44 protein-coding genes (2 of these 44 running past the window's edge) are annotated in these 57,671 nt (G+C 64.6%); 22 read left to right on the top strand and 22 right to left on the bottom strand.

The window, feature by feature from the left end; translation table 11 throughout:
- On the bottom strand, positions 1 to 77 hold the 5' portion of the coding sequence (locus C3E79_RS09685; protein WP_108404718.1) for a DUF2382 domain-containing protein. 742 nt of this gene lie to the left of the window's left edge; 77 of the gene's 819 nt are visible here — the first part of the coding sequence; it begins with the start codon at positions 75 to 77; its stop codon lies off the left edge, out of view.
- 322 nt (positions 78 to 399) lie between these two features.
- Positions 400 to 1,290: a hypothetical protein gene (locus C3E79_RS09680; RefSeq protein WP_108404717.1), complete on the bottom strand. Its 891-nt coding sequence runs from the start codon at positions 1,288 to 1,290 to the stop codon at positions 400 to 402.
- 60 nt (positions 1,291 to 1,350) lie between these two features.
- Between C3E79_RS09680 and C3E79_RS09675 the strand changes: the two genes are divergently transcribed.
- Positions 1,351 to 2,640, top strand: a complete 1,290-nt coding sequence (locus C3E79_RS09675) for an adenylosuccinate synthase (RefSeq protein WP_108404716.1) — start codon at positions 1,351 to 1,353, stop codon at positions 2,638 to 2,640.
- A gap of 11 nt (positions 2,641 to 2,651) precedes the next feature.
- Here C3E79_RS09675 and C3E79_RS11705 read toward each other — a convergent pair whose 3' ends face one another.
- Together C3E79_RS11705 and C3E79_RS09665 are read right to left on the bottom strand one after the other, a co-directional pair.
- Positions 2,652 to 3,227 (bottom strand): retron system putative HNH endonuclease, encoded by a 576-nt coding sequence (locus C3E79_RS11705; RefSeq protein WP_108404715.1) that lies wholly within the window; start codon positions 3,225 to 3,227, stop codon positions 2,652 to 2,654.
- A gap of 57 nt (positions 3,228 to 3,284) precedes the next feature.
- On the bottom strand, positions 3,285 to 4,610 hold the full coding sequence (locus tag C3E79_RS09665; protein ID WP_108404714.1) for an AAA family ATPase: 1,326 nt from the start codon (positions 4,608 to 4,610) through the stop codon (positions 3,285 to 3,287).
- A 109-nt stretch (positions 4,611 to 4,719) separates the two neighbouring features.
- On the opposite strand from C3E79_RS09665, the gene C3E79_RS09660 reads away from it, so the two are divergent.
- The 4 genes from C3E79_RS09660 to C3E79_RS09645 all read left to right on the top strand — a co-directional run bounded on the left by C3E79_RS09660 (position 4,720) and on the right by C3E79_RS09645 (position 12,910).
- Entirely contained in the window at positions 4,720 to 5,778 is a 1,059-nt protein-coding gene (locus C3E79_RS09660) for an ATP-grasp domain-containing protein (protein ID WP_108404713.1), read from the top strand.
- 563 nt (positions 5,779 to 6,341) lie between these two features.
- Positions 6,342 to 10,157, top strand: a complete 3,816-nt coding sequence (locus C3E79_RS09655; RefSeq protein ID WP_108404712.1) for a YPDG domain-containing protein — start codon at positions 6,342 to 6,344, stop codon at positions 10,155 to 10,157.
- A 188-nt stretch (positions 10,158 to 10,345) separates the two neighbouring features.
- Entirely contained in the window at positions 10,346 to 11,707 is a 1,362-nt protein-coding gene (gene pta, locus C3E79_RS09650; protein WP_108404711.1) for a phosphate acetyltransferase, read from the top strand.
- Complete coding sequence (locus C3E79_RS09645; RefSeq protein WP_108404710.1) at positions 11,708 to 12,910, top strand: acetate kinase; 1,203 nt, start codon at positions 11,708 to 11,710, stop codon at positions 12,908 to 12,910.
- Between the two features lie 246 nt (positions 12,911 to 13,156).
- On the opposite strand, the gene C3E79_RS09640 is transcribed toward C3E79_RS09645, so the two are convergent.
- Genes C3E79_RS09640 through C3E79_RS09630 form a run of 3 tightly spaced genes read right to left on the bottom strand, consistent with a single transcriptional unit; the run spans position 13,157 to position 17,912 of the window.
- Positions 13,157 to 15,541 carry a serine/threonine protein kinase gene (locus tag C3E79_RS09640; protein WP_179948282.1) on the bottom strand — a complete coding sequence of 795 codons (2,385 nt, stop codon included), beginning with the start codon at positions 15,539 to 15,541 and terminating at the stop codon, positions 13,157 to 13,159.
- Positions 15,538 to 16,503, bottom strand: a complete 966-nt coding sequence (locus tag C3E79_RS09635) for a glutamate ABC transporter substrate-binding protein (protein WP_108404708.1) — start codon at positions 16,501 to 16,503, stop codon at positions 15,538 to 15,540. Before C3E79_RS09635 ends, C3E79_RS09640 begins: the two co-directional genes overlap by 4 nt.
- Complete coding sequence (locus tag C3E79_RS09630; protein ID WP_108404707.1) at positions 16,503 to 17,912, bottom strand: hypothetical protein; 1,410 nt, start codon at positions 17,910 to 17,912, stop codon at positions 16,503 to 16,505. The genes C3E79_RS09635 and C3E79_RS09630 overlap by 1 nt, the downstream gene beginning before the upstream one ends.
- Before the next feature lie 55 nt (positions 17,913 to 17,967).
- Between C3E79_RS09630 and C3E79_RS09625 the strand changes: the two genes are divergently transcribed.
- Genes C3E79_RS09625 through C3E79_RS09615 form a run of 3 tightly spaced genes read left to right on the top strand, consistent with a single transcriptional unit; the run spans position 17,968 to position 20,123 of the window.
- Positions 17,968 to 18,453 (top strand): NUDIX domain-containing protein, encoded by a 486-nt coding sequence (locus tag C3E79_RS09625; RefSeq protein ID WP_108404706.1) that lies wholly within the window; start codon positions 17,968 to 17,970, stop codon positions 18,451 to 18,453.
- Positions 18,440 to 19,384, top strand: coding sequence for an ABC transporter ATP-binding protein (locus C3E79_RS09620; RefSeq protein WP_108404705.1), 945 nt, complete (start codon positions 18,440 to 18,442; stop codon positions 19,382 to 19,384). Before C3E79_RS09625 ends, C3E79_RS09620 begins: the two co-directional genes overlap by 14 nt.
- Complete coding sequence (locus tag C3E79_RS09615) at positions 19,377 to 20,123, top strand: ABC transporter permease (protein WP_158268487.1); 747 nt, start codon at positions 19,377 to 19,379, stop codon at positions 20,121 to 20,123. The genes C3E79_RS09620 and C3E79_RS09615 overlap by 8 nt, the downstream gene beginning before the upstream one ends.
- A 788-nt stretch (positions 20,124 to 20,911) precedes the next feature.
- Here the strand turns inward: C3E79_RS09615 and cls are convergent.
- Genes cls through C3E79_RS09595 form a run of 4 tightly spaced genes read right to left on the bottom strand, consistent with a single transcriptional unit; the run spans position 20,912 to position 24,677 of the window.
- Positions 20,912 to 22,345 carry a cardiolipin synthase gene (cls, locus tag C3E79_RS09610; RefSeq protein ID WP_108405157.1) on the bottom strand — a complete coding sequence of 478 codons (1,434 nt, stop codon included), beginning with the start codon at positions 22,343 to 22,345 and terminating at the stop codon, positions 20,912 to 20,914.
- 32 nt (positions 22,346 to 22,377) lie between these two features.
- Positions 22,378 to 23,157: an exodeoxyribonuclease III gene (locus C3E79_RS09605; RefSeq protein ID WP_108404703.1), complete on the bottom strand. Its 780-nt coding sequence runs from the start codon at positions 23,155 to 23,157 to the stop codon at positions 22,378 to 22,380.
- Between the two features lie 11 nt (positions 23,158 to 23,168).
- Positions 23,169 to 24,104: an N-acetylglutamate synthase, CG3035 family gene (locus tag C3E79_RS09600; protein ID WP_108404702.1), complete on the bottom strand. Its 936-nt coding sequence runs from the start codon at positions 24,102 to 24,104 to the stop codon at positions 23,169 to 23,171.
- Complete coding sequence (locus C3E79_RS09595) at positions 24,105 to 24,677, bottom strand: peptide deformylase (protein WP_207656045.1); 573 nt, start codon at positions 24,675 to 24,677, stop codon at positions 24,105 to 24,107.
- A gap of 16 nt (positions 24,678 to 24,693) precedes the next feature.
- Here C3E79_RS09595 and C3E79_RS09590 point away from each other — a divergent pair, with 16 nt between their 5' ends.
- The 4 genes from C3E79_RS09590 to C3E79_RS09575 all read left to right on the top strand — a co-directional run bounded on the left by C3E79_RS09590 (position 24,694) and on the right by C3E79_RS09575 (position 28,566).
- Positions 24,694 to 24,903 carry a DUF3263 domain-containing protein gene (locus C3E79_RS09590; RefSeq protein ID WP_108404700.1) on the top strand — a complete coding sequence of 70 codons (210 nt, stop codon included), beginning with the start codon at positions 24,694 to 24,696 and terminating at the stop codon, positions 24,901 to 24,903.
- A gap of 910 nt (positions 24,904 to 25,813) precedes the next feature.
- On the top strand, positions 25,814 to 26,689 hold the full coding sequence (locus C3E79_RS09585) for a DUF559 domain-containing protein (RefSeq protein ID WP_158268486.1): 876 nt from the start codon (positions 25,814 to 25,816) through the stop codon (positions 26,687 to 26,689).
- A gap of 9 nt (positions 26,690 to 26,698) precedes the next feature.
- Positions 26,699 to 27,421: a LytR C-terminal domain-containing protein gene (locus tag C3E79_RS09580; RefSeq protein WP_146183385.1), complete on the top strand. Its 723-nt coding sequence runs from the start codon at positions 26,699 to 26,701 to the stop codon at positions 27,419 to 27,421.
- A gap of 11 nt (positions 27,422 to 27,432) precedes the next feature.
- On the top strand, positions 27,433 to 28,566 hold the full coding sequence (locus C3E79_RS09575; protein WP_108404697.1) for a glutamate--cysteine ligase: 1,134 nt from the start codon (positions 27,433 to 27,435) through the stop codon (positions 28,564 to 28,566).
- A gap of 3 nt (positions 28,567 to 28,569) precedes the next feature.
- On the opposite strand, the gene C3E79_RS09570 is transcribed toward C3E79_RS09575, so the two are convergent.
- The 8 genes from C3E79_RS09570 to C3E79_RS09535 form a co-directional block, all read right to left on the bottom strand.
- On the bottom strand, positions 28,570 to 28,926 hold the full coding sequence (locus tag C3E79_RS09570) for a monovalent cation/H(+) antiporter subunit G (protein WP_108404696.1): 357 nt from the start codon (positions 28,924 to 28,926) through the stop codon (positions 28,570 to 28,572).
- Positions 28,923 to 29,201 (bottom strand): monovalent cation/H+ antiporter complex subunit F, encoded by a 279-nt coding sequence (locus tag C3E79_RS09565; RefSeq protein ID WP_108404695.1) that lies wholly within the window; start codon positions 29,199 to 29,201, stop codon positions 28,923 to 28,925. The genes C3E79_RS09570 and C3E79_RS09565 overlap by 4 nt, the downstream gene beginning before the upstream one ends.
- Positions 29,198 to 29,716, bottom strand: a complete 519-nt coding sequence (locus C3E79_RS09560) for a Na+/H+ antiporter subunit E (RefSeq protein ID WP_108404694.1) — start codon at positions 29,714 to 29,716, stop codon at positions 29,198 to 29,200. Before C3E79_RS09560 ends, C3E79_RS09565 begins: the two co-directional genes overlap by 4 nt.
- 4 nt (positions 29,717 to 29,720) lie before the next feature.
- Positions 29,721 to 31,517 (bottom strand): Na+/H+ antiporter subunit D, encoded by a 1,797-nt coding sequence (locus C3E79_RS09555; RefSeq protein ID WP_108404693.1) that lies wholly within the window; start codon positions 31,515 to 31,517, stop codon positions 29,721 to 29,723.
- Complete coding sequence (locus C3E79_RS09550) at positions 31,514 to 32,005, bottom strand: Na(+)/H(+) antiporter subunit C (protein ID WP_108404692.1); 492 nt, start codon at positions 32,003 to 32,005, stop codon at positions 31,514 to 31,516. The genes C3E79_RS09555 and C3E79_RS09550 overlap by 4 nt, the downstream gene beginning before the upstream one ends.
- A gap of 1 nt (position 32,006) precedes the next feature.
- Entirely contained in the window at positions 32,007 to 35,030 is a 3,024-nt protein-coding gene (locus C3E79_RS09545; RefSeq protein WP_108404691.1) for a Na+/H+ antiporter subunit A, read from the bottom strand.
- 132 nt (positions 35,031 to 35,162) lie between these two features.
- A complete protein-coding gene (locus C3E79_RS09540) occupies positions 35,163 to 35,681 on the bottom strand; it encodes an acetyl-CoA acetyltransferase (RefSeq protein ID WP_108404690.1) in 519 nt (172 codons plus the stop codon).
- Positions 35,682 to 35,877: 196 nt separating this feature from the next.
- Entirely contained in the window at positions 35,878 to 37,197 is a 1,320-nt protein-coding gene (locus C3E79_RS09535; protein ID WP_108404689.1) for a M20/M25/M40 family metallo-hydrolase, read from the bottom strand.
- 862 nt (positions 37,198 to 38,059) lie between these two features.
- Between C3E79_RS09535 and groL the strand changes: the two genes are divergently transcribed.
- Both groL and C3E79_RS09525 read left to right on the top strand, forming a co-directional pair.
- Positions 38,060 to 39,700 (top strand): chaperonin GroEL, encoded by a 1,641-nt coding sequence (gene groL / locus C3E79_RS09530; protein WP_108404688.1) that lies wholly within the window; start codon positions 38,060 to 38,062, stop codon positions 39,698 to 39,700.
- 201 nt (positions 39,701 to 39,901) lie between these two features.
- Positions 39,902 to 40,153, top strand: coding sequence for a hypothetical protein (locus C3E79_RS09525; protein WP_108404687.1), 252 nt, complete (start codon positions 39,902 to 39,904; stop codon positions 40,151 to 40,153).
- Positions 40,154 to 40,189: 36 nt separating this feature from the next.
- On the opposite strand, the gene C3E79_RS09520 is transcribed toward C3E79_RS09525, so the two are convergent.
- A complete protein-coding gene (locus C3E79_RS09520; RefSeq protein WP_108404686.1) occupies positions 40,190 to 41,236 on the bottom strand; it encodes an alpha/beta hydrolase family protein in 1,047 nt (348 codons plus the stop codon).
- A gap of 495 nt (positions 41,237 to 41,731) precedes the next feature.
- Between C3E79_RS09520 and C3E79_RS09515 the strand changes: the two genes are divergently transcribed.
- From C3E79_RS09515 to C3E79_RS09485, 8 genes are all read left to right on the top strand, one after another.
- Complete coding sequence (locus tag C3E79_RS09515) at positions 41,732 to 41,929, top strand: PorH family porin (protein WP_108404685.1); 198 nt, start codon at positions 41,732 to 41,734, stop codon at positions 41,927 to 41,929.
- A gap of 75 nt (positions 41,930 to 42,004) precedes the next feature.
- On the top strand, positions 42,005 to 42,178 hold the full coding sequence (locus C3E79_RS11425; protein ID WP_158268485.1) for a hypothetical protein: 174 nt from the start codon (positions 42,005 to 42,007) through the stop codon (positions 42,176 to 42,178).
- A gap of 143 nt (positions 42,179 to 42,321) precedes the next feature.
- Complete coding sequence (gene ppk2 / locus C3E79_RS09510; protein ID WP_108405156.1) at positions 42,322 to 43,224, top strand: polyphosphate kinase 2; 903 nt, start codon at positions 42,322 to 42,324, stop codon at positions 43,222 to 43,224.
- Positions 43,225 to 43,959: an enoyl-CoA hydratase-related protein gene (locus tag C3E79_RS09505; protein ID WP_235840620.1), complete on the top strand. Its 735-nt coding sequence runs from the start codon at positions 43,225 to 43,227 to the stop codon at positions 43,957 to 43,959. It abuts the gene before it with no gap.
- A gap of 217 nt (positions 43,960 to 44,176) precedes the next feature.
- The gene (locus C3E79_RS09500; RefSeq protein WP_158268484.1) at positions 44,177 to 50,056 is read left to right on the top strand and encodes a DUF5979 domain-containing protein; all 5,880 of its coding nucleotides are present in this window, start codon (positions 44,177 to 44,179) and stop codon (positions 50,054 to 50,056) included.
- 119 nt (positions 50,057 to 50,175) lie between these two features.
- The gene (locus tag C3E79_RS09495; RefSeq protein WP_108405154.1) at positions 50,176 to 51,672 is read left to right on the top strand and encodes a SpaH/EbpB family LPXTG-anchored major pilin; all 1,497 of its coding nucleotides are present in this window, start codon (positions 50,176 to 50,178) and stop codon (positions 51,670 to 51,672) included.
- Positions 51,673 to 51,705: 33 nt separating this feature from the next.
- Entirely contained in the window at positions 51,706 to 53,142 is a 1,437-nt protein-coding gene (locus tag C3E79_RS09490) for a hypothetical protein (protein ID WP_146183384.1), read from the top strand.
- Complete coding sequence (locus tag C3E79_RS09485; RefSeq protein WP_108404682.1) at positions 53,139 to 54,017, top strand: class C sortase; 879 nt, start codon at positions 53,139 to 53,141, stop codon at positions 54,015 to 54,017. The genes C3E79_RS09490 and C3E79_RS09485 overlap by 4 nt, the downstream gene beginning before the upstream one ends.
- 321 nt (positions 54,018 to 54,338) lie before the next feature.
- On the opposite strand, the gene C3E79_RS09480 is transcribed toward C3E79_RS09485, so the two are convergent.
- Both C3E79_RS09480 and C3E79_RS09475 read right to left on the bottom strand, forming a co-directional pair.
- Entirely contained in the window at positions 54,339 to 54,818 is a 480-nt protein-coding gene (locus C3E79_RS09480; protein WP_108404681.1) for a hypothetical protein, read from the bottom strand.
- A 92-nt stretch (positions 54,819 to 54,910) separates the two neighbouring features.
- Positions 54,911 to 57,671 carry the 3' portion of a Pls/PosA family non-ribosomal peptide synthetase gene (locus tag C3E79_RS09475; RefSeq protein WP_108404680.1) on the bottom strand. Its footprint extends 1,019 nt past the window's final position, so the window shows 2,761 of its 3,780 coding nt (coding positions 1,020-3,780); the start codon falls outside the window, past its right edge; its stop codon occupies positions 54,911 to 54,913.

Raw genomic sequence — 57,671 nt, 5'->3', positions numbered from 1 at the left:
ACGGAGCCGACCTTGTCGCCATCGACATCGAATGCGGTTGCGTTTGCCAGGTCTTCAATGCGGTTGTAATCAGCCATGTGCTTTGTAGATTCTCCTTCAGTAAATTTTGTCTCCGACGCGCTAGCCGCTTGGCTGCTCGCCGGTTGTTCGCTTGAACGATTTCCAATGTAGCGACGAATGGGGTAAAGACGGCGGGCTGTCACCGATGCGCAGTGTGTCAACCAAAAGTTTGAGGCGAGCGCGGTAGGACTTCGTTACCATGAGAGGCTCAAGTGCTCTGACCTGCAATGTTGCTTCGGCTGTGCGACATGGGTGCGATTTAGAAGGTTTCGAATCAATAAAGGAGCGCTAACGAATCGCTGTCGATGTCGAGGGTGTGAGAAAAATCACACCGCGTCCTTAGGGGGCGATTTTGACGCTCTGGATGTCGCGCAGATGGCGGTAGAACGTCACCTTTTCCACGCCGCGGCGACGCACCCGGCCGTCCACCGTTACGTTCATAGCGCGCCCGCCCGCCTGGAGCGCGCGGCCCGCAAGGACGCGAGAGGGGTCCGTCTGAGCAGGGGGAACGCTGAGCGGACGGGTGGCAAGGCCCCCTCCGGGGAGGCGCCGCAGCCACTCGAGGGCTGGCGGGGAGAGGCGCGTGGGCCGACCGTCCTGGCGGGCAGGGGTGACAATGCGCACCGCGGCAAGGCCAGGGGCCGAGGCGGTGGGGACGAGGCGCGCACCGAAGGTGCCGAAGAAGCGGGCGGAGGCAGAGTGGTTGAGCGCGAGCACCTCGCTATCGACGATGATCTCGCCCACGAACTCGGCGGCAGGGTCGCTGCTCGTTACGGTGGCGGAGCCGGCAACGGCCTCGCCGAAGTCCGTACGGATGAGGGGCGAGGGCACGACGGGCAGGTCGCAGGCCTCCTCGAAGGCCGGGTTGCCCCAGGCGATCGCCGCAGGCGAGGCTGGGTCGGTGGGCAGGTAGGCAATTTCGACCCACATGTAGTCGCGGCGCATCATGCGGGTGAGCACGGCGGAAAGCGCGGCGTCGCCACCCGAGACCAGGACGCGGAGCCTCTCGCTCGGGCGCTGCGGCGCGAGTTGCGGCTCGGACATGTGCGCAACGTCCGGGCGCGCCTGGATCTGCGCCAACGTCGGCGTCGTATCGACGGGCAGGAGCTCAGCGGCGGCGCGGTCGAGCTCGCCGAAATCAGTGCGCCCGGGGACGGGCGGCAGCGAGAGAGTGCGGTGGCCGCCGGGGAAAGTGTTCCCCCCGCCGCACTGGCAATGAATCAGCCGCATGCGCTCACGCTACAATGACCGTGTTTGCTGAAGCGCTACGGGCCTATATAAGGAGTATGCATGTCCGCCATCGTCATCGTTGGCGCCCAGTGGGGCGACGAAGGGAAGGGCAAAGCCACGGACATCCTCGGCGGCAAGGTCGACTACGTGGTCAAGCCGAACGGCGGCAACAATGCCGGGCACACCGTTGTCGTCGGCGGGGAGAAGTACGAGCTGAAGCTGCTCCCCGCGGGCGTGCTTTCGGAAAATGCGGTGCCCATCTTGGGCAACGGCGTCGTGGTCAACCTCGAGGCACTGTTCGAGGAGATCGATGGGCTCGTCGCTCGCGGCGCGGACGCGACGCGCCTGCGCATCTCGGGCAACGCCCACATGGTCGCGCCCTACCACCAGACACTCGACCGCGTGCAGGAGCGCTTCCTGGGCAAGCGCGCCATTGGCACCACGGGCCGCGGCATCGGCCCGACCTACGCCGACAAGGTCGCGCGCGTGGGCTTGCGGGTACAAGATATTTTCGACGAATCCATCCTGCGCCAAAAGATCGAATCCGCACTCGATGTGAAAAACCAGATGCTGGTGAAGATGTATAACCGCCGCGCCATCGAGGCGGACGAGATGATGGACTACTTCATGGGCTACGCCGAGCGGCTCAAACCGATGGTGATTGACGCCGAATACACACTGAACAAGGCCCTCGACGAGGGCAAGCACGTGCTCATGGAGGGCGGCCAGGCCACGATGCTCGACGTCGACCATGGCACCTACCCGTTCGTCACCTCCTCGAACCCGACCGCTGGCGGGGCGTGCGTCGGCTCAGGCATCGGCCCGACGCGGATCACGGCGTCGCTAGGCATTGTCAAGGCTTACACCACCCGCGTGGGCGCGGGCCCGTTCCCCACAGAGCTTTTTGACAAGTGGGGCGACTACCTGCAAACCGTCGGCGGGGAGGTCGGGGTCAACACCGGGCGCAAGCGCCGCTGCGGGTGGTATGACTCCGTCATCGCCCGGTATGCCGCCCGTGTGAACGGATTTACCGATTTCTTCCTCACTAAGCTCGACGTGCTCACCGGCATCGGGGAGATCCCGATCTGCGTGGCCTACGACGTCGACGGGCAGCGTTTCGACGAAATGCCGCTGACCCAATCCCAGTTCCACCACGCCGAGCCGATCTACGAGACCATGCCGGCCTGGGACGAGGACATCTCCGAGATCACCGACTTCGATGACCTGCCGCAGAAGGCGAAGGACTATGTCAACCGCCTTGAGGAGCTCTCCGGCGCGCCCATGAGCTACATCGGCGTGGGCCCGGGACGCGACCAGACGATCGTGCGTAACGACGTCATGGAGAGGTAGCGAGGTCCTACCTACCTTAGACTCGTGCAGAAATGGCGCATGGCCGTTGGGTATTCGTAGTTTTCGAAGCTATCGATGCCGAAATACTCGGCGCGCTCTTCCACGCTCCACTTTTCTAATTCATCGAGATCGTCAAGGGATTGTTGCCTAAGAGATCGCACAGCGTTTTGCCTCGCCCCCACGAGTTTTTTACAATTGAGGTTGAGCACCTTGATTGTCTCCTTCGCGCGACGTTGGGCATCTGCGCTAACGTCGTCTCGCGGGTGCACTTTCCCGTCGCTGGAAAACTGCAGGAAGTCGTCAGGGTCTTCGAGATCTGGGTGAATGAGGTCCGCCGGAGTGTAGCCTCTATTGCCCGCACGATCTTTATAGTGACCGCAATGTTGTGTGCTGTTGCAGCTGAGGAAAAGGTTTGCCCAAGAGTAAGTAAGTTTCCCGTTCTTGCTGCGTGGAGTGAGGTGTTCAATGTGGCACTGGTCCCCAATTCTCGATTCACAGTAATTGCACAAGTGATCTGGTCCGCCCTTACTCATCTCCTCAAGGGCGGACCTGATCTCCGCTCTCTGCGCCCGGGCAACCTCCCCCATGGGGGATTGCGCTTCCTCAACACATCGAGGCAGGTCGGCTCGGCTGGGCGGACGAGACTATGCATCGGTGCTTGACTCCTTGCGCCGGAGTTTGATCGCTTGGAACCTGGCTAACCTGTCTGCGTCGCGGAGAACGGGGTGACCTCGTCCGTATAATTCTTCGAGTTCGCGTCGCAGGTCGTGAGCTGCGTGTGAGGACACTTCGCCAGCCTCTATGAGGCGGGTGTATTCGCTAATCTTCTCGGCTGCAGTCACGGGAGGGCGTGGGTCCACCTCCATGACCTGGGAAAGCGCCACGTAACTGGGGAGTCCAACAATCTCATCAACCGGTTCGAGTGCGCACCATGCGCCTTCGGAGTCTTGGCTTATCACCCTGATCTCGTGTTTGGTGGCAGAGCTGAGGACCTGGGGGCTGTGGGTACTGACGATGAATTGGACGTTGGGGAACGCGTTGCGCAATCCACCTAGAACGCGCTGCTGCCATTCTGGATGGAGATGGAGATCTACTTCGTCAATTAAGACTATTCCCGTTGTTTTTTCTGGGGCTCTGCTTCCGAGATGGGGGTTGAGCTGGCATGCGCGGCGAGCTATGTCGGCGACGAGGGTGGCCATCGCTCGGAGTCCGTCGCTTAGCGCGCTGACCGGAAGCCGCCCGTGATCGGGATGAAACATGACAAGGTCTTGTTCCGCGATGTCGTACTCGAAATCTGTCCAACCTTCTTCGGCCAGAGCCTTCGCTACCGTTAAGGCAACACCGTTGAGTTGATCGGGCAGGGATGATGACGAACCTGCCTCGGGTCGTTGGGCGGCTTGGAGGTTTGCCATCGTTGCTTTCTGAACCCACTTTGTCAGCTGATTAAAGCTCGATAGCGCGGACAGGCTATCCGTGTAGCCAGTAGTCCGCGAATTGCCCGGAAGTTTGCCCACCGTACTCTTGTGGTGCACCCACAGCCGCTTTGAGCTGTAGTAACACATGATCGGGAGGTCAACGAGATTTTCAAGGAGAATCGACTCCTGGAGTTCTCGCGCGAATTGTGACAATTGGTTGGAGCCGCCGGTCGTGGTCTTGCCCTTGGAACTACGCAATTCCCGAACGGAATGAAGCGGCGGAGAAGCAAAGGTTGCCTCGATCACAACAGGAAACTGCTGGGCATTGCTTCCATTGGCAAGAGGAACGTAGCGAGCATCAGATCTCTTGATGTGTTCGGACTTACCGTCGTCGAAAGCCCCGACAAATGGGCCCAAGGCAAGGGCGACGCCTTCGAGAACGGTGGTCTTTCCCAAGCCGTTTCGAGCTGCAATCACCGTCATCCTTTTATCGAAGGTAACGGAAAGGTCATCGAATCGACGGAAGTTTTTCACATGGAGGGAGCGGATCTCCACAAGTATCGTCTCACTTTCAGTGACCGTGTTTTAACGCAATCGTATGCGAAGAGTAGTGCGGCTGTGTGTTGGGACCAGCCCGAGCACGTATGTGGAATAATCGGAACACATGGAATCGCAGCTCAATCCGCAGGTGCTCATCATTGGGGCAGGGGCCCTCGCAGAACAACTCGAGACGGCGTTTCGGGGGTTGGGGTGTGCTACGAAGGTGGGCCCGCTGGAGTGCGCCGCGGAGCTGAGGCCGGATCTCATCGTCAACGCGACGGAGGAGTTCGACCCGGACGCGTTGCGTGAGGCGATCTCGCGGACGGGCGCGGCGGCGGTGCCGTCGCTGGATGCGTGCAGGATTACGCGGAACCGGGAGGGGATTCGTCGTACGGCGGCTGAGGAGCTCGGCTTGCCGACTATGGCGTATGAGTTCGCCAAGACACCGGAGGAGCTGGAGCGCTGTGCTGACGAGGTCGGATACCCGTGCGTGGTTAAGCCGTCGGTAAGCACGGGCGGGTTGGGCCAGACGGTGGTGCACGGCAGCGAGGAGCTTGGCGGTGCGTGGAACTCCGCGCGCGAGATGCGCCCCGATGGTTCGGTAGCGGTGGAGCGTTACGTCGATTTCGACTTCGAGGTCACCATCGTCACGGTGCGTTCGGTGGATCCCGCGACGGGGCAGCTGGCCACGTGGTTTTGCGAGCCGATTGGCACCCGCCACGAGGCCGGCGTGCTTGTGGAGGCATGGCAGCCGGCGCCGCTGTCTGAGGCCGCGATGGATAACGCGCGCTCGATCGCCGCGCGGATCTCCGGCAAGATCGGGGTGCAGGGTGTCTATTCGATCGAGCTGTTCGTCGCCGGCGATGAGGTCTACTTCTCCGACGTCAACCCGCGGCCGAGCCTCGATGGCATGGTGACGGTGGCCACGCAGCGCGTCAACCAGTTCGAGCTGCACGCGCGCGCCGTCGCGGGGCTGCCTATCGACGTCACGTTGACCACCCCTGGTGCCGCGCACTTCCTGCCCGCCCAGCCGTTTGATCGAGACGCGCTGGCGCGCGCCCTCGCCGTGGAGGAGACCGGAGTGCAGTTCTTGGAGGACGCTGTGGTGATTCGCTCCACGGCCGAGACCGTCGAGGAGGCCCGCGGGCGGGCTGAGGCCGCGGCCCGCGATTTGACTGCATAAAATGCGATAACTATGCGGCCTCGGGGATGATGTCTAAGCCGTTTTAACCCCAAATGGGGGTATATTACAGGCGCAATCGAAGTATTTTGGGTCACATAAGTAATTCGGTATTGGTGGTGCGGTCCCGGCCGGGTTGCGGGGGCGGTTTCGGGGCCGTGTTTTGATAAACGTATCTAGATAAGTTCGCATGAAATGGCGATTTACAGCTTGGGTTATCCTTGGTACAAGTACGTCTCGGTAGCGTGACCTGTGTCAATTCGCGACACTTGTTGCCCGTGTTACTCGTGTGACTGTTGGGACAGTGTGCGGGAGAATGACATTCCTGCTGCTAGATAATTGATGTAAGTGAATTAATCTACGCTAATGCATTAAATGCAGCCCTGGGGCTGAATTATTCGTCGCCCGTCGATGGCCGTGCTGATAACGTTTCCGTCATGAGTACCTGTCATCGGCCTATGCGTTTGCTGAAAGCCTGCGCCGACTGAGCGGCCTCATCACCCCACTTCAGAAGGGAGACGCCATGCGTGGCGTCGAACTTGAGAACTCCTTTGGAAGGAACTTCTATGCGCACAAACCCTGTCGCACGCCGTCGCGGCATTTCGATCGCCGCCGCAGCGCTCTCGCTTGCGCTCATCGCGCCGGTCACCCCGGCGGTCGTGGCTCCGCAGACTCTTGCTGCCGCGCAGGCGCAGGAGGCGGCTCCTGCCCCGGTTATCACGGCCGCGGCCAACAACATCATCGTTGCCGATGCGGTGGCTAACGGCTACGTCACCTCAGGCGTGGATGCGTCCAACGCCGCGAACACGGTTTCGGGGTGGGCGGTTTACGCGTCTCACACCTACCAGTCTTCTGCCGTGCCCCTGCCCGAGGGGACGAAGGTCTACATGCAGTGGATCGACGGCGACGGTGCGGTTTCCCCGATCTACCAGACCGAGACCCACAATGGGCTTCCCGGCACGCAGGCCTCCGACGGTTTCTACGCTTTCGATTTGCGCGAGCCGTGGATTGACGCCAACGGTACGAGCCACCTGTACGACAGCGCCTACCACAACGGCCGGATGCAGCAGGTCCGCATCTGGACCGAGCCGCTGACCAACCCTGAGACCGGCCAGAGCCTGGTCCAGATCCGCCAGGCACCTGGTGGCACCAGCCGATTCGTCCCGGCTGACGAGCTGCCACCGATTGGAGCGTTCAATCTGATCGGAGCAAACCTCCAGCGCACGGGCGTTTTCATGCAGGAGCGCTACGAGGGTGATTACTTGGCCGCAACGGGCGACCGCCTCGTCAACGACACCGTGGGCTACAACCATTTTGCCGGACCGGCCGGAATGGTTGATAAGATCGGCCGTGAGTATGACAACTCTGTCTCGGGCGTCGTGTGGCTGGAAACCGGCGACGGTACTTTCGGTACCGGCCCCACCTACGGTGGCGCAGACCGATTCCCCAGCGCGGGCTACACCATCTGGGCTTCAACGCTGACGCCTGAGGGCGCAGCTGCCAACGCGGCGATCAAGGCACTCCCCTTCGAGCAGCGTGCGGCAGCAACCAAGACCATGCTGACCGATCACCCCGAGTACATCGCCAAGACCGTCTACGGTCCCGTCGGCACCAACGGAATGTACACCCTGCGCTTCGGGGACTACCTCGACCGCGAGAACATGATCATGTGGGTGGAAGACCCCGCCGGCAACGTCGTGCCCGGCTACAACAACTTCATGTCGCTGAGCTTCGGGGCGTTTAACGGAGATGTCGCCACACGACCTTCCTACAACGGCTTGGTAACGCCGAACGTCGGCCTGACGAACGAGCTCTACAATGTCTCTTTCGCGCTCGTTCCGTCGGTTGAGATCAGCCTCGACATCACCAACTTCGATGTTGCCGAGAACCCCGCTGGTCCGGGCGATACGGCGCTGATCGATCTCAACGGCCAGATTTCGCCGTTCGTCAACAAGATTGTGTGGACGAACTCCGCCGGCGACGTTCTTAAGACCTGTGACAACATCACCTCCCTCACCGAAGGCGAGGCTTGCACCTACACGGTGCCCGAAGATCAGGCGAACAACGACATCATCACCGCGACCTACTACGAAGCCGATGACGCTGTGGCAGCTGATTCCTTCGCTGTTCATGTCACCAACGACGCCGCTGAGTACCAGCCCGCGTATGCTCCGCTGACGGTGCCCCAGGGGCAGGGAGGCACCGTCGCAGCACCGACGTTCACCAACGCCGCCGATGAGACAGTGCCGACCCCAGAGGGCACGACCTTCGCGCCGAGCGCGATCGCGTCCAACACGCCTGAGGGCTTCACCATCAACCCAGATGGCTCCATCACCGTCGATCAGACGGTCGCAGAGGGTCAGTACTCCATCCCCGTCGTAGTGACCTACGCGGATGGAACCAAGGAGACCGCATACGCTTCGGTGACCGTTGGAGCGGCGGCTGAGAACCCGAAGTGGGATGATGCTGCTTCTGATGGTAACCTGGTGTCGATTCCGAATGCTGGTGGTGCGGTTCCGGAGAAGAGCACGGTTGAGGTTGCTGGCTCGGGCAGCGCAGTTCTGAACCAGGACGGTTCGATTACGGTGACCCCGAACCAGGACGTGAAGCCTGGTGACAAGATTGTGGTGACGGTGAAGGACTCTGCTGGTGAGGTTCTTGACACTGTGACTGTGACGGTGTTTAACAAGCTTGATGTTTTGCTTGATCCGTCGTATGAGGAAAAGCTTGTTGCTGCGGGTGCGACCGTGGAGTCTGCGCCGGTGCTGAAGAATGCTGAGACTGGTCAGCCGATTGAGGGTGTTCCTGCTGGTACGAAGTTCTCGATTGACTCGCGTTTCATCACCCCGGAGGGCTACACCATCTCGGTGGATGAGGCCACCGGTGTTGTCAAGGTCATCGCTCCGGCTGAGTTGAATGCTGAGACTGCCGAGGAGTTCCCGGTTCCGGTTGATGTTGCGTACCCGGATGGCACTATCGACGAGGATGTTCTGGCGAAGTTCCAGCTCGACACCGATGGCGATGGCATCCCGGATGTCACCGATGAGGACGATGACAACGATGGTGTTTCGGACGTTGTCGAGACCGAGGCTGGTTCGAACCCGAAGGATGGCAACTCTAAGCCGGTGACCCCGGCTGCTCCGGATTGGAATGATGGTGAGGCCAAGCCGGGTGAGGCTGTGACGTTGCCGAATGCTGGTGGCTCTGTTCCGGCTGATGTCAGCGTGGGGGTTGCTGGTCCGGGTGCGGCGGTCATCGATAAGGATGGCAACCTGGTGGTGACTCCGAACCAGGACGCGAAGCCTGGTGACAAGATCACGGTGAAGGTGGTTGACAAGGATGGCAACACCATCGACACCGTGGTGGTCACGGTCACCGAGCCGGTGACCCCGGCTGCTCCGGATTGGAATGATGGTGAGGTCAAGCCGGGTGAGGCTGTGACGTTGCCGAATGCTGGTGGCTCTGTTCCGGCTGATGTCAGCGTGGGGGTTGCTGGTCCGGGTGCGGCGGTCATCGATAAGGATGGCAACCTGGTGGTGACTCCGAACCAGGACGCGAAGCCTGGTGACAAGATCACGGTGAAGGTGGTTGACAAGGATGGCAACACCATCGACACCGTGGTGGTCACGGTCGCCGAGCCGGAGACCCCGGCTGCTCCGGATTGGAATGATGGTGAGGTCAAGCCGGGTGAGGCTGTGACGTTGCCGAATGATGGTGGCTCTGTTCCGGCTGATGTCAGCGTGGGGGTTGCTGGTCCGGGTGCGGCGGTCATCGATAAGGATGGCAACCTGGTGGTGACTCCGAACCAGGACGCGAAGCCTGGTGACAAGATCACGGTGAAGGTGGTTGACAAGGATGGCAACACCATCGACACCGTGGTGGTCACCGTCGCCAAGCCGGATGTTGCCCCGTCGCCGGACCTGAGCTCCGACCTGAGCGATGCCGAGAAGGACCGCTGCACCGCGGCCGCCCTCGGCTGGGGCATCCCGCTGCTGGCCCTGATCCCGCTCGGCCTGGCCACCACGGTGAACATCCCCGGCCTCGCGCCGATGACGGAGCAGGCTCGCATCCAGATGAACGAAGCAAACACTGCTCTGCAGAAGCAGCTCGGTATCTTCAACCCGCAGATCGCCAAGTTCGTCAACGACATTGACGCTCAGCTGCGCGTCTACGGGCTGAACCTTGGCACGATTGTCGGCGGCCTCGCCGCCATCGCTGCCGGTATCGGTGCGGCAACGACCATCGGCCTTGCCTGCACCCCGGGTGCCTGGGAAGGCGCCGGTAGCTCCACCGGCACCGACGCCGAGGGCTCCAGCTCGGCAGGCTCCAGCGCCGAAGGCACCGACCCGGCCGCTGGCTCCTCCAGCGCCGATCAGGCCTAGGGGTCAGGCCTAGGACTGAGCATCTGCCGCTTGAGGCAAAAGCGGCCGGTTGCGCCCCCGTTTCCTCCTCACGGAGGGGCGGGGGCGTTTCCTTTTGCCCGGAAAACCCCAAGGCCGCAAACCAGAAAACTGCCTGTGATCCGCGCTACACTGGGTGGGGCAAACACGTGGCAAAGAAAGGTGTGTATATGGCCGGGAAATCCCTGCTCATCACTGTGGCGAATCGCAACTTCGAGGGCGTCGACGTCGAGGGGTACGCCTCCCAGCGCGAGCTGCGCGTCGTCCGCCTCGACTCTTTCGGAACAGACCTCGCGAACGCCTACGGGGCGGACCTGCTGGGGCAGGGCCCGGCCCTGGTCGTCGGCACGGGGGATCTCAGCTTCGACGGTGAGCTCGCGGCCGCCCTCGGCGTCCCGGTCATCGTTGTCGCCGACGACCCTGCCGCCCGCGCCGAGCTGGCAGAGCGGCGCCTGCGCGAGCTCGGCGCGGTGCCCGCAGCAGTCGTCACCGCCGATGACCTTGCGGCCACCAACGCGGAGGAAGCCGACGCCAGCCCGGTGGTCTCGCCCATGGTGTTCGAGAACTGGCTCATCTCGCGCGCGAAGGAAAAGCGAGCCCACATCGTGCTCCCCGAGGGGGAGGACGACCGCATCCTCCAAGCCGCCGACCAGCTGCTCGCCGGGGACGTCGCCGAGATCACCATCCTCGGCGACCCCGCCGACATCGCCCGCCGCGCGAAAGACCTGAGCCTCAACCTTGAGGCCGCGCACATTATCAACCACCTCGACTCCGAGCTGCGCGAGGAGTTCGCCGCCGACTTCGCGGAGCTGCGCAAGGCTAAGGGCGTCTCGCTTGACGACGCCAGAGAGACCATGAAAGACATCTCCTACTTCGCCACCATGATGGTGCACAAGGGCTATGCCGACGGCATGGTCTCCGGCGCCGCCCACACCACGGCCCACACCATCAAGCCGTCGTTCCAGATCATCAAAACCGCCCCCGGCGCCTCCGTCGTCTCCTCGATCTTCCTCATGGTCATGCGCGGGCGCCTCTGGGCGTTCGGCGACTGCGCCGTCAACCCCAACCCGACGGCCCAGCAGATCGGGGAGATCGCCGCCGTCTCCGCGAAGACCGCGGCGCAGTTCGGCATCGACCCGAAGGTGGCCATTTTGTCCTACTCCACCGGTGCATCCGGCTCGGGGCCCGACGTGGACCGCGCCGTCGAGGCCGTCAAGGCCGCGCGCGAGGCCGATCCCGAGCTGCTTGTGGACGGCCCCTTGCAGTTCGACGCGGCGTGCGATGCGGGCGTCGGCAAGAAAAAAGCCCCCGAGTCCCCCGTGGCGGGCGAGGCCAACGTCTTCATCTTCCCCGACCTTGAGGCGGGCAACGCCGGCTACAAGATCGCGCAGCGCACGGGCGGCGCGCTCGCCATCGGCCCCGTGCTGCAGGGCCTCAACAAGCCCGTCAACGACCTCTCCCGCGGCGCCACCGTCGCCGACATCGTCAACACCGTCGCCATTACCGCTATCCAGGCAGGAGCAGTGAAGTAAATGTCCTACGTCCTCGTCATCAACTCCGGATCGTCCTCCATCAAGTTCCAGATCGTCGACCCGGCTGGGGGCGCCACCGACGCGCCCCTGGTCAGCGGACTGGTGGAAAAGATCGGCGAGCCGGGCGGCCGGATCTCCATCAACCACGACGGCCGCAAGCACGAATCCAACCAGCCGATCCGCGACCACCGCGGCGGCCTCCAGCTCGCCGTGGCCATGCTCGACTCCCTCGGCGTCGGCCCCACGCAGCTCGACCTCATCGCCGTGGGCCACCGCGTCGTTCACGGCGGCGAGACCTTCCCGGGCCCCGCGCTTGTCAACGACACCGTGGTCGAGCAAATCCGCGACCTCGTCCCCCTCGCACCGCTGCACAACCCGGCCAACATCGACGGCATCGAGGTCGCCCGCGACCTGCTCCCCAACATCCCGCACGTCGCTGTCTTTGACACCGGCTTCTTCGGCGAACTCCCCGAAGCCGCGGCCACCTACGCTGTCAACGCAGAGGTGGCGGAGAAGTACCAAGTGCGCCGCTACGGCTTCCACGGCACCTCGCACGAGTTCGTCTCCGGGCAGGTCTCGGAGTTTCTCGGCGCCGAGCCCGCGGACGTCAACCAGATCGTGCTCCACCTCGGCAACGGCGCCTCCTGCTCCGCCGTGCGCGGCGGCCAGCCGATCGACACATCCATGGGGCTTACCCCGCTCGCCGGGCTCGTCATGGGTACCCGCTCCGGTGACCTCGACCCGGGCGTCATCTTCCATCTACATCGCCAGGCGGGGATGAACATCGACGAGATCGACACACTTCTCAACCGCCAGTCGGGCATCAAGGGCATCGCCGGCGTCAACGACTTCCGCGACCTCCACGCCAAGATCGACGAGGGCGACGAGGCGGCTAAGCTTGCCTTCGACGTCTACATCACCCAGCTGCGCCGCTACATCGGCGCGTACATGATCGCCCTCGGGCGTGTCGACGCCATCACGTTTACCGCCGGCGTCGGCGAGAATGACTCCGCCACCCGTGCCGCCGCCCTTGCCGGGCTGGAGATGTACGGCATCGAGCTCGACCCGGAGCGCAACGCCGGCCCGAACGACGGCCCGCGCGTCATCTCTGCCGACTCCTCGACCGTGAAGGTCCTCGTCGTGCCGACAAACGAGGAGCTGGCCATCGCCCAGAAGGCCGCCGAGGTCGTTTCTGCGAGGTAAGACCGGGGCAGGGCGTGCGCTGAGGTTTCCTTTGGGTTGTTCAGTGTGACCACCTGGGGTTTTGTGCCCCGAAACTCGTTGAGTGTGACATCTCACCTGGCCGGCCCGCCGAGATGTCACACCCAAGCCCCGCCAACAGGTCACCACCTGGGCAAACGCACCTCCGAGTACCTCAGATGCGCCGTTCCACAACCGCAAAGGCACACCGAAACCCTCCGCACCGTAACCCCGGGCCGCGCCCACCCCCTAAAACCAGGTCGCCGGGCGGATCTTGTTTGCCAGGTCCACGAGTGCGTAGCGGTGGCGTGCGTAGGGGGCGATGCGGGCTTGCTCCCGAAGCGTTGTGGCCAGTCCGCGGCGTAGGTCTCGTGTGCTGAATTCGTATTCGAACAGTGAGTGGTCGGAGGCGGCGCGCTCGACGCCGACGTCGCGAAGATAGGTCAGCGCGGCGCGCAGGACGTAGACCTTGACCTGCAAAAAGCGCGGCTCGTTGGAGGGGATCTCTTCCAGCCTGCGGGCGGCGCGGCGGATGCGAGATTCGGTGAGCTCGTCGGAGACGAGGTAGAGGATCGAGGTGAGCTGGGCCATCCGGTGGTGCCGCGAGGAGCTGGGGACCTTATCTAGAGCGGCCACGGATAGTTCCACTTCGCGCTCTGCCATGAGCAGTCGGGCGAGCCCGAAGGCGGAGGATACTGTTGCTGGGTTGGTTAGCCACACCAGGGAGTAGAGGCGCAGGGCGTTAAAGCGCAGCATTGCTGGGGCATTGCTGTCCATAGTCCAGTCCTTCGACAACAGCCCTTGACGCTGCCACGTGTCAAAGGCGGTGGCCGGCAGTTCACCGAGGTTGGTGCGTATGCCGGCTGCGGCGCGAGCGAGGGCGTCGTTAAGCAAGGCCTCCGAGACCGCACCGCGGTCTTGCAAGATAAGTTCGTCGACGGCAGCGATGGCGAGCTTCGGCGCAGCCTCGCCCGGCACCGCGACGAGCACGCGGGTGAAATCCGCCTGGGCCGCGGAGAAATCGCCAATGAGGGTGCTGGTCACGCCCGAATACCAGTGGAAGCGCCAATTGGCGCTGAGCCGGTCCTTGAGTGATTCGAGCCAGGTGCGGGCCTGGTAAGTCAGACCCAGGTCGAGCATCGCGCGCACCACCCCGAACGGGATTTCCGTGGACTCCTCGTACTGCGGGGTTTGCATCGCTTGACGCAGGTTCTCCAACGTCTCCTGCGGCTCCTGGTAGGACGAGCCTTGGATCATGGCGGCGCCGACGTCGTGGCGGTCGATGAGTGGGGTGGGCAGCGCGGCGACGACCTCCTGTGGGGTGATCTCGACGGTGCGGCTGATGCCGTCGATGAGCTGGTCGGTGCGAAACACCAGGTGCTTGGTGCCAAACGTGGTGCGCTGCGGGGAGAAGAGGGAATGCTGGGCGGGGTAGGTGCGGCCGTCGCGAATCGCGATGACCTCGCGCAGCACCCCGTAGAGCTGGGCCTCGAGTTCGGAGACTGAGGAGAAACGCTGCTCGGGGTCCTCGTGGCAGCAGCGCCGGAGGAGCCGATAGAGCGAGAGGTAGCGCCGCAGCGTCGGGTCATCGGTGGGCGAGGGGATCCCAGTGTCGTAAACGCCGTCTTTGCGGGGCAGGTCGAGTATGAGGGAGGCCAGCGTGCGCCCGATGGTGTAGATGTCGCTGGCCACGCTCGGACCCCGTGTAGCCACCTCGGGGGCCTGGAAACCCTTCGTGCCGTAGATGTAGCCGTAGGCGCCAATGCCGGAGACAGCGCCGAGGTCGATGAGCTTGACCTGGTCTTCGGTGACGATGATGTTGTCCGGTTTGAGGTCGTTGTAGACCACCCCGCGGGCGTGCAGGTAGTTCAGCGCCGGGAGCACCTCGAGGATGTAGGCAATGGCGAGGTCGACGGGAAACAGACGGTTCTCTTGAGCATCGCGGCGCTGGCTTAGCGACGGCCCTCCGACGAACTCCATGACAATAAACCCGCCGGGGACCCGCGGGTCGTCGATGAAGTTGAAGATCTTGACTATTCCGGGGTGGGTGATCTCCGCTAAAAACTCCCGCTCGGCGGCCGCCGCCGCGGTCTCGTCGGCGTTTTTCGTCGAGTGCAGGCCTTTTAACACCACCACGCGGTCTGCAACGTTGTGGTCTTGGGCGATGTAGATCCACCCCATGCCGCCGTGGGCGATGACCCCCATGATCTCGTACTGGCCGGCCACGACGTCGCCGCGGCCGAGCTGCGGGGCGCTGAGGCCCTTTTGCACCACGGCGCGGGTGGGATCTTTCACCGCCTCATGGGGGTCCGTCGGCGGGATCCAGGGTAGCTCGACCATGCCGTCGGCAACCGTTCGGCTGCCGCGCGAGGCTTGGCGCAGCTCGCGGAAGGTATCCAGGGCCTGCCGCCGCGAGCGCGTGGAGGAATCCTCGGGCTGACCACCTCCGCGCAGGGCGTCGAGGTCTTTGAAGAGCTCGGCCATGTCCCCCAGGCCGGCGTAGACGCCCTCGCTGGTCTCATCGTCGTCGTCAAGAGCGAAGGGATCGAACGCGACGGCCTCGGTGGCGGGGTGATCGCTGGTCGGGGCGTGGATGACCGGATCGGTGGACGGGTCCTGTGCGGGCTCGCTCACTGTTCCTCCTTGCGGTATTTCGGCGCCGGCAGCTGCGGGCTGGCGAGGCTGCCGGTGAGCCAGCGCCCGTACATCGCGTCCCAGGTGCCGTCGCGGCGCAGGCGCTCAATCGTCGCGTTGACCTGGCGTGTCATCCCGTCTTGCCCCTTGGGCACGCCGACGAAGTACTGCTGGCTGCCGAAGCGCTGGGGCAAGATTTCGGTGTAGGGGTCCTGGGCGATCATGCCGGCGAGAATTGCGTCGTCAGCAAGCACGGCGTCGGCGTGGAATTGCTGGCTGGCCATGAGACAGTCGGCCCAGGTGCGAGTGCGCAGAATCGGGGAGTCCGGCGCGATGCCACGGGCGAGCTGCACAAGGTTGGAGCCGTCAACGACGCAGACCGTCTTACCATGCAGGTCCTCCGCTCCGGCGATACCGCGGTCCTTCGGCACGAGTAGCCGCACCGTCGAGGTGAGGTAGGGGATGGAGAAGTCCACACGCGCGAGCCGCTCCGGGGTGATCGACATGGTGCGGATGACGATGTCGACATCGCCCGTCTCTAATGCGTGCGCGCGTGTCGACGACCCCACGAAGCGAAAATCCACCTTCTCCGGGTCCCCGAAAATATCGCGCGCGATCTCGCGCGCCAGGTCGATCTCGAAACCGCGCAGGTCACCCGCGGTAACATCCCGGTAGGACAACAAGTACTGCGATTGGTCCACCCCGACGACGATCCGGCCGCGCCCGAGCACCTCCGGTACCCGCTCGGCAGGCTGCGCGTCGTCGGGGCGCAGCGAACCAGGCCAATCCACCTCGGCGGTGACATCAGACGTCGGTGCGATCCCCGGCGGGTCCAGCGGCGCGCCGGGCGGCAGGGGGATGCCCCCGTAGGTCGGCGCGGCCGGAGTGGGTGCTGCGCGATCGGGTGCGGGGGCGCACGCGCTGGTCAGGGCGGCTAGGGCTACTGCGGCGGCACGTTTCATCACAGGTACTCCCCGAGACGTTGGCGGATGCCCAACCAGATCGCGAGGACCGAGAGCGCCGTGAGCACTAACACCGCGCCCGCCACAGCGGTGGTGGCGTCCAGCGAGGCCTCGATAAACGCGCGCATGTCCTCACGCGACTGGTTAATCAGGTTGTCGAGGGCGTTATCGAGCTGCGAGTAGGCCCGCGCGGACGACGGCACCGACTCATCTGGATCCGTTGAGGTCAACACGTCGACGGCGTGGGTGAACTGGCCGTCGCCAAGCGTGCGCACGAGCTCGGCGTGTGCGCGTCGCCACTGCGCGAGCGCATCGCGCGCGCTGGCCACGACCTCCTCGTCCGTCGAACCGCTCGCCGCCTCCAGCGCCCGGGTGACCGACTCGTGGGTCGGGGCGAAGGAGGCGTTGGTCTCGGTGGCGGACTGGCGGCGCAGCAGCGCGAAGATTTCGTTCGTGCGGGTCTCTTGGGCGTCGATACGCGCGTCCGTCAGCTCCTCCCACGGCATGGCCGCGCGCTCGAAATCACGCTGCCCCGACTCCCACATCGTGTAGTTCGCCGCCGACGTCCACGCGATGGCCACCACCATCATCGCCGTAGCCATGGCAAAACCCTTGTTCAGCCGCCGCCGGTAGACCCGCCACAGCCCGTACTGCGCCGCCACAAGGAACACCAGTGCCGCCACGAGACCGGAGAGCGGAACCCACTGCGGGCGCGAGAGCCGCTCCATCTCGTCGGCGACCTGCTGGCGGGTCACATCGAACAGCTCCACCGAATTAGCCAGCAGCCGCTCACGCATCACGTCTGACGCAGCGGACATATAGGCCACGCTCACCGGGTTGCCCGTGCGCTGATTCGTGCGCGCGCGCTCCATCAGCCCGGCGTAGACGGGGATGTCGCGCTGGACCTGCAGCACCAGCCGGCGGATCTCCCCGTCCCGCGCGCCCGAATCCACCGTGCCCTCGAGCACATCATTCGCCGCTACCACGGCGGCATCAACGGAGGCGGCAAACCTGTTCGTGTCGTACTCGGTGGAAATCCCCGGCTGCACGAACGTCGTCGTAGCCAACGTATCGGCTTGCGAGAGCGCGGTGATGAGCTGGTGTGCCGAGTTGCTCATCGGCTCCGTCGAATTGACCAGCACGTCCATCGACTCCTGGCGCGAGGCCATCGACTGGCTCATTGACACCCCCGCCGCCACCAACGCGAGAGTAAGCACCACCATCATCGCGATGATCTTCCCCGGAGTGGTCAACGCGAAGAGGATCACGCGGCGCACCCAGCGCAGCGGGCCGGTAAACGTCTCCGTCACACGCACCCGCCGGGAGCGGGACTCCGGCAGGAATTCGAGCTGGTCAACCCAGGCGTCGTCGGGCACAGTGCCCTCTCGCTGCCTCGAATCGACCGCCATTGCTACAGACTAACCTATTGAGCGATCGATTGCGTCACACATAGAGTGGGAAGCTATGGAAGGCGACGGAAACGGGTGGGTCGACGGCCCGGGCGGCATCAAGCTCTGGGGGCGCTACGGCGCGGCGGGGCTATTCTTGCAGGCAGGCGGTCTCGTCCTGTTGCAGCATCGGGCGAGCTGGACCGCCCAGGGCGGCACCTGGGCGCTGCCGGGAGGGGCACGAGACTCCCACGAGACGGTGGAGGAGACCGCGCTGCGCGAATCCGTCGAGGAGTGCGCGATCGATCCCGCCCTCGTGCGGGTGCGCGAGACCTTAATCACCGCCGGGCCCTACGCATCAGGTTGGAGCTACACCACGGTCATGGCCGCCACGGCGAGCGGCGCCCCGATCCCGGTCACCCCCAACGCCGAATCGGCCGAGCTGCGCTGGGTGCCGCTCGGCAGCATCCGCGCACTACCGCTCCACCCTGCGTTCGAGGAATCCCTCGACCTCGTCCTAGGCCACGTCTTAGGGCATACTGAACCGCATGATCAGAGTTGAAGGACTGACCAAGCACTACGGCTCGGTGCGCGCCGTGGACGACGTGACGTTCACGGTTGAACCCGGCGTGGTCACTGGCTTCCTCGGCCCGAACGGGGCAGGGAAGTCAACGACGATGCGCATGATCGTGGGGCTCGACGTGCCCACATCGGGCAGCGCGCTTATCGACGGCTCCCCCTACGCATCCCTCGACAACCCCGCCCGCCGCGTCGGTGCCCTGCTCGACGCAAAGAGCGTCCACCCCAACCGTTCCGCCCGGGCGTCCCTGCTCTGGCAAGCCCAGGCCATGGGGCTGCCCGCGAGCCGCGTCGACGACGTGCTGGAGATGGTAGGTCTCAGCGAGGTCGCCTCCAAGCGCTCCGGCGGCTTCTCCCTTGGCATGGGCCAGCGCCTCGGCATCGCCTCCGCCATGCTCGGCGACCCCGAATACCTCATCCTCGACGAACCCGTCAACGGCCTCGACCCCGCGGGCATCCGCTGGGTCCGCAGCCTCCTGCGCACCCTCGCCTCCGAGGGCCGCACCGTCTTCGTCTCCTCCCACCTGCTCGCAGAGATGGCGCAGACCGCAGACCGCCTCGTCGTCATCGGCAGGGGAAAGCTCGTCGCCGATACCACGGTCCACGACTTCATCAAGGGCAACTCCACGATCACCACCGTCGCGCGCGCCGCCTCGCCTGAGGCCCTCGCGGGATTGGAGGGCGCGCTCACCGGCGCAGGGATGGGCCACACCCGAGGCACCGACGCCGACGGCCGGCCCACCCTCACCATCGACGGGGTGAGCTCCGACGAGGTCGGGGCGCTGGCCTTCTCGGCCGGCGTCCAGCTCGCCGAGCTCACCGAACGCCGCGCCTCCCTCGAGGACGCCTACATGCATTCCACCGAAGACCACACCCAATACCGGGCTACTCACCAGGGGGTCAACCGTGCTTAACCTACTGCTTGCGGAGTGGACCAAGCTACGCTCCACCGCCTCCTTCTACTGGACCACCGGACTACTCCTCGCCGCCTCCGCCCTGTTCTCCGTGGCCTTTACCGCCCCTGCAGACGCCATGGCCGGCGAAGGCGGCGGCAACCCCTTCGCCCCCATGCTGCTGGTGATGAACGTCGGACTCATCTCCTCCCTCTTCGTCATCGTCCAATCCGCCATGGTGGTCACCACCGAATACCGCTTCGGCGTGCACACAACCAACTTCCGCATCGCCCCCAAGCGCTGGCAGGTCGCCCTGGCCAAGTTCGTCCTCTACGCCATCCTCGCCGCCGCCATCGCCCTCATCGCCCTGGTCATCGCGTATTCCATCGGGTCAATCTTCCACGCCTTTACCGGCAGCTGGACCTCCAACCCCATCGCCCGCCGCGGCCTGTGGGCCGTGCCCGTGGGCATCATCCTCCTCGTCCTGTTCACCCAGGGCGTCGGCTGGATCATGCGCAACACCGCCGGGGCCGTCACCATCGTCTTCGCGCTGCAGTTCGTCGTGGAAAACATCATTCGGCTCATCCCCCGCGTCGGCAACTCCATCGTCGAATACATGCCGTTTTCCAACTTCATCGCGTTCATGGTCAACGTCCCCGTCCAGGGCCACGGGATCACGGCCTCCTTGGCGATCTTCGCCGCCTGGGCCCTTGCCGCTTGGATCCTCGGCGTTGCATTGCTGCTCCGCCGCGATGTGTAGGCGCTCGCGGGTTGGTGTTCCTCGGTGTTTCGGTTGCCGAGATGTCACGCTTTCGGGTTAGTTCGATGCGTTTCTGTCGGTTTTGCGGCCGGGCAATCGTTCGATGTGACGTTTCGGAACAGTAGTGTCCCAGCTTCGGGTTAGTTCGATGTGACCACCTGGGGTTTGGGGGGGGCTGGTTTTTGTTGGATGTGACATCTCACCAGTTTCGCCCTCCGAGATGTCACATCGAAGCGATCTGAGACTGTGACCACCTGGGGTTTTGCGTGCCGAAAACGGTTGTATGTGACGTTTCGGAACCGTAGGGTCACATTGAACCGATCTGAGACTGTGACCACCTGGGAAAACGCATCCCCAAAACCCGCTCGATGTGACATCTCACCCGGTCCGCCCTCCGAGAAGTCACATTGAAGCCCTGTGAGACTGTGGCCACCTGGGGTTTTGCGTGCCGAAAACCGTTGTATGTGACGTTTCGGAACCGTAGGGTCACATCGAACCCCAACCAGACTGTGACCACCTGGGAAAACGCATCCCCAAAACCCGCTCGGTGTGACATCTCACCCGGTCCGCCCTCCGAGATGTCACATTGAAGCCCTGTGAGACTGTGGCCACCTGGGGTTTTGCGCCCGGGTTTTCGTTCGATGTGACGTTTCGGAACCGTAGGGTCACATCGAACCCCGACCAGACTGCGACCACCTACGCAAACGCACCCCGCAAAGCCCAGATGCGACGTTCCGGAACCCGAAGACGCTAAAACGGAAGACCCACAAACCCGAAGACCCCAAAAACTACTGCAACGCCGAGGTCAGCTTCATCACGTTGTCGATGTAGCGCCGGTGCCAGGGGCGCCGCGACCATTCTTCGAGCGTGAGCTGCCGGGATACACCCATGTAGGTATTCGCGAGCTGTTCGAGCTGGCCGAGGAGAGGGCCGGAGGCGACGAAGAGGGAGTTTTCGTAGTTTAGGGAGAATGAGCGCATGTCCATGTTCGAGGAGCCGACGACGGCGATGTTGGAGGGGCGGCCTGGATCCGCAATCGCGAACTTGGTGTGCAGGACATACGGGGCGGGGAACTGCCAGATCCGGACCCCGGCGCGCAGGAGCACCTCGTAGTAGGAGGATTGGGCGTGGTTGACCATGAATTGGTCGGCTTTTTCGCCAACGAGGAGATCGACACGCACGCCGCGGTAGCAGGCGGTGGTGACTGCCTCGAGGAGCGAATCCTCGGGCACGAAGTAGGGGGAGCAGAGCACGAGGCGCTCGCGGGCGTGGTGGATGAGGGTGTTAAACATCCGCAGGTTTGGTTCGGTCTGGTAGCCGGGCCCGGAGGGCACGAGCTGGACCACGTGTTCGCCGGGCGTGTCTACGCCGAGGCGACGGGGGGAGAGTAGCTCGATGGCCTCGCCGGATTCGGTGTACCAGTCGACGGCGAACATCGACTCGATGGAGGTGACGACGGGCCCTTCGAGCTCCAAGAGGGCGTCGATCCATTGGCGGCCGGCGCGGCGGTGGTTGCGCATGAGGTAGCCGCGGTCGATGAGGTTGAGCGAGCCCATGAGCGCGGTGCGGCCGTCGATGATGACGACCTTGCGGTGGTTGCGCAGGTCGGGTCGGCGGAAGCGGCCGCGCCAGGGCTGGAGGGGGAGCATGAGGTGCCAGTCGATGTTGGCGTCGTTAAGGAATTTTTTCATGCGGCCGTAGCCGGGGTACTTGCGCGAGCCGATGTGGTCGAACAGGAGGCGGACATGGACGCCGCGGGCGGTGGCGCGCGCCATCGCGTCGAAGGCGGGCCGGGTGGTGGGGTCGAGGGCGACAGCGTAGATTTCGAGGTTGACGTCGTGCTCGGCGGTGTCGATAAGCGCGGCTATGCGCGAAATCGCCAGGCTGTAGTCGGTCCACAGCGCGCGCACATTCGTATCGACGGCCGGATACCCCGTCAGTGAGCGGTTGAGCCGCACCATGGATTCGACCTCGTCGGAGAGCTCAGCGTCGGCGGGGTGGTCCGGGATGTCGACGTGGACGTTGGTGATCATGGCGTTGGCCTGCTGCTGGATCCTGTGTCGGCGTCGGTTGAAAAACGTCGAGCCCATCAGCAGGTAGAGCGGCAGGCCCGCCAGCGGGAGCAGGAGGATGAGCAGCAACCAGGCATTCGCGCTCGACGGCCTGCGGTTCGACGGCACCACGCCGATCATGACGAACTTGATGGCGTAGTCGACCACCATGACGGCCAGCTGCCAGTAGCTCAGGTCCACGCCTAACGCACCTCGTCGAGGTCCAGCGCGCGAGTGTCGAAGTCAGCAATTAGCGGCGCGTGGTCGGAGGCACCCTTGCCGGCGCGCTCCTCGACGTCCACCCACGCCGAGCGGAGCTTGGCTGCCACTGGGTCGGTGGCGAGCATGAAGTCGATGAGCATGCCCTGGTTCTTTCCAAACCTCCCCGCCTTGTAGTCCCAGAAGGTGTAGTCGTTGTCGTGGGTGATTTCGGTGACCCCGGATTCCAGAAGCATCTCGAAGGCAGCGCGCTCCGGCTCCGTGACGTGGGTTTTCCCCTCGAACCAGGCGATGTCCCAGACGTCCGTATCGCGCGGGGCGATGTTGAAATCGCCGACGAGGAGCTGCGGAGCCGACGGGGTGACGGCGCGGGCGAGGGCGTAGAGAAACGCCAGCTTGTAGTTGTAGTGCGGATGGCCGATCTCGCGGCCGTTGGGCACATACAGGCTCCACACGTCGATCCCGCCGCAGGTTGCCCCCACCGCGCGGGATTCCACCGCGCCCTCGTAGGCGGGCTGGCCGGGGAAGGAGGAGCGCACGTTGTCGAGGCCGACGCGCGAGGCGATGGCCACCCCGTTCCACTGGTTCACCCCGACATGGGCGACCTCGTAGCCGGCGGCTTCGAACACGGCGTAGGGGAACTTCTCGTCGGCCGTCTTGGTCTCCTGCATGGCAAGCACGTCAACGTCGTGGCGCTTGAGGAAGGCGGCGATGCGCTCGGCGCGCGAGCGTACCGAGTTGACGTTCCAGGTGGCAATCCGCATGGCTTCCAACCCTAACCGAGTCGCGCGTAGCGGTGGCGGTGGTGCTCAATGAACCCCAGCTTGGCGTAGAGCCCGAGCGCCGCGGTGTTGTCCGCCCGCACGTGCAGGTAGGCGTTGTGCGCTCCCTGCGCTGCGCCCCACGCGGCCACGGATGCGCCAAGGGCCGTGCCCAATCCCTGCCTGCGCATATCCTGCCTGACCTCCACCGCCGAGTAGCCCAGCCACACCCGGCCGTCGTCGGACTGCGTCAGCGTCACCCTCGTCACCGCCACGGTCTCACCGCCGCGGGTGAGCCGGGCGAACCCCATGCGTCCGTCGATGGGCCGGATCGCCTCGGGCGGCAGGGGCTCGCCGCGGAAGTGGTAGAGGGCGAGCCAGTCGCGATCGGGCTGGCTGAGCACCTCGAAGCCCTCGGCGAGATGGCCGGGGCTTAGCGGGCGCGTCATCACGATGATCTCCTCGCCGAGCACCCAGTCATCACTGAGGATGCGCAGCGCCGGTTTGCCGATGCGCTCCGGGATGAGCAGCTGCACAGGCATTCCGCGCTGGTGGTAGAACTCCGTAATGCGCTCGAGCGGGACGGGGTCGAAGCCGGCCGAGTGGCCGATCGGGGTCGCCGAGTTGGAGCGCTCGGCGATTTCGGCTCCGGCGCGGGCCAGCCAGGCGTCGATAAGCTGCTGCTCACGGCCAGGAAACGCCTTAGCGTAGGCGACCTCGACCGCGCGGATGTCGCTGTTGCGAACCGTGCGCGGCGAAAGCTTCTTGATCACGTGGTACTCGCCGATCTCCATCGCGTCTTTAAATGACGGAAAGCCGCCGACTTCCTGAGGGCGAATTACCAGTGGTTCGAGCGAGACTACGTGGCCGATCACGTCGCTGGCGTGGCTGCCGACGCGTTGCCGCACCACGACCCGATCGCCTATAGCAATGTCATCCGAGCGAAACATCTAGTGGCCGAACGGATCCTCATCCACCCCGGGCAACCACGTCAACCCCGGCTGGTTCCACCCGTTAGCGCGGATCGCGCGCTTCGCCTCACGCTTGTAGCGGCCAGTGAGCACGTCCGTGTAGACGAACCCATCGAGGTGGCCGACCTCGTGCTGCAGGCAGCGAGCGAAAAACCCCTCGCCCTCGACCTCGATGGCCTCACCGTTTTCATCGAGGCCCGTCACCTTTGCCCAGCTCGCCCGGCCGGTGGGGAAGAACTCCCCGGGCAGCGACAGGCATCCCTCGTCGTCATCGCCGTCATCGCGCGGCATCGTCTTCGGAATCTCCGAGGTCTCTAGCACCGGGTTGATCACCGTGCCACGGCGCATGTGGTCCCCGTCCGGGCAGTGGTAGACGAACAACCTCAACGGCAGACCCACCTGGTTTGCCGCCAAGCCAACGCCGTTGGCCGCGTCCATCGTCTCGTGCATATCAGCGATGAGCTCCTTGAGCTCAGCGACCGGCTGCTCCACCGGGTTCGTTGGCGCGTGCAGCACCGGGTCGCCGCAGATCACGATTGGTCGAATTGTCATGCCTAATATATTAAGCATGCTTGACGACGCCGACCTCACCCTCCTCGACTTCGAGGCCACCGCCCCGCGCTCCGTCGGGGCAAAGGAGGAGGCCATCCGCTCCCGGCTCGGGCTCACACCGATCCGCTACTACCAGCGGCTCAACGTGCTTCTCGATTCACCCGATGCCTTAGCCGCCCGGCCGCAGCTGGTGCGACGCCTGCAGCGGGTGCGGGATTCGCGGTAGGTTTTCGGGGTTGGGTTTTCTGTGTCGCCACCTGGGGCGGTTGGTGGGATGTCACAGTTTCGGGGTTGTTCGGCGTGACCACCTGGGGAAACACGGCCGGAAATTCGTTGTATGTGACGTTTCGGAACCGTAGGGTCACATTGACGGGTTTTTTCGGTGTGACCACCTGGGGTTTTGTGGGCTGGTTTGGGTCCGATGTGACATCTCACCGGGCTGGCCTGTCGAGATGTCACATCGAAGCCCTGCGTGACTGTGAGCACCTGGGGTTTGTGCCCCGAAAATCGTTCACTGTGACATCTCACCCTGCGCACCTACCGAGATGTCACATCGAAGCCCCACCGCGGTGTGGCCACCTGGTGTTTTGAGTGCCGAAAACCGTTCAGTGTGACATCTCACCCGGAATGACTGGCCGAGATGTCACATTCAAGCTCTGCGTGACTGTGGCCACCTGGGGAAACGCTGCTGGAAATTCGTTGTATGTGACGTTTCGGAACCGTAGGGTCACATTGACGGGTTTTTTCGGTGTGACCACCTGGGGTTTTGCAGGCCGAAAACCGTTCAGTGTGACATCTCACCCGGAATGACTAGCCGAGATGTCACATTCAAGCCCTGCGTGACTGTGACCACCTGGGGAAACGCCGCTGGAAATGTGTTGTATGTGACATTCCGCAACCGTAGGGTCACACCGGAGCCCCGCCAACAGGTGACCGCCCGGGATTGCAGCAAAAACCAACCCCCGAAGAACGCGGCTATCAAAAACGTCGTTACCTGTACAAACAAGGGAAGGGGCAACGCCCGCCCGCGCCAAAGGCGGAGAAATTTTCCGGAAATACGGAACCGGAGCGCTCTCCGGCCGGTCTAAAAGGGTATGCAGAATACTCGGGGAGAACAAAAGTGGCGGGAGCCGTTGGTGGACGAGCTGGTGGATTTGCGGAGGCTGCGGAGCGATGATCCACGCAGGAGGGATCCTGCGGGGCATGGGTTGACGCTGCTGACGAAGCAGATTGCGATACCGACGGAGGTGCTCAAGCGGCTGCGGTTTCATGAGGACCGGTTCGTGAGGGCGGTGGCCGTCGGCAAGAATGCGTACGCGGCGGTGCTGCTGGGGAGGTCGGCGGCGCGGGTGTTGGGAATGTGGGTGGTGTCGTTGGGTGAGGAGCGGGTCGAGGTCTGCCTTCCGTCGACGCAGGTGCCGCCGACGTATCGGAGGAACAAAAAGGTGGTGTGTAGGCGTCGCAAAGTGCCCTACCTTGATGAGGTGCATGGGGTGCGTGTGACGTTGCCGGTGCGGACGTTCATTGATATCGCGCGTGACCATGGGTTTTGTGAAGGCCTCATCGCGGCGGATTGGTTGCTCGCGCGCGGCTACACCCGCGAGGACCTCCTCGAAGGGCTGCGGCGGATGGGAAAGATGCCCAATGGTGCGGTGGTGCGGCGCTGCATCGAGCATGCGAAGGGGAAATCGGAATCTCCCTACGAGTCCCTCGCGCGGGCAATTCTCATCGAGGCTGGTTTTGTCAACATCAGGGTTCAGGTGCCCGTCGGCGGGTATCGGCTGGATCTGCTTATCGACGACCTCGTCGCCCTCGAGGTCGACGGCGACGTGAAGTACTCCGAGGGTGCGGAGCTTACAATCCTCGAGGAGAACAATCGGCAGAAGGCGCTGATGAACGAGGGGTTTGTGTTTCTGCGTTATCGGCCGCAGGAGTTGAGGGAGGAGCCTGGTCGGGTGGTGCGGCAGGTCCGTGGCGCGTCGCAACGCGTGCGCGTGGGGAGTACGCAATAAAGTGGCCGTGTGACTAATGTGAATCCAGGTAATGATGAGGCGGAGGAGTACCGCGGTTCCCACCGCCGCGTCGAGGACGACGAGGTCGTTGCCGAGGGCGGCAGCACCGCCGCCGCGGCGGGTGGCATCCCGAAGCGCGGCCTGGCGATGATCCTCATCGCCGTGGCTGCCATCCTGCTCCTGTGGGGCATCTACGCCATGACGCAGAAGGGCTCCGGTGACAACGCCGCGGCACCGGCGAGCCCCACCGCGCAGGTGAAACAGCCCAGCCAGCCCGCCCAGCAGCCGCAGGGCCAGCCGACGCAGCAGCAACAGCAACAGCAGAGCCCGCAGCCGAACCCGCAACAAGGAACGCAGCCGAACCCGCAGCCCCAGCCCGGCGCCCCGGCACCGGCGCTGACGAAGCAGAACGCGAAGGTCTACGTCTTCAACAACTCGGCAAACCCGGGTCTCGCGGGGACGACGGCGGATAAACTCGCGCCGGAATATTCGGTGGCGAACAAGAGCGCGGATTCGAAAACGATGAACCTGCCCGAGCAGACCTTTGGTATCTTCCCGGAGACCACTGTGTTCTTTGATCCGCAGGTCAGCGGGGCTGACCAGGTGGCTGCTGAGGTGGCGCAGCAGGTTGGGGGCGTCGCTAAGCCAGTGAGCGAAATCCCGCAGGGCGCGTCCCTGCCGGGCGAGGCGAAAAACAACCGCGAGGCGATTTCTGTCGTGCTCGCCGGTTAAAATAACCCAGCATGGATCCGTTCCGCGATTTCGCCCGCTCCCCGCACCCGACGCTCGGCGTCGAGTGGGAGATCTGCCTCGTTGACCCGGCCACGCGCGACCTCGTTCCGCGGGCGGCCGAGATTATCGACGAAACCCAGGCCCGCCACCCCGAGCTCCACCTGGAGCGGGAGTTTTTGCAGAACACGATCGAGCTGGTCACCCCGGTGTGCCGCAACGCGGGGGAGGCCATCGCGTACCTCGGCGAGGCCACGCACAAGGTCCGTGCCGTCGCCGAGGAGGCGGGGCTTCGCCTGTGGGCCTCCGGCGGGCACCCGTTTACGGATTTCCGCACGCAGCCGCTGAGCCCGAAGATCACCTACCAGGAGATCATCAACCGCACCCAGTACTGGGGAAAGCAGATGTTGCTGTGGGGTATCCACTGCCACATCGGCATCCGGCACGAAGATCGCGTGTGGCCGATCATCAACGCGGTGATGACGAAGTACCCGCACCTGCTCGCGCTCTCCGCCTCCAGCCCGGGGTGGGAGGGGCTCGATACCGGCTACGCGTCGAACCGCACCATGCTCTACCAGCAGCTTCCCACCGCTGGCATGCCGTACCAGTTCGCCAGCTGGGACGAGTGGGTCGGCTTCATGCGCGACCAGCAAACCTCCGGGGTGATTAACCACACAGGCAGCATGCATTTCGACGTCCGGCCGGCCGCAAAGTGGGGCACCATCGAGGTCCGCATCTCCGATGCGACGTCAAACCTGCGCGAGCTCGCCGCGATCTCTGCGCTCACCCACTGCCTTGTCGTCCACTTCGACCAGATGATTGACCGCGGGGAGGAACTGCCCACCCTGCAGCCGTGGCACGTCGCGGAGAACAAGTGGCGCGGCGCCCGCTACGGCATGGAGGCGCTGGTGATCACAAGCCGGGAGACCGAGGAGCGCTGGGTGACAGAGGAAATCGCCGATCTTGTTGACACCCTCCAGCCCGTCGCCGAGCAGCTCGGCTGCGTCGACGAGCTCGGGCTCGTCCCCGAGATCCTCGAGCGCGGCGCCGGCTACCAGCGGCAGCGCCGCGTCTTTGAGGTGCACCAGGATTGGAAGCCCGCCGTCGACCTCGCCTGCGACGAGTTGACGTCGCTCACCTGGGGCTAGCCTTTAAGGGTTTCGGGCCGGGCGCTCGTTGACGGTGATGTCGTCCTCCCCGCCGTAGAGGCCCTCGAGGCGCGAGATGCGCCCGAGGCGCTGCGCCGTGACGGGGCTGGTCATGAGCGCGAAGATGGTCAGCAGGATGAGCATTCCGATATCACTACGCTCGTGCACCCCGAAATTGGGCGAGCCGATAAGCCGGATGATCGTGCCGGTGACCATGAGCACAAGCCCCGTGGTCTGCGGTTTCGTGATCGCGTGCACCCGCGCCATGGTGGTGCGGAAGCGTACCACGCCGACCGCGGCGGAGAAGACCATGAAAGCGCCGGGGAGGATGAAAACGAGGGAAATGATATCTGTGATCACAGCGCATCATCCTTCTTGCGGTAGCGGGCGATGGACGCCGAGGAGATGAATCCGAGCAGCGCGATGACGATCATGACGTCAACCACCGTCGTATCCAGCGACCAACAGATGTAGAGGGCGAGTACGCACTGCAGGGATGCAGAGATAGCGTCGTTGCCAAGTGCACGGTCCATCGAGTTCGGGCCAACGACGATGCGCCAGGCGATGGTGAAAAACCCCACGACGAGGAGCACCGCGGCGAGGCCGAGGAAGGCGTTATAGACGGCCGGGTTCATCGGGCTGACCCCCTGCTTTCAAAGATGTCGATCATGTCTCGCTCCAGCTTGGCCACGTTTTCCCGCTCGCGCTCGATGTCCTCGGGCCCGTCGGCGTCGAGGACGTGGATGGTCCAGGTGCGGTTGGCCACGTCTAAGTCCGTGACCGAACCGCCCGGCTGCAGGTTGTAGGCGCAGGTGGCGAGGTAGAGCACGAGGTCGTTGGACACGCGCATGGGCACCTGCAGCACTGCGTTGCGCGGCGGCGCGGCCGGGCGCAGGGCCAGCCACGCGACCTTGGCCGAGGCGGTGAGCAGGTCGCCGAACCACCTTAGGACGAAGACGATGAGCTTGCCCCAGGCGACGCGGCTGTGGCTGCGCGGGATCTGCGGCAGCGGCAGGAACAAGACGATGGCTAAGGCGAGGAGGAGCCCGGCCACGACGTTGGCGAGGGTGAGCTCACCCATGAGCAGCACCCACATGAAGGTGAGCCACACGACGTAGCTTAAATGCAGGCGGCTTTTCAATCCATCCATGGTGTTACTGCCTTTCCGTCGGTTCCGCCGATTCGGCTTCGGTGGCGCCGTTGCCCGGGTTGACGGGCCGCGGCACCGGGGCGGTGCTTAACCCCGGGGAGGAGACGACGTCATCTCCTCCGGGGCGCTCTGTAATCCCGTCCGAGGCCGGCTCGCCACCGAGCTCGAGGTCGCGGGTCGGCGCGGCGTCGTCGGTGCCCAGCACGGCCGCGCGGTAGATTTCGACGTCTCCCACCTGCTCTGCCGCCCGCCCCGTCACGGTGGCGACCGGGCCGGCGAGCACGGTCAGCGACAGGGAGGCGGTGATGAGCATGACGGTAGAGAGCAGCATGCCCACCGGGATCCCGCCGACGACGTTGCGTTCCTCCGCCGGGATGGTGGAGTGGTTACCTGCCAGGGAGGAGGGCCGGTCGACGGCGAGGTGGCCCTCGGGGGCGTCGGCACGATCGCGCAGGAAGCCCTTGGAGAAGACGAGGATCATCGAGTAGAGGGTGAGCAGCGAGGTCACCACGGTGCCCCCGACGAGCGTCCAGGCCAGCCACGACCCGTCGCGCGCGCCCGCTTCGAGGAGGAGGACCTTGCCCAAGAACCCCGAGAACGGCGGGATGCCGCCCATATTCATCGCCGGGATGAAGAACAGAATGGCGATCAAGGGGGAGGCGTAGATCACCGAGCCGAGCCTGCGCAGCTGCGAGGTTCCCGCGTGGCGCTCGATGAGGCCGACGACGACGAAGAGCGTGGTCTGGATCAAAATGTGGTGCACGGCGTAGAAGATCGCCCCGCCCCACCCCGCAACCGAGCCCAGCGCGACGCCGAAGAGCATGTAGCCGATGTGGCTGACCAGGGTGAACGAAAGTAGTCGTTTGATGAGGTTCTGGGCGAGCGCGCCCATGATACCCATGATCATCGTCGCCAGCGCCACCCACATGAGCACGGTGTCGAGGGAGCCGTCGGTAAAGACGGTCGAGCGCATCCGGATGATCGAGTACACACCGACCTTCGTCAACAAGCCGGCGAAGACCGCGGTGACCAGGGAGGCCGCGCTGGGGTAGGAGTCGGGGAGCCAGGCGTCGAGGGGGAAGGCGGCGGCTTTGATGCCGAAGGCGACGAGCAGGGTGGCGAAGATCGCCGAGCGGGTGCCCACCGGCAGCTCCTCGAGCCGCATGCCCGCCTGGGCCATGTTGACCGTCCCCACCGAGGCGTAGATCAGCGCGAGCGCGATGAGGAAGACCATCGAGGAGGCCATGGAGACCATGACGTAGCCGATGCCCACGCGCACGCGCGCCGCGGACGCGCCGAGGGTGAGCAGGATGTAGGAGGCGACAAGGAAGATCTCGAAGCCGACGTAGAGGTTAAACAGGTCCCCGGCGAGGAACGCCAGGTTCACGCCCATGGTCAGCAGCATGTAGCTCGGCAGGAACACCGCGACAGGGTCGTCCTCTGTGCCGTCCTTCAATCCCTGGGAGATGCCGTACCACATCACGGCGAAGAGCACGATCGAGGAGACAGTGAGGAAGACCGTGGAGAGGCGGTCGGCGACCAAGGTGATGCCAATGGGGGCGTCCCACCCGCCGACCTGCAGGGTCTGGATGCCGTAGGTGGTCGAGACGATGAGCAGCGAGGCCGCCACGAACGCCAGGGAGAGCAGCGTGAAAAAGGCGATGGTGTGCTGCAGCGTCAGGTGCTTGTCAAAGAGCAGGATCAACGCCGCGGCGAGCGCGGGGAGGAGGATCGGCACCGCGATGAGGTAGGGGACGGCCGGGGCGAGCCAGGCCGCGTAGCTGACAAACATCTCACTCATTTCTCGTCGGCCCCTTCCACGGGTTGTTCGAAGGAGCGCGGGCCGAAGTTGTCGCCGGAGGCGCTGGCGCGCCCGGTGTGCGGGTCGTCGGAGGCGTCGTGATCCGGTTGCGCGGAGGCGGTCGAGGGGCGGGCGGCGATCGCGCGGTCTTCCTCGTCGCGCTCGATGAGGTCGTCGACACGATAGCGGAACTGGCGGTAGGCCAACGCGAGGAGGAAGGCAGACATGGCCATCGAGATAACGATGGCGGTGAGGATCATCGCCTGGGCCAGCGGGTCGGCCATCTTCTCGCCGTAGCGCTCTGTGGTGCGCCCGATGATCGGCGGGGAACCGGCTTGGCCGCCGGCCTGCAGCATGATGAGGTTCACGCCGTTGCCAAGCAGCAGAATACCCATGATCATGCGGGTCATCGCACGATCGAGCATGAGGTAGACGCCGCAGGAGATGAGGACCCCGGAGGCGATGAGCAAAAACAAGTTGGCAGTCATCTCAATCTCTCCTTTGGGCTTCACTTATCAACGTCGACCCGCCCGCAACGGAGACGCGTTGCGGCGCAGGCGTTCCAGGCTCGGTGGCATCCGTACTGCGCCCGGCTCGTTCGACGCGGCGCTTCGTCTGGGCGGCTCGGCGTTTTTCGTTTTTCTCCAATAGTGCGCGGGCGCGACCCTTCACGCGGTCCTTGCGCGCCTGTTCCTCCCGGTCGAGGAAGCCTCCGAAGGAGTTGAGGATATGGAGGATAAGGCCGATGACGATGACGTAGACCCCGGCGTCGAAAAGCATCGCGGAGACGATGCTCACCTCGCCGATGAACGGCAGCTCGAGCTCCACGTGCGCGGAGGTCAAAGGTGGGTTGCCGAGGAGGAGGGGAGCAGCCACCGCCGTGGCCGAGAGCAGCAGACCCGTGCCCAAGAGCGTCGACGGGTTTATGGGCAGCGCCTCCTCGATTTCCTTACGGCCCCCCGCGATGTAGCGCAGCGAGAACGCCAGGGCGGCGACGAGGCCGCCGGCGAAGCCGCCGCCGGGAGCGTTGTGGCCGGCGAAGAAGAAGTAGGCCGAGAGCAGCATCATCGAGGGGAAGAGGATGCGCGCGGAGACCGCAACCATGAGGTGGCGGTTTTGCGACGTCTCGGAGCCGGCCTGGGAAGCAAGCCAGCGCGGCACCGTCGCGGAGAGCACCGGGCGGCGGGTTTGGCGGTGGAATGAACCAGTGCCGAAGATGAGGCTGGCCACGCCTGTGGCAGCGATGATAAGGACGGTGATTTCTCCGAAGGTGTCGAACCCGCGGAGATCTACAAGCAAAACGTTGACCACATTGCGGCCGTGGCCAATCTCGTAGGCGAGGCCCGGCATCGCCGTTGAGATCGGCTCTGCCACCCGAGCCGACATCGCGGTCATAGCAATGATGACCACGGAGAGCCCAGTGCCGATAGAGAGCCAGGCACGCAGGCGCACGTCGCTATCGCCGCGGGCCTCCAGATTTGCAGGGAGCTTGCGCAGCACGAGCATGAAGATGACCATGACGATGGTCTCTACGAGTATCTGGGTCAGGGCGAGGTCGGGAGCGCCGTGCAAGGCGAAGATAAGTGCAAGGCTAAAGCCGGTGAGCCCGACAATGATGACTCCGGAGAGGCGGTTGCGCTGCATCACCGCCCCGAGCGCGAGCAGCGAGGCAAGCACAGCCGTAAACGCCTGCCAGGGGTTGTCGGCGACGATGATGCGGATGTCGTTGGACTGGCCGAGGATGAGTGAGAGCAGCGGGAACACCATGAGCACGAAGAAAATCGTGGCCAAGTTGATCGCCAGCGAGCCGCGCTGGGTCGACGCCGTCAAACGCAGCGAGGTAATCGAGAGTGCGCGGATGATGTTGTCCCACACCGAGTTGGCGTCGCCAAGCGCGGGGCGCTCGAAATACGCTCGCGCGACGAGGTCGCGCTGCCAAAACATCAAGGTGCCCAACGCGACGATGAGTGCCGTGAGCGCGAGCGGGATGGTAAAGCCGTGCCACAACGCGAGCTCGCTCGCCGCAACCTCCGGGAAGCGCACGTCGAGGTATTCGTTAATCACACCGCTCACCCAGCCCGGCCAGGGACCAAGTGCGACGGTGAGCACGGTGAGCACCGCGGGGGAGAGCCACAGGGTGGGCCCAATCGGATGCATGTGCGCTACAGCTTTAGACACAGTCCCGTCCGCGGGCGAGCCGAGGGAGAAAAAGGCGCCGAAGATGAAGCGCAGCGAGTAGGCCATGGTGAGGACGGAGCCCGCGACAAGCCCGGTGAGCAGCATGTAGCCGGGCATCCCGTGGAGCAACTCCTCGTGGAGCACCGCGTCGAGCGCGGCCTCTTTGGCCACGAACCCATAGAGCGGGGGGATGCCCGCCATGGAGGCCGCCGAGACGATGGCGAGGCCGGCCACCAGCGGCTCCTTGCCGCCCAGGCCGGTGAGCTTGCGAATATCGCGGGTGCCGGTCGTGTGGTCGATCGCGCCGACGACCATGAACAAGGTCGCCTTGAAAATAGAGTGTGCCATGGTCAGCGCGAGGCCGGCCATGGTAGCCTCGCGCGAGCCAATGCCGATGACCGCGAAGATGAACCCGAGCTGGGAGACGGTGCCGTAGGCCAAAATGAGCTTAAGGTCTGTCTGCTTGAGCGCCATCCAGCCACCAAGCAGCATGGTAAAGGTCCCCATGCCACAGACGACGATGTGCCAGGTGGGTACCGCCGCGAAGTCGGGGGCGAGGCGGGCGACAAGGTAGATTCCGGCCTTGACCATCGCGGCGGAGTGCAGGTACGCGGAGACCGGGGTGGGCGCGGCCATCGCCCCGGGCAGCCAGAAATGGAACGGAGCCTGCGCGGACTTCGACAGGGCGCCGAGCATGATGAGCACGATCGCCGCGGCGATGCCTGGGGTGGCGGCGACCTGGTCGAGCTGGGAGATCTCGGAGAGCCGCCAGATGCCTGTCGTCACACCGAAGAGCACGATGCCCACAAGCATGGCTAGCCCGCCGAAGGTGGTGACCATGAGCGCCTGCAGGGCGGCGCGGCGGGAGGAGGCCCTCTCGCCGTAGTAGGACACCAACAGGTACGACAGAACCGAAGTCAGCTCCCAGAACATATACATGAGCAGGAAATTATCGGCAATGACGAGGCCGTACATCACCATGGTGAACATGGTGAGCTCCGCGCCGAAGACGGCGAGGCGGCGCGGGTTGGAGTCGAAGTAGCCCCAGCAGTAGAACAGCACCAGCGCGCCGACGCCCAGGATGATGAGGCTAAAGAGCCCGGAGAGCGCATCGAGGTGGAACTCCAGGTTGAGGTTCGTGCTGGGCATCCACTCGTAGGTGGCTAAGATGGCCCCGCCGTCGGAGAACACCCCGCCGTTGAACAGGCTTAAGATCCAGGCAAACCCCGCGAGCGGGACGAGCGCGATGAGGGCAAACGTGACCCGGCCGATGGCGCGCAGCATGATCGGCGCGGCGATCATGGCAACTGTGAGTGCTAAGAGCAATGTCAGCACAATGCGTACCCCTCCATTTCTCGGCTGGACGGGCGACGCGCGTGCTGCCGCCGTCGGGAGGAAAAGTTTTTAATTAAAAAATATGCGCCGCCGCGAAGGCGACGCAATGAACGCCTATGAGTGTAGCAGGGTTTAGAGATTGCCGTAGATGCGTTGTGCGCCGGCGGAGAGCGCCGAGGCGACGGAGTGGGCCGGGTTAGGGCCGAATCCGACGGCCCACGCGCTGCGGGTGTGGTTGACCTGGTGGGCGACCTTGACGCAGGTCACGGTGGCTTCGTGCAGCGCGATCTGGTGGAAAGCCAAGACCTCGACGTAGCGGCCGTGCTCGGCCAGGATGGCGCTTATCGCGGCGAGGGGGCCGGAGGCGGTGACCTCACAGTGCGTGGTCTCGGGGGCTCGCGTCTTCGATGTGCGCGTCAGCTCGGCGGTGTAGAGGCTATCGCACCAGTTCAGCTTATCGACGCCCGTGACAACGACCTGCATCGTCGGTGCCGGCGCGTAGGTTGCCATGAACAGCCCCCAGTCCATCCCGCGGGCCTGCTCGCGCAGTTCCTTGGGCAGGCGGGTGTCGATGTCGTAGCGAGCCTGGAACGGGTCGCGGTAGTCGGAGAGGAGGTTGTGGGCGGTGGGTGTGGTGGCGGTGATTGCCATGGCGAGCGATTCCTTATCCGTGTGGGGGAGTGAGTCGGCCCAAATTTTTTCTGGGTTGCCCTAGCGACTACTTCCCCGTGCCACGAAAGGCCGTTTAACTATGGCCGGGGTGCGTAGCCTTTCCTACCGCTACTACTCGCTTCGCTGTCATGCGCATCACACTACTGGCTCCCGGCGTCCCGCGCAAGGGGGGGTCTTAGGCTCCGAACCGGGTGAGGAACTCGGCCTCGGCGAGGGCGATGCGCTCGATCTCGGTCGGGTCGACCGACTCGTCCACGCCGTGGATCCCGCACTGGGGTTCTTCGACGCCGAAGAGGACGATCTCCGCGCCCGGGACGTTGTCCTGCAGGGTGATCGTCAGCGGGATCGAGCCGCCCGAGCCGACGACGGCGAGGGAGTCGGCGCCGTAGGATTCCCGCAGGCACTCCCCGAACAGCGTGATTGCGGGGCCTGTGATGTCGGTGGCGAAGGGCTCGTTGATCTGGGTGACCTCGATATCCACCTGGGCTCCCCACGGGGTGTTGGCGTTGATGTGCTCTTCGAGCTTGGCCGCGGTCTCCGCCGCGCTCATCCCGGCGGGGACACGGAGGTTAAACTGCGCGCTGGCGTGCGAGTTCACCGCGTTGAGGGCCTCGTCGACGGGGCGGGAGGTAAAGCCGATCATGGTCACCGCCGGGCGGGCCCAGACCATGTCGGCGGGCTCGTCGTCGACGGTGCCGTAGAGCTGCACGCCCTCGAGCACACCCGCGTCCTTGCGGAAGGTCTCGCGGTCATACGCGTCGCCCTCCCAGGTGCCGAGGCAGTTGACTCCGTCGATGGTGGTGCGCCCATGGTCGTCGAAAAGCGAGCGCGCGATGTGGATCAGCGCAGCAGCCGCATCGGGGGCCGCGCCGCCGAAGTTACCGGAGTGCGCGTCGCCCTCGAGTGTCTGTACATCCACGCGGACCTGCGCGCCGCCGCGCAGCTGCGTGGTCAGCGTCGGCGTGCCGGCCGCGACGTTACCGGTATCGGCGATGAGGATCGCATCCGCCGCGAACAGCTCGGGAGAGGCCTCGATGAGCCTCTCCAGCCCGCCGTTGCCGCCGAGCTCCTCGGAACCCTCGACCACGACCGTGATGTTGGCCTTGGGCTCTGCCAGTCGCAGCGCCTCGAGGTGCATGGCGATGTTGCCCTTGCAGTCTGCGGCGCCGCGCCCGTACCAGCGCCCGTCGCGCTCCGTCAGCGTGAACGGGTCCGACGTCCACTCCTCCGGGTTGTTCGCCGGGACGACGTCGTAGTGGCTGTAGAGAAGCACCGTCGGGGCGTTATCGGCGATGTGGCGGCGGGCGATGATGGCATCCGCGTTATCGACAGTCGCGTGCCGGGTGACCTCGAAGCCCTGGCCTTCTAAGGCCTCGCACACCCACGCGCACGCCGCGTCGTGCTGCTCGGCGAGCTCCGGCACCGAGTGCGGGGAGTTGAACGATACGAGGGATGAAAGGTCTGCGAAAATGCGGTCACGGTTGGGTTTTTCCATGGGTTCGAACGTACCACCGGCCCTGTCGGTGCTTTGCGCGTGGATTGTGGGTGGAGAGGTTGTGCGCGGGCGGTGGGATGTCACGTTTCCGGGGGTGTTCGGTGTGGCCGCCTGGTTTTTTGGGGGGCGGTTTGGGATGGATGTGACGTTTCGGGACCGTAGGGTCACATTCAAGCGGTGTGAGACTGTGACCACCTGGGGTTTTGTGCCCGGGTTTTCGTTCAATATGACATCTCACCCGCCTAGCCTGTCGAGATGTCACATTCAAGCCCTGCGTGACTGTGACCACCTGGGGTTTTGTGCCCGGGTTTTCGTTCAATGTGACATCTCACCCGCCTAGCCTGTCGAGATGTCACATTCAAGCCCTGCGTGACTGTGACCACCTGGGAAAACGCAGCCGGAAAATCGTTGGATGTGACGTTTCGGAGCCGTAGGGTCACATCGAAGCCCCGCCGAGAGCGGATCACCTGGGCAAACGCACCCCGAAAACCCTCCGATGTGACATCCCACCCCGCCCACCTGCCGGGATGTCACATCGAAGCCCGGCCAAGATTCGGCCACCCGGGCAAACATTGCCCGGGTCCCGCAAGTCTCATCCGCCCCATCCCCCTCCGGCCCAGCCGCACGCAACCGTGCGGGGGATGGCCGCCCCGGGGTAGAGCGGACGTGCCGCTCTGCAAACACCTTGCACTCGCCGGGCGGGACTGCTAAAAATGGGTTAGCACTCAAGGTATCCAAGTGCTAGAGCGGGTGAGGCTGTCTCACTCACCAGCCGTGCCGTCGCGGGCGCCTGCTTGAACCGACGTTGAGTGGCGCCATCAAACGAACACTCTCAACGAAGTAAGAGGAGTACCTAACTCACATGGCAAAGATGATCGCATTCGACGAGGAAGCACGCCGCAGCCTGGAAAACGGGCTGAACACGCTTGCTGATGCCGTCAAGGTCACCCTCGGCCCGAAGGGCCGCAACGTTGTCCTGGAGAAGTCCTGGGGAGCCCCGACGATCACCAACGACGGCGTGACCATCGCCAAGGAGATCGAGCTCGAGGAACCGTACGAGAAGATCGGCGCTGAGCTGGTCAAGGAAGTAGCTAAGAAGACTGACGACGTCGCCGGCGACGGCACCACCACCGCAACGGTGCTCGCCCAGGCGCTCGTGCGCGAGGGCCTGCGCAACGTCGCGGCGGGCTCCAACCCGATGGGCATCAAGCGCGGCATCCAGGCGGCGACGGAGCGCGTGGCCAAGCACCTGCTCGAGACCGCGAAGGAGGTTGAGACGCAGGAGCAGATCGCCTCGACCGCCGGCATTTCCGCGGGTGATTCCTCCATCGGTGAGAAGATCGCTGAGGCGATGTACGCCGTGGGCAACGGTTCGGTGAACAAGGACTCCGTCATCACCGTGGAGGAGTCCAACACCTTCGGCGTTGACCTCGAGGTCACCGAGGGTATGCGTTTTGACAAGGGCTTCATCTCCGCATACTTCGCCACCGACATGGAGCGCGGTGAGGCCGTGCTGGAGGATCCGTACATCCTGCTCGTCTCCTCCAAGATTTCCAACGTCAAGGACCTCCTGCCGGTGCTCGAGCAGGTCATGCAGTCCGGCAAGCCGCTGCTCATCATCGCTGAGGACGTCGAGGGCGAGGCCCTTTCCACCCTCGTGGTCAACAAGATCCGCGGCACCTTCAAGTCGGTTGCTGTGAAGGCGCCGGGCTTTGGTGATCGCCGCAAGGCTATGCTGCAGGACCTCGCGATCCTCACCGGCGGCCAGGTGATCTCCGAGGAGGTCGGCCTCTCGCTCGAAACCACCGATCTCGCGCTGCTCGGCCAGGCCCGCAAGGTTGTCATCACCAAGGATGAGACCACCATCGTCCAGGGCGCTGGCGACCAGGCTCAGATCGATGGCCGCGTCAAGCAGATCCGTGCCGAGATCGAGCACTCGGATTCCGACTACGACCGTGAGAAGCTGCAGGAGCGCCTGGCCAAGCTCGCCGGCGGCGTTGCCGTGATCAAGGTCGGTGCCGCCACCGAGGTTGAGCTCAAGGAGCAGAAGCTGCGCATCGAGGACGCCGTGCGCAACGCCAAGGCTGCCGTCGAGGAAGGCATTGTTGCCGGCGGTGGCGTGGCCCTGCTGCAGGCCGCCAAGGAGCTCGAGGGCGAGCTCGGCCTCGAGGGTGACGAGGCTACGGGCGTGAAGATCGTCCGCGAGGCTCTCTCCGCCCCGCTGAAGCAGATCGCTCTCAACGCCGGCCTGGAGCCGGGCGTGGTGGCCGACAAGGTCTCCAACCTCGAGCTGGGCCACGGCCTCAACGCCGCGACTGGCGAGTACGTCGACATGATGGCCGCTGGCATCAACGACCCGGCGAAGGTGACCCGTTCCGCCCTGCAGAACGCCGCCTCCATCGCTGGGCTGTTCCTCACCACCGAGGCTGTCGTCGCCGACAAGCCGGAGCCGGCTGGTGCCGCGGGCGCTGGCATGGATCCGGAAGCAATGGGCATGATGTAAGCATCTGCTTAGCGACGCCTGAAGCAACCCGCAGCGCCCTCTCCATGTATTTCTTGGGAGGGCGCTGCTGTATAGGCGCCGAAAGCTGTGTCACTCTGGTGTGCACAGGACACCCCGCAGCGGAGCGAATCTGGCCCGTCACCCGAAACTTTGGCGCAGTATCGAGAGATAGACCCGGAGCTGGCGTAACGGGCGTTCTCAATGGCTGAGCGAAGCGTCGAAGCATCTACGGATGAAATCATCACCTTGGCACATGGCGACGTGGATTCGATCAGACGCGGGCAGTGGATGAGCTTCGCAATGTTCGTGGCCTCTGTGATCACGGCGCTGCTGGCATTTGCGATGAGCAATGATGTCGTACTCTCCGGCCTCTTTTTGTCGCCGGCAGTCTTTCAATTCCTCGGAAAGTTCATTCGTACTGTCAGGTCGGAGGAGAACGAGAAGGTCGAGTAACGGCTGCAGATGAACTCTGCAGCACGGTGCCTCGAACTACCCCACGTACTGCCGCACCCACTCCGCCTGGATGTCGAAGCTATTGCGGACGGATCCGTTGTGGTCTGAGTCAGGCACCTCGCGGTAGTCGACCGTGATGCCCTTGGCCTCCCACGTTGCGATGGTGGCCTTGACGGCCTCGCGGTTGATGGTGGTGTCGTTATCGCCGGTGAGGATGAGGAGGGGGCCTTGGGGTGCCATGAGCTCGAGCCGTTGGGCGTCGAGAAGATCTTGCATGGTCTTGGTGTTGGCCTTGGAGATGAAAAGCTCCCCGCCGGAGACGCCTTCGACCTCGTCGGTGAGCTCGGGAAGCGAGAGCTGCTGGGCCTTCTCGATGAGCTCCGCGCCGCGCTCGCTGGCAAAGTCTGCCGGGTCGACCTCCTCGAACGCGTTGATCGCGCCGGCCATGACGATGGGGAAGAAGCGCACGCCCTTGCCCTTGAGCATCTTGGCCACGTCGACAGGGCGGATGCCCATGAGACGGAGGTTTTTGTTCACAAGCTCGGTATCGCCAGGCGCGATGGCGATCGTGGCGGCCAAATTGTCAGCCGGAGAGTCCGATGCTGCCAGCGCCGCGTACCCGCCCTGGCTGAAGCCCACGTTGACCCAGCGCGCACCGGGGGAGAAGCGTGCTGCGGCCTCTTCGACGAGGCGGTTGATCGAAGAGGCGAGGGAGGCGCGGTGCATGTAGGTGCCCGGCACTTCGTCGACGCCTAGGCCCTCGTAGTCCGGCTGGGTGACGATGAACCCGGCGTCAAGCCAGTGCTGCAGGTAGGCCGTCCAGTGCGGGATGTAGCGGCCGATGGGGTCGCCCTCCTTGTAGAGGGATGGCGCGCTCGAAGTCGATAGCCCGGTGGTGCCGTGGGCCCAGCTGGCAATGGTGCCGTCGTCACGCGGGGCGGGCGGCACGGTGACCAGACCCGTCATGGGAACCGGGCCGCGCGCGCCCTCGGCGGTGTAGCGCACCCGGTAGACGGTGCCGCCGCGGGGTGCCGCAGGAGCTTCGGAATCGGGGATCTGGGTCCACTCTGTCGATGTGGGCATGCGTGTTCTCCTTATATATGCGCGAGGGTTTGTGCGGGAAAATTAGGATCCTCTACCTACTTTAGGGTGGTTGGGCCGGTTTGGCAGCGTTGCTCCGGGGAATGTCGTGAACCTGGCGGCTGGTTGTGGGCCCATGGGGAGAGGCGGCCCACTGAAGGGGAAAACGGGCCAAAATACCCCCGAAATAGGGTAGTATTCAGCCGTTTCACGGATAAATAAAAGAGATTACTTAGGAAAATCGTTCAGCTCTTGTTCACATGTAGTTAAAACTGTGGAACCTATAAGCGCTGTTGAAATGATTTGGCACGGAAACGTACGGAACCGTAACCGGTGGAATAGGTAACGAAAAGGTTACAAATCGTGCCGGACCGGCCGATCTGGAGGGGTTGACCCCTGCCATCGATGTGGCATTATTGCCCCTACGACGCCCCAAGGGTGTCAGTACACATCAAGCTTCTGCCAGTCATACTGGCACCAATCCTCTAAGGGGAAAATATGGACCTCGGTACCATCGCTACCCAGTTCGGCGACTTCGGCAAGTTCGCCGAGGCTTTCGCTAAGTTCTTCCAGGGCTTCGCCGGCCTGTTCGATACCTTCGGTAACTGGGCCACCGACGACGGTGACATCATCAACAACACCTCCAGTGTCTTCGAGGGTGACTACCAACCCGCGATCAATGCCGCGGACAAGTAATTTTCGCACCCACCCAAATCGCTTCCCCGGTGATACGCGGTCGATGCGTCACCGAACTTGAAAGGAAAACCACCCATGGAACCCAACGTCACCAACTCTGACATCCAGTTCAAGCTCGACACCCTGCAGTGGGCGCAGCTCTCCTCCGGTGACACCGTCACCGGCGAGCTCCTCGACTTCATCAAGACCATCGGCGGCCTGTCCAAGAACATCGCCGACATGCTCTCCGTCGCTGCCAAGTACCTCTAAACCCTTAGAGGCACAGGCCTAGGGCCTGCTGATAAACCCCGCCCAAGTGGCGGGGTTTTTGCGTATGCGCAGCAGGTTTGCGCGCCCGCCGGGGCGTGGAAGTTAGCGGGCGACAAGCCGCAACCGGCGCTAAGATGTGCTTCATGGCACAAGACCACAAAGAAGACGACATGCCAATGGTGGACCTCGCCCAGACCGAGGGGTATTGGGTGGATGACTCCGACGAGGACGACCCGGTCCTGCTTCAGGCGGACGGGACCCCGATTGAGACCTGGCGCGAGAACTACCCGTACGACGAGCGGATGACGCGCGAAGAGTACGAAAAGACCAAGCGTGCCCTGCAGATCGAGCTTCTCAAGTGGCAGAACTGGACCAAGGACACAGGTCAGCGCCACATCATCCTCTTCGAGGGGCGCGACGCGGCCGGCAAGGGTGGCACCATTAAGCGCTTCAATGAGCACCTCAATCCTCGTGGTGCCCGCACGGTGGCGTTGGAGAAGCCGTCGCCACGCGAGAGCACGTCGTGGTACTTCCAGCGCTACATCCAGCACTTTCCCGCCGCTGGCGAAATCGTCTTCTTTGACCGCTCGTGGTACAACCGCTCCGGCGTCGAGCGCGTCATGGGCTTTTGCACCGAATCCCAGCACGCCGAGTTCCTCCGCGAGGTTCCCATGCTGGAGAACATGCTCCTCGGCTCCGGGATTTCGCTGACGAAGTTCTGGTTCTCCGTGACGCAGAAGGAGCAGCGCACCCGCTTCGCCATCCGCCAGGTCGACCCGGTGCGCCAGTGGAAGCTCTCGCCGATGGACCTTGCCTCGCTGGATAAGTGGGACGACTACACCCGGGCGAAGGAGGAGCAGTTCCGCTACACGGACACGGACGAATCGCCCTGGATCACGATTAAGTCCAACGACAAAAAGCGCGCGCGCATCAACGCGATGCGCTACATCCTCAGCAAGTTCGAATACACCAACAAGGACCACGAGATCGTCGGCGAGCCCGACCCGCAGATTGTCAAGCGTGGCCGCGACCAGATCGGGGACTAGGTGGATCTCCTGCGCGAGCAGCGTGGGCGCATCACGCTGCTGACCATCAACCGCCACGAGCGGCGCAACGCCCTGACGGTTGAGCTCGTGCGCGAGCTGCGCGACGCGATTCAGGCCTCCGCCTCGCGTGCGATCGTTCTTACCGGGGCGGGGAGCGCGTTTTGCGCGGGCGCGGACTTGAAAGACGGGTTGGGCGGCGAGTTCTTCGCCGAGTTCGAGCGTCTCATCCATGCGTTGCGACGCCACAGTGCGCCCATCATCGCCCACGTCAACGGCCCGGCCATCGGGGCCGGGATGATGCTCACCATGGCCTGCGACATCCGCGTCGCCGCCGAGACGGCGCGCTTTGCCCTCCCCGTGGCCGACATGGCCATCGGCGTCGACGGCTGGGTCGCCTCCAGCCTGGTCGGCTACGTCGGGGCCTCGCGCGCCCGCGCCATGCTTATCGCCGGCGCCCCGCTCCCGCTCGGCGACGCCGTGAGCTGCGGATATGTCACGGCGGGTGAGAGTGAGCGCGCGGTGGAGATCGCGGAGGTCGCGGCGGCGAAGGCGCCGCTGACCGTGCGCAATATTAAGGCCGAGCTCGCCCCCGACCTCTTTAGCGCCGACGAGCGATCCTCGTTCCGGGATGCCGCGATGAGCTCCCCGGACTTCCTTGAAGCCGCCGCCGCGCGCAGGGAGGGGCGTGCGCCGCTGTTTACCGGCCTGGAGGCATCGTCCGAAAAACCCGCCTGACCTGGGGTTAGGTGCTGTAGTGTCGGCCTTTTCGGGGCGGAGATCTGTATTGTTTGAGGGGAAAGTTTTACCCCTAAGTGTTGCTTGACTGCCGTATAGCTGTCATAATCCTGGAGGTATTAGTCGTTTAGTTGCGTTCAGCTGGATGCTGCCTCGTAGAAGGCTCGCTGGGCGCTGCACGGTCGAGCACCCACTTTTCGGAAAGGCCATCTCACCTATGTTTTCGGCTGCATCCCCCTCGATGAGCGAGTGCGCGCGGCGCACACTGTCGATCGTGGCAACGCTCCTCGTTGCGCTCGCGATCGTCGCGGCGCCCGTAGGCGTCCCGCAGGCGCAGGCGCAGGCGACCGTGCCCAACGCAACGAACTGGAGCTTCAAAGATTGCTCTTTCCGGCAGGGCGACCTCGCTCGCGACTACGCAAACAACACGTGCTGGATTAGTTTCAACCGCAGCGAGTTCAACGGCAATGTCGTGACCAAAACCATCGGGCCATACACGCTCACGATGCGGCTGAGCATCCAGAACTCGGATGCTCGAGACGGTTACCTGGAGACACAGAACGGGAGGCTCGGCACCGGTAGCGCATTCGGCGACTCTACGAGCGGTCAAGGTGTGTTTCATCCCTATGCCGGGGATGGAGGTACACCGATTATTCGCAAGGTGTCCACCCAATACATTGAGCTTTACGCAGACCAGATCGCTGTGACAAAGGGCGGGGTGCGCCAGGACTTTAGTGTGGTCTTCGCCGACGCGGAAGGTACGAAGAAAAACGGCTCCGTCGGCGAAATCATCTCCGTGGTCTCTACTGGGGGAACCACAATGGGCTACGGCCGCGTCACTCCTCAGGGCTATGATCAGGCCTGTACGGGCGCGAATCATCAAGACACAATGTTCGGTCCGGGCACTGTTATTAAGCCTATTGAATGGCCTGCCGCGGTGGCAGGATTCAAAGACTTTGTTTGCCGCGTTCCTGGTTTCACACTCAACCCGCCGGAGAGACCCGGAACCTGGACCTTTGAGACGAAAAACCCGTCCGCACTGCGAATTGGTATGGGTGCCTACACCAATACTGTTCAGGCCTTTGCCATGGGCATCAACCTCTCCCGCGCCTCCGTGCCCGCAACCGCCGTGAGCGTCGATTCCACCGCCTTTGAGCAGCAACAGACCGGCCAGGTCACCACGTTTAGCCCCAACGATTTGAAGGTCTACGACAGGCAGGGCACCACCGATACCCCTATCGATGTCACGCCGGGGACGACGGGGGCTTACATCCGCGCGCGCAATGCAGATAACTCCTACGCCGGCTCGGTGGTCTACCGCTCCACCGCCACCGGCGCGCAGGCGAACATGGCGACGAAGCGCTACGAGCCGACGTGGACCTGCACGCTCACGGACTCGAACTCCACGGCGATCACCCGTACGTTTAAGGCGGGGAGCGAACCGGAAGATATGCCGGTAAGGGTCAACAACGCGCCAGGGGGAAATTGGAGCGAGGTTGTGGTGACTGACCCGACCGGTCGCGTCCCGTCCTGCTCAGTGCAGTGGAAGACACGATTCTTGCCCACGACGCTGAATCTGCAGAAGTCGGTCACCGGAAACGCCGCCGGCTACAAAGACATCCAGCTGCGCCAGTTCACGTTGAACTACACGTGTACGGACCTTACGGTCTCCAACGTGCGCGCAAGCGAGGCCTACCCCGGACTCGAGCTGACGGGATTCGCCTCCCTCGAGCGCGGTACCTCGCAGACCACCGGCGTGCTGCCGAAGGGATCATCCTGCACGGTGACAGAGGATCCCGCCTCTGCCGCGCCGCCGTCAGGCACGAAGCTCGACCTGCAATGGAACACGGCGCCTACCGGGCCGGTGGCGAACCCGAACGGGGGAACCAACTCGTATTCCGTGCAGCTGCAGGACTCTAACACCGCCCACGCCTACGACAACTACAACTACGGCACGGGCACCTTGGTCTTAAGCAAGGAGATCTTCGGCGACCCGGTCATCGACGGATTCCAGCTTGATAACTACTCCTTTGAGGTCACCTGCGCCGCGACAAACCTGCCGAAGTGGACCGCGACGATCACGATGTCCCGTTCGGGCACCGCGGTCTCGGGCAGCACAGAGCTCTCCGGCATCCCGGTGGGGCAGGATTGCACCGTGCGCCCCTTAACGGACCTGGCGGGGGAGCAGCGAAATCAGATCCGGTTTACTGGTCGCACAGTCACCGTCGACGGTGCGACGGTGGAGGTTGATCCCGCGGCAAACTACTCCTACCACTTCACGCTTCCGGAAACCGACGGCGCGCGCAGCGAGATTCACTTCCACACAGGATACGAATACATCGTCCGCGAGGTGTTTGTGAACAAGCTCATCGTCGGGCCGGCTTCAGGTAGCCCCGATCTAGTGAGCCCCACCTACACGGCGAACTACCGTTGCACTGCACCCACGGGCAAGGTCACCGAGGGCACCGCGCAGCTCGGGGGGCACGGCAGTGAGGCGTCGATAGGCAACGTGCCCGTGGGATCGAGCTGCAACGTGTGGGAAAACGCGCCGGGGGATACCGCCAATACTGTCTTTACGGGTGCACGCGTGCGCTCCTTTGACGCGAGCGATATCCCCACCGAGGTGGATAACAGCCAGGCGCACAACGCGTCCGTGCTCAAGGTCTGGCTCACGCAAACCGGTGAACGCAACCTCGTGACGGTGGAGAACTCCTACGACTACAAGCTTGGCACCGTCACGCTGAACAAGGACGTAGTCAACACCTCTGGCCTCAATGTGCCCAGCTCGTATACCTTCCGCTTTAATTGCGGCACGAGGAACATAGGGCAAAGTGCCGTCTTCCTCACGGGTACTGCGCAGGTCGCGGCCGATGGGTCGACGGTGCTCCAGGCAACTGACCCGGCGGCGAACGACCAGGAAGGCGCAATGGGCGTTCCCTACGGCAACACCTGCACGTTCACGGAGGACCTGCCCACCCTCAGCGCCGCTGTCATCATGGACACGAACGTTCCCGGAATTACTGTGAGTGCTCCGACGAACTCCGTGACGGCGACGAACACGTTTACCGCAGCCGGCGATGGTTTCACCATCTACCAGGCCCTCGGCGGAGAAGAGGAGCTCATTCCCGCCGGGGGTATGTCCTACACTCTCGTCTGCACCGTCAACGAGGCGGTTGTGGTCAATCCCGCAGAGCCACCCGCGGAGACGACGGCAGTGGAGAAGACCTTCACGTTCAACCTCACAGACGGCCAGGAAGGACGCGTCACTGCGGAAGAGCTTCCCCTCGGCAGCGAATGCGTGATCAGCGAGGCTAACCCGGATAGCCTCACGCGCACGAACTACAAGGGCACTGAGTACAAGATCAACCGTGAGCTGGATACCCAGTCCTCGGACCCCTCAACCATTGCTCTTGGCACGCCTTTTACCATCGGCCAGTCCACGGTGTTCGGCGTCTCGGCTGACTATAGCTACAAGCCGTCGACAGTCACAAGCACCAAGCAGGTGATCTTCGATACCGCCACGGAGCAATACATCTCCGACCCGCGCAAGCAAATCAAGCGGGATCGGCAGTTCCCCATCACTCTCGTGTGCACCAGCCCCGATGGCTCGCCGCTGGTGAACATCTCGACGACCATCAAGGATGAGCAAACCCTTTCCCAGGGGGGCATTCCCGAGGGTGCGGAGTGCGCTGGGTCCGAAGGGGCGACGACGACAGCCAGTGGCGTGACCTTGACCACCAAGATCGGTCTCAATACCGGCGAGGGGAACACCAGCGTCGACGGCAACTCGATCGAGTTCACCGCCCGGGAGGGCGATGACTTAATCACGATTCAAAACGTCTACTCCCGCCGCCTGACGGACATCAAGCTAGACAAGGTCGCGATCCTGCCCGCCAACGTGCGGGAGCAGTACGCCGCTTCTGGCCAGGACCTGCAAAAACAGCTCTACACTCACCAATTCCACTTGCAGTGCTTCGACCCGGAGACGGGGGATACTGCCATGCTCTTCGAGCAGACCCAGTCGATTACGGGAGAGGGCACCACGACCTATACCGGGGTGCCAGTCGGCGCTGACTGCAAGATCGACGGCGATAACTTCGGATCGTTGCGTCTAGAGATGCGCGATGGTGGCCAGAAGCTCGAGGCCTACCTCAAGCCCGAGGAAGTGGACTGGGTCATCGACCGAGCCGGCGGCAACGCGGTGGCAGACACTGCCCTCGACGATGGTGTGACGAGCTCGCCGGCCGTGCTCACCGTCGATGACGCGGCGGCCAACCACGTCACGCTGACGAACCACTACAACTACCAGTACTCCCCTGTGCAGCTGGAAAAGCGCGTGGAAGGCACGCAGGAGGACCTCTCCCTGTTGACCGAGACGCGGTTCCAATTCGCCATGCAGTGCAAGGCGATCGGCTTCCAGACCAACGTCATCGGCACGGACGACAACACCATCCCGAACTCCCTCGGTACTGGTGATTTCACCACGTCGAGCACCCCGTGGACCTACACCAGCCCGGGCGCACTCGTTCCCGCTGGTTCGCTCTGTACCTTCCGGGAGGTCGCCCCGGCGGGCCTGCCGCAGGAGCTCACCATGAGCGTGGCATCGGCGTCGAACGAGGACCCCGATCCTAAAGACCCAGCTACCGCGACGGGCCGCGCCCCGGTACCTGGAGCGACCGAGCCGACGAAGTTCACCTTCACCGACACCATCGAGCGACGCACAGCACCCGTCGGCCTCAAGCTGCGCCAGGCCGGCTACCTCGGCGGGGCCGCCGAGGCGGGCTACACGCTGGTGATCACCTGCGGTGCGGGGGAAGTGACCAAGACGTACCCGCTCACCAGCGTCGTTGAAGGCACGCTGCCGACAACCAACGGCAGCGTCGTGTCGGATGATACCGTCCTCCTCCCCGTCGGCCTAGAGTGCGCAATCAACGCAGAAAGCAGCCCCGCTCTCGCCGCCCGGGGCCAGGTCGAGGTCGTCGGCGGGGACCGGCGTCCCTACATGCGCTACGCGGAATGGGCCGGCGAGGCGTACAACGGGACCTCGAAAAACCTCACGCAGGTTCCTTTCGGGGACGTGGGTTCGAAGGTCTACAACACGACGTTCACAGTGCCCGGTAGTGCCCCGAGCGACTCGGTAACCTTCGTGCTCGGCGCGGAGTTCTACCACCCGCGCGCGCTATACGACGTCCGATTTACCAAGGAAGCCGAAGGCGAGCCAGGCAGCGGCAACACGTTCGCCTTCACCCAGGCGTGCAGCGCCGCGGACCAGTCCTTCGAGCTCAAGGACGGCGGTACGCACATTATCAAAGACGTCCCCGTGGATTCGACCTGCGTGGTCACCGAGGTCGACGACGCAAACCCCCAGGCCAACCCCGCGCTCACCGTTCAGACCAGCGGGGACCTCATCGGCGACGCCGCGGCCTCCTCAAGCTCGGGCACCGTGTCCTTCGTCGCGCTGGCGACCAGCGGGGAGGACACCTCGACCGCGGGTGATCGCTGGGCACTTACGGTGCTCAACAGCTTCCCCGGCATCGAGGTGACCAAGCGCATCCCGGGCACCCCGGTGAGCGCGGTGACCGGCGCGGTGGCCGATCGCGCGATCCTTGCCGATGACGCCACGACGATGGAGATCACCTACACGGTGAAGAACACCGGCGTGTTCGACGCCCAGGTCACGGAGTTTAAAGACCCCTCGTTGGCCGGCTACAGCGTCAATGGCACCGACATTGGCGAAGACGGGGTCATCCCGGCCTCGGTGTGCGCCGGAGGAACCGTGCCGAGCGGCCAGTCGCTGACGTGCACGGTGACCGTTGACATCTCCGGCGAGCCTACGGATAAGACGTTTAGCTACTTCGGCGACGTCACCATCACGGCGACGTCGAACGGACAGACGCTTACCGCCACCGACGGCTACGGCGCGCTCCGGCTCACAGGCATCATCGGCGCACTTCTGCCGGATACCGGCATGCAGACGCTCGCGTGGATGCTCGTGCTAGGCCTGTTGCTCTTCGGCTTCGGTGCGTGGCGATTCCTGCGGCGCGAAGACGGGGCGTCGACAAGCGAAGAAGCGGAGGCCATTGATGCGACCGTGTAAGCGAGCCCGATTCATGCGGAGGCTGTTCGGCATGACGTAAAACCACGGAAGAGTCCGACCAGCCCACACCCTTTCCCCCGTCCTAACTTCACAGATCTTCCTCGAAAGGAAAGCCCACCATGTCCCGAATCTCTTCCAAGGCCCTGGCGATCGCCGCAGCGGCCACCATCGCGGCGGCCTCCCCGCTCGCGTTTTCCCCCAACGCCCCGTTCGCAGTTGCGCAGAACACCCAGGGTGTCGACATCAACGCCGATGCCTCCCTGACCATCGACAAGCGCCTCGGCGAGGCTGGCGGCACCACTACGCCGCTCCAGGGCACCTCGTTCAAGGTCGAGCGCGTTGCGATGACCAACCAGCTCAACACCGCTGCCGGCTGGCAGGAGGCCTCCGACATCACCGCCGCCGGCGCCGCTGCCGCTAACGTAACCGGTGAGGCATTCACCGTTGCCACGGGCGCTGACGGCAAGGCCGTCTTCCCCGACGTGACCGTCGGCCTCTACCGCGTGACCGAAATCCAAAACGGCAACTACACCGTCGCAGCCCCGTTCCTGGTCACTTTGCCGCTGATCGAGGATGGCGTGGTCAACTACAACCCGACTATCTCCCCGAAGAACCAGCTGCTTGAGCCGACCAAGTCCGCGGTGGATACCAACGTCACCGTTGGCCAGGACATCGTCTACACCGTCAACGCTCCGGTTCCCGCCGGTGATGTGCTGCAGGACGACACCCGCACCATCACCCAATTCCGCATCGAGGACACGCTGCAGCAGGGCCTGACCTACAACCAGACCGAGGGTGCCCAGGTGACCGTGACCGGCGGCGCCGGCGGTGAGACCCTGGAGGCCGGCACCGACTACACCGTCGACTGGACGGCACCGAAGCTGACCGTTGACTTCACCGACGCCGGCCGCGCGAAGCTGGCCGAATGGCGCGCCACCAACCCGGGGCTGACCGTCTCGGTGAAGTTCAACGCCACCGTCACCCAGATTCCGGCCAACGGCCAGTTCTCCAACACCGCCCAGGTGTTCATCCCGAACGCGACCACACCGCTGGACACCACCCCGTCCACCCCCAACGACGGTACCGACGACGCCGTGACCACCCAGTACTCCGATGTCGCCGTGAGCAAGACGGTTAACGGTGTCAACGTCGACGAGGGCACCACCGGTGCCGGCGCAGTCTTTGAGATCTACGAGTGCACCGCTCAGGGTTCCAGCTACCAGATCGCCGAGAATGCGGCACCGCTGACGGGCGCGAACGCCGAGGGCACCGCTACCGCCGGCACGACGATCACCACCGCCGGTGGCTCCGCAGATGCCGCTGCCGTTGCTAACGGCTACGCCCTCCAGTTCGACCCGGAGAAGCAATACTGCGCCGTGGAGACCCAGGCCCCGGCCGGCTACCTGCTCAAACCGGATCCGACTCCGCTCAACCTCACCACCCCCGGTGACGCGGACAGCCGACCGATCTACACCGCCACGGTGAACAACGTCAAGGACAACATCTTCGGCAAGCTGCCCGCAACCGGTACCACCACGATGCTGGCCATGCTCGCGATCGGCCTCGTGCTCTTCGCCGGCGGTGCCGCCTACCAGCTCCGCCGCAACAACGCATAGGCCGAGCACACTACTGCAAGGAAGGATGAACCCATGAGTCGACGAGGAAGGTGGCTGCCTCTGGCGGTCGCAGCTGCACTGACTGCGGCGGCGACCCCGGTGGCGCTGCCCGCCGTCGGGCCTGCCGCAATAGCGCAGGCCGCCGGAACGGTAGATGTCAGCCTCGTCGACTCGGTGGGGCAGGAGTGGTTCGAGCTCATCGGCGACCGAGACGTCGTGCTCAGCCGCATCGATGGGATCGACCCCTCCACCGCAGCGGGCCAGGAGCAGCTTGGCGCGCTCGATGTCCCGGCGCTGCTGCGCTCGGGAACCACGCTTGACGAGGTTGCCCGCGCGGCAACCAAAGACGGTGTGGCCACTCTCACCGGCCTCGAGCCGGGCGTCTACCTCCTCGAGGTGGCCGATAACCCGCAGACGCGGGACGCACGCGTGTCTTACGCGCCCGCGGTTGTCGTGCTCGCCCCGGGGGCCATGACCCGCACCTTCGCTCCCAAGGCGCAGGTGCTGGGCGTGAGTGCCCAGGCGCTCACTGCATGCAACACCCCGCGCTGGCTCAACGCGGCCGCGCCGGGCACCTATGTCGAATACGATTATTCTTTCACTATCCCCAATCCCAGCGTCGACGGCGGCGTGGGGGTCTACGAGATCACCTTGGATTTCTCCACTGGGCACACCATCCAGTGGGAGGACTCCCCGGTGATCGTCCGGGCCGCGGCCGCAAAGATGCTGCTACGGCTGCCCTGGCTGCAGCCGCGCGGAGAGGAGACCGTGGTCAAGCTGGCCAAGCCGACGATTTCGCTCGTCGCGGGCGGAAAGACCACCGAGCTTGCGGATGGCCCCGGCTACACCGTCGCGCTCGACGGCACCAAGTCGGCGACGTTTACCTTAACGGAGCAGGCGCGAGCGCAGCTTGCCGACGCCCGCAGGGCCGACCCCCTCGCACACATCGAAATTCGGGTCCCCACCAAGGCGAACACGTCCGGCCCCTGGGGCACCCCGGGCCGCGGCGAGGTGCTTGGCACGCTGGAGACGACAGCGCACCTGCGCACCGACGGGATGGACGCCGTGCGCACCCCCGTCGACGTGGAAAAGACCAGCCACGTCAACGTGGTCACCCGCAAGGCCTGCTTCCTGCCGGGTTCCGACGATTCCGGTTCGGGCGGCACCGACGGGCCAGGAAACAACGGCCCGGGCAGCTCCGGTCCCGGCAGCAATGGCGCCGGCGGGTCCAGCTCCCACGGCGGCGCCGGGCAGCCCGGTGGCGGCGATGGTGGGCCTGGGGCCCAGCCCCAGGCCGCTGGACCAGGCGAAGGCGCCCAAGGCTCCGAGCAGGGCGGGACACAAGGGGGCTCCCGTTCCGGGCTCGCATCGACCGGCGCGGGAGTGCTCGGCATCACCATGCTGGCACTTGTGCTCATTGCCGCGGGTCTCGTCCTGCGCCGGCGCGGGCGTGGTGGGGCCGGGGCGTGAGCGTAGGCGTCGATAAGCGGGCCGCGAGGCGGAAAAGCGGCAACGCAGCCTCCCTCGTCGTGCTTGTGCTGGGTGCGCTCCTGCTGCTCTACCCCGTGGTGTCCACGTTGGCGAACCACTACACGCTGATCCGGCAGAACGAGGTCTACTCGGACGCTGTTGAATCACTCAGCGACATCGAAAAGGCCGATCAGCTGCGCCTCGCCCACGAGTACAACGACTGGCTCCTCGCCACCGGGCCGCACGCGCGCCCGCCGGTCGAGGGCGACGACGGCTTTGACTACTACATGTCGCAGCTGGTGCTGCCCGAGAACTTCTCCACCATCGCGCGCATCCGCATCCCCGCCATCAACGTCGACCTCCCCGTCTTCCACACCACCGCGCCGAAGGTGCTCTACGACGGTGCCGGCCACATGTACGGCTCCACCCTGCCCGTCGGGGGAGAGGGGACCAACGCCGTGATCTCCGCGCATACCGGCATGGTTAACGCCGCCATGTTCGACCAGCTTCCCATGCTCAAAGAAGGCGACGACATCTACATCGACGTCATGGGCCAGCGCCTGCGCTACCAGATGACGGGGCGCGAGGTGGTCAAGCCCGAGGCCTACGACCGAGTGACCTACGAGCCGGGCAAGGACAAGATCACGCTGATCACCTGCACCCCCTACGGGCTGAATACCGACCGGCTGTTGGTGCACGCCGAGCGCGTGCCGCTTGACCCCAGTGTGCCGGAGCCGGAGGTGTCGGGATGGGCGTGGTCGTGGTGGATGATCGCGGTGGTGGCGCTCGTGGTCATCGTCTCCCTGCTGGTTGCGTGGCGGGCTGTGAAGCGCCGTCGGGCGGCGCGGGCGCGGCTAGACTCCGCGGACGCATAGCCCGGTTGCGCCTGCACTGCGAAAAGTCTCCAACTGCACGGCGCTGGGCTTCGGTGTGACATCTCGGCAGCTGGCCTGGGTGAGATGTCACATCGAAGGATTCCCAGCCGCATTACCCCGATGGTTTTCCTCTTAGATCTCGCCGGGGTATCGAGTGGAACAAAGGCCTGCTGCAGGATTTCCTCGTTGGGGTTCGACGCGACAACCTGGGTGGACCCGGAACAACGAAAGATCGGGGCCGGCGACTTATACATCGATGACGAGACACAAACGGCCCCGATAACGGGGCCGAATAGAGCTTATAGGTGCGGGGGCTGGCTCCTAGCGTGCCGCCGGAAGCAGCCCCGCCTGGACGGCGAGGTTGTAGGCGCCGCCGAGGACCGCGGCAATGATGCCGGCCCACAGGAGGCTCCAGCCGATCTGGGTGCCGATGTAGGCGGTGTCCACCGAAGAGCCGCTGACCGCGGAAAGGGCCGCCAGCTGGCGTGCGGAGGAGCCGTTGGGGGCGGCGCCCGGCTCCTCGGCAATGCGCTCGGCAACCTCAGCGCCTCGCAGCACATCATCGGCCTGGCGGCTGGAGGCGTCGATGAGGGAGCTCGCCAGCGGGATGACGGTGCCGTTGACGGTATCGTCGACCTTCGAGCTGGAGCCGTCGGTGTTGCTGGAGTCCTGGGCGGAATCGGAGGTGCTCGAGGTCTTCAGATCGGTCGAGGACTCTTCGGCGGACGCGGCGGCGGTGCCGGAGACGGCGACGGCGGCAGCGAGTGCGGAGGCGAGCAGGGTCTTTTTGACGGAATTCATGGGGAACCTTTCGAAAGCTCAATGGGTGTACACAACATTTATCATGTTGCGTCCCAGAACCGTTACAGCAGGGTTGCGTTAGGCGACGGTCGTCAAGCTGAACCCGGCGGGGAGGGCTCGATGGGGTTGCCCTGCCAGGTGGAGTCGGCGGGGACGGCGTCGCCACGCATGACCAGCGAGCCCGGGCCCACCGTCGCGCCCGGGCCGATCGTGGAGGCCGGCAGCGCCACCGAGTGGGGCCCGAGCGTCGCGCCGGGCTCAATAGTCACGGTATCCAGCGACATCACGCGGTCTTGGAACAGGTGCGTTTGCACCACCGTGCCCGGCCCCACGGTCGCGCCCGCGCCGACGGCGCACAGGTCGGTCTCCGGGAACCAGTAGGAATCGATCCACGCGCCGCGCCCAATGCGTGCGCCGAGTAGCCGCAGCGCAATGTTCATCTCTGCTGTGCCGGCGGCGTGGGTGAAAAACCACGGGGCGGCGACGACCTCGATGAACTGGTCTTGTAGCTCGCCGAGCCAGACAAACCAGCTGTAGAGCGGGTGGTCGCCGGGGGTGTGGCGGCCCACGCAGGTCCACTTCGCCACCGCGGCGACGGCGACGGCGATCGCGCCGAGCGCCATGAAGGCAAGCCCGCCGAGGGCGTATCCCCACCACCCGAGGCGGGCGAGGGCGTAGTGGATGAGCCCGACGTAGCCGGCGGCAAGCACCCCGCTCGCCATCGGCGCGAGCAGTCGCATGGTCTCGATCACCGCGCGCTTGCGCTTCACGCGTGCCGACGGCCTATAGGTCAACGCCTCCCCGCCATCCGCCAAGACCTCGACGCGGCGCATCCGCTCCGGCGGAGAGCCCCACCAGTTCGTCCCTGCCTTCGACTTCTTCGGCGTGGAGGAGAGCACCGCCACCAGCGAGTTTTTCGCCAGCTTGCGGCCGGGCTCCGCGATGCCGGAGTTGCCCACGAAGGAGCGTTTGCCAATCGTGGTCTCCCCGGTGCGCATCCAGCCGTGCCCCAGTTCGTAGGTGCCGATGAGGGTGTCGTCGGCAAGAAAGGCGCCGTCTTTGATGGTGGTGAGCTTTGGAATCATCACCGCCGTGGAGGCCTCGACGTCGCGGCCGACGCGCGCGCCGAGCGCGCGCAGCCACGTCGGGGTCAGGGCGCCGGCGTAGAGGGGGAAGGCGCGCGTGCGGGCGTCGTCAAGCAGGCGGGTGATCGTCCACAACCGCCAGCCCTGCGCGGAGCGCACGGGCCCCACCCCCGGGCGCAGCCCCCACGAGCAGGCGCGCACGCCCGCCCAGGTCAGCGCGAGGTAGGTCGCCAGCGCGACGAGCGCGCCGAGCGGGGCGAAGAGCAGCGCGCCGACGTACGGGTTGCCGGCGGTGGCGGCGACGAGCGCGAACACCACCGCCGCGCCCGCCAGCGCGGAGGCGGCAGGCACGGCGGCCAGCGCCAGCGCGGTCGCGCCGTATACCCACGCCCAGCGGGTGCGCCGCGGCGGGTGTGAGTCGGGGAAGCGCTGCTTAGAGCGGCCGACCTTGCGGGCGGGGGAGCCGGCCCAGCGCGCCCCCTTCTTCACAGGCTTGCCGCCGGTGAGCGTTGAACCCGGCTCAATGTGCGCCCCGGCGTGGATCTCGGCGCCGGGCATGAGCGTGGAGCGGGCCCCCACGCGGGCGTCCCTCCCCACGTCGATCGTGCTCACCCGCAGCACGTCGCCGTCGAGCCAATAGCCGGTAAGGTCTACCTCGGGCTCGACGGCGGAGTTGTCGCCGAGCGTGAGCAGGCCCGTTACCGGGGGAATTGAGTGTAGGTCAACGCCGCGGCCGACCTGCGCCCCGAGCATCCGCGCGAGGTAGGGGACGAACGTCGAGCCGGAGATGTTAAGCGCCCCCGAGGCCTCGAGCCAGCGCTGCGCCGCCCACAGCCGCAGGTGGACCCGCCCGCCGCGCGGGTAGTCGCCCGGGGCGATGCGCCCGCGGATGAGCCGGGCGCCGAACGCGCCGATGGGCAGGCGGCCTAGCGGGGTGCACAGCGCGAGGAACAACGCCGCGAGTACGCGCCAGTCCAGCTCCAGCCAGCCCAGCGCGGTGGCGATGATCGCCCACCAGGTCACGTACGTCGCCGCGCGCAGCGTCATCACCGGGATCTGGATCAGCGTTTGCGCCGCGCGGGTGCCCGCCCCGACCGGGCGGACCGTGCGTGGCTCAACGGGGGCATGGGAGCCGAGCGAATCCGCGAAATCCGCCAGCGCGGCGAGGCGCGGGTGGTCGTAGAGGTCGCGCACCGCGATCGTGGGGTAGCGCTCCCGCAGCCGCGCCACGAGCGTCGCTGCCGCCAGCGAAGAGCCGCCGAGCTCGAAGAAGTCGGCGTCGCGCGACTCCGCGGGAACGCCGAGGACCTCGTGCCACACCTCGGCCAGCCACGCCTCGGTCTCGCTCATCGCGCCCATCTCCGCCGTCGACGGCAGCGGCCACGGAAGCGCGGCCTTGTCTACCTTGCCGGAGGTGCGCACAGGCAGCTCCTCCATGACGTATAGGCGCGGGACGAGGGCGGCGGGCATGAGCTCGGCGAGGCGGGAGCGCAGCTCGGCGGTGTTTAAGGACGCGCCCTCGTCGGGCGAGACGTAGCCGACGAGCACCTTGTCGCCCGCCCCGGTCGTTTTCACCGCGACGGCCGAGTTGTACACGCCCGGCAGCGCGGCGACGTTCGCCTCGACCTCGCCGAGCTCGATGCGCCGCCCGCCGATTTTCACCTGGTCGTCCGCGCGCCCGATAAACGCCAGGCCGTCCTCGGTGACCTGCACGTTATCGCCCGTGCGGTAGGCGCGCTCCCAGGTATCCAGCGGGGCGTACTTCTCC

It is taken from the genome of Corynebacterium liangguodongii, from assembly GCF_003070865.1.
GTDB classification, from domain to species: Bacteria; Actinomycetota; Actinomycetes; order Mycobacteriales; family Mycobacteriaceae; genus Corynebacterium; species Corynebacterium liangguodongii.
Note: the sequence above shows the minus strand (reverse complement) of the source record. Positions and strands in the feature narration are given on the sequence as shown.

Coding starts and splice junctions, on each gene's coding strand:
- C3E79_RS09680 (WP_108404717.1), bottom strand. CDS start 1,290: ATGCGGCTGATTCATTGCCAGTGCGGCGGGGGGAACACTTTCCCCGGC.
- C3E79_RS09555 (WP_108404693.1), bottom strand. CDS start 31,517: ATGAGTGAGATGTTTGTCAGCTACGCGGCCTGGCTCGCCCCGGCCGTC.
- C3E79_RS09620 (WP_108404705.1), top strand. CDS start 18,440: ATGATCAGAGTTGAAGGACTGACCAAGCACTACGGCTCGGTGCGCGCC.
- groL (WP_108404688.1), top strand. CDS start 38,060: ATGGCAAAGATGATCGCATTCGACGAGGAAGCACGCCGCAGCCTGGAA.
- C3E79_RS09495 (WP_108405154.1), top strand. CDS start 50,176: ATGTCCCGAATCTCTTCCAAGGCCCTGGCGATCGCCGCAGCGGCCACC.
- C3E79_RS09660 (WP_108404713.1), top strand. CDS start 4,720: ATGGAATCGCAGCTCAATCCGCAGGTGCTCATCATTGGGGCAGGGGCC.
- C3E79_RS09565 (WP_108404695.1), bottom strand. CDS start 29,201: ATGAACCCGGCCGTCTATAACGCCTTCCTCGGCCTCGCCGCGGTGCTC.
- C3E79_RS09520 (WP_108404686.1), bottom strand. CDS start 41,236: ATGCCCACATCGACAGAGTGGACCCAGATCCCCGATTCCGAAGCTCCT.
- C3E79_RS09575 (WP_108404697.1), top strand. CDS start 27,433: ATGGATCCGTTCCGCGATTTCGCCCGCTCCCCGCACCCGACGCTCGGC.
- C3E79_RS09540 (WP_108404690.1), bottom strand. CDS start 35,681: ATGGCAATCACCGCCACCACACCCACCGCCCACAACCTCCTCTCCGAC.
- pta (WP_108404711.1), top strand. CDS start 10,346: ATGGCCGGGAAATCCCTGCTCATCACTGTGGCGAATCGCAACTTCGAG.
- C3E79_RS09590 (WP_108404700.1), top strand. CDS start 24,694: ATGCTTGACGACGCCGACCTCACCCTCCTCGACTTCGAGGCCACCGCC.
- C3E79_RS09625 (WP_108404706.1), top strand. CDS start 17,968: ATGGAAGGCGACGGAAACGGGTGGGTCGACGGCCCGGGCGGCATCAAG.
- cls (WP_108405157.1), bottom strand. CDS start 22,345: ATGGTGGTCGACTACGCCATCAAGTTCGTCATGATCGGCGTGGTGCCG.
- C3E79_RS09550 (WP_108404692.1), bottom strand. CDS start 32,005: ATGACTGCCAACTTGTTTTTGCTCATCGCCTCCGGGGTCCTCATCTCC.
- C3E79_RS09600 (WP_108404702.1), bottom strand. CDS start 24,104: ATGTTTCGCTCGGATGACATTGCTATAGGCGATCGGGTCGTGGTGCGG.
- C3E79_RS09635 (WP_108404708.1), bottom strand. CDS start 16,503: ATGAAACGTGCCGCCGCAGTAGCCCTAGCCGCCCTGACCAGCGCGTGC.
- C3E79_RS09675 (WP_108404716.1), top strand. CDS start 1,351: ATGTCCGCCATCGTCATCGTTGGCGCCCAGTGGGGCGACGAAGGGAAG.
- C3E79_RS09605 (WP_108404703.1), bottom strand. CDS start 23,157: ATGCGGATTGCCACCTGGAACGTCAACTCGGTACGCTCGCGCGCCGAG.
- C3E79_RS09645 (WP_108404710.1), top strand. CDS start 11,708: ATGTCCTACGTCCTCGTCATCAACTCCGGATCGTCCTCCATCAAGTTC.
- C3E79_RS09525 (WP_108404687.1), top strand. CDS start 39,902: ATGGCTGAGCGAAGCGTCGAAGCATCTACGGATGAAATCATCACCTTG.
- C3E79_RS09560 (WP_108404694.1), bottom strand. CDS start 29,716: ATGGATGGATTGAAAAGCCGCCTGCATTTAAGCTACGTCGTGTGGCTC.
- C3E79_RS09595 (WP_207656045.1), bottom strand. CDS start 24,677: ATGACAATTCGACCAATCGTGATCTGCGGCGACCCGGTGCTGCACGCG.
- C3E79_RS11705 (WP_108404715.1), bottom strand. CDS start 3,227: ATGGGGGAGGTTGCCCGGGCGCAGAGAGCGGAGATCAGGTCCGCCCTT.
- C3E79_RS09490 (WP_146183384.1), top strand. CDS start 51,706: ATGAGTCGACGAGGAAGGTGGCTGCCTCTGGCGGTCGCAGCTGCACTG.
- C3E79_RS09500 (WP_158268484.1), top strand. CDS start 44,177: ATGTTTTCGGCTGCATCCCCCTCGATGAGCGAGTGCGCGCGGCGCACA.
- ppk2 (WP_108405156.1), top strand. CDS start 42,322: ATGGCACAAGACCACAAAGAAGACGACATGCCAATGGTGGACCTCGCC.
- C3E79_RS09515 (WP_108404685.1), top strand. CDS start 41,732: ATGGACCTCGGTACCATCGCTACCCAGTTCGGCGACTTCGGCAAGTTC.
- C3E79_RS09630 (WP_108404707.1), bottom strand. CDS start 17,912: ATGGCGGTCGATTCGAGGCAGCGAGAGGGCACTGTGCCCGACGACGCC.
- C3E79_RS09655 (WP_108404712.1), top strand. CDS start 6,342: ATGCGCACAAACCCTGTCGCACGCCGTCGCGGCATTTCGATCGCCGCC.
- C3E79_RS11425 (WP_158268485.1), top strand. CDS start 42,005: ATGGAACCCAACGTCACCAACTCTGACATCCAGTTCAAGCTCGACACC.
- C3E79_RS09480 (WP_108404681.1), bottom strand. CDS start 54,818: ATGAATTCCGTCAAAAAGACCCTGCTCGCCTCCGCACTCGCTGCCGCC.
- C3E79_RS09535 (WP_108404689.1), bottom strand. CDS start 37,197: ATGGAAAAACCCAACCGTGACCGCATTTTCGCAGACCTTTCATCCCTC.